This is a genomic window from Blastococcus sp. SYSU DS0539, from assembly GCF_054050855.1.
This window is the reverse complement of sequence record NZ_JBJHAF010000014.1, coordinates 1-57671: the sequence shown is the minus strand read 5'-3', so window position 1 is coordinate 57671 and position 57671 is coordinate 1. Positions and strand designations below refer to the sequence as shown.

Sequence of the window (57671 nt, the reverse complement as noted above, 5' to 3'; positions counted from 1 at the left end):
CGACAGCAGCACGATCCGCGCCGGCGGCGGCTCCTCGCCGTTGCTCTCCAGCGAGGCCTGGAAGTTCTCGATGGCGGCCAGCGAGGTGAACACCGCCTCGCCGATGGCGGTGGCCTCGGCGAGGTCGAGGTTCTCGATCGCCACGGCCACCTGCGCCCGGTCCGTCGTCGGCGGGACCACGGTGGTGGCGGTGCCGGCGAACGTCACCAGCCCGAGGTTGATCCGCTCGGGCAGCACGTCGACGAACTCGGTGGCCGCCCGCTGCATCGCCCGGAACCGGGTGGGCTCGACGTCCTCGGCCTCCATCGACAGGGACACGTCGACGGCCATGACCACGGTCGCCTTCTCCCGCGGCACCCGCACCTCGGTGCTCGGCACGGCCAGCGAGACGACCAGGGTGGCCAGGCCGAGCGCGACCACCCCGAACGCCAGGTGCCGCTTCCACCCCGGCCGCTTGGGCACCAGGGAGCCGAGCAGCGCCACGTTGGTGAACCGCGCCGCGTACGCCGTGCGGCGCAGCTGCAGCACCACGTAGACGGCGACGAGCGCGGCGACCACCAGCAGGGCCAGCAGCCACCACGGGGACTGGAAGGTCATCGGGAGGCCCCTCCGTTACCGGCGCGCCGGCGTTCGGCGACGAAGCGGACGACGTCCATGAGCCAGTCACGGTCGGTCCGCAGCTGCAGGTGGCCGGCGCCGGCCCGGCGCAGCGCCGCGGCGACCCGCGCGCGCTGGGCCGCGGCGCCCTCGGCGTAGCGGGCGCGGAACTCCGCGTCGCCGGTCGGCACCTCGAGCGTCTGCCCGGTCTCCGGGTCCACCACGGTCAGCAGGCCGACGTCGGGCAGCTCCAGCTCCCGGGGGTCGACCACCTCGACGGCGAGCAGCTCGTGCCGGGTGCCCAGTCCGCGCAGCGGCCGCTCCCAGTCGCTGTCGCCGAGGAAGTCGGAGATCACCACGACCAGCCCCCGGCGGCGCAGCGGGCGGCGCAGGGTCTCCAGCGCCGCGGCGAGGTCCCCGCGGCGGCCGCTGGCGGCCCGCGGCGTGGCCACCACCGAGCGGAGCAGCCGCTCGGTGGCCAGCCGGCCGGGCATCGCCGGGTAGCGGTCGACCCGCTCCCCCGTGGTGACCACGGCGCCGAGCCGGTTGCCGCCGTGCACGGTGAGGTGGCCCACGGCGGCCAGCCCGGCGATCGCCAGGTCGCGCTTCTGGCAGTTGGCGGTGCCGAAGTCCAGGCTGGCCGACAGGTCGACCACCGCCCAGGTCTCCAGCTCGCGGTCGGCGATCGTCTCGCGGACGTGCGCCACCTGGGTGCGCGCGGTCACCGGCCAGTCCATCCGCCGGACGTCGTCCCCGGGGTGGTAGGTGCGGGAGTCGCCGGCCTCGCTGCCGGAGCCGGGGACCAGGCCCAGGTGGTCGCCCTGCAGCAGGCCGTCGAGCCGGCGGCGCACGGTGAGCTCCAGCCGCCGGAGCAGCACGTCGGCCGGTCCGTCGGTGAACCGCGGTGGCGCACCGTCGGTCCCCTCGCCGCCCCCGCCCGCCGCCGAGCCGGGCGTCGCCGGGTGCAGCAGCAGGCCGGGGTGCTCGGGCGGAGCCGGAAGCGGTTCCTCCCCGCGACGGCGGCGGATCACCTCTGCTGCGACCCGGGCGCGGCGCCGTTGGCGCCGCCGTGCCCGCCGGCGGCGGAGGAGCCGTTGCCTCCGGGCCCCTGCGGACCGGGGCCGTACTGCTGGCCGCCCGGGGCCTGCGGGCCGCCCTGCCCCCACGGGCCGCCGTTCGGCATGCCCTGCGGCGGGCCGAAGAAGGGCGCACCCTGGCCTGGCGGCACCGCCGGCCCGCCCGGGACGCCGGGGCCACCGCCGGACGCGCCCTGCCGGGGCGCCACCTGCGGCAGCGGCACGGTCTGCACGATCCGCTTGACGATGTGGTCGGCCGGCACGCCGTCGGCCAGCGCGTCGTAGGAGAGCACCAGCCGGTGCCGCAGCACGTCGGCGGTGACGTCGAGGACGTCCTGCGGCAGCACGTAGTCCCGGCCCCGCACGAGGGCGAGCGCGCGGCTGGCGGCGATCAGGCCGAGTGAGGCGCGCGGGCTGGCGCCGTAGGAGACCCAGCTGGCGACGTCGTCCATGCCGTGCTCGCGCGGCGAGCGGGTGGCCACCACCAGCCGGACGACGTAGTCGACCAGCGCGTGGTGCACGAAGACCTGCGAGGCGGTCCGCTGCAGCCGGCGCAGCTCCCCGGGCACGAGCACCGTCTCGGGAACCGGCGGCTCGGCGCCCATCCGGTAGATGATCTCCCGCTCCTCCTCGGAGGAGGGGTAGTCCACCAGCACCTTCATGAGGAAGCGGTCGCGCTGCGCCTCGGGCAGCGGGTAGACGCCCTCGGACTCGATCGGGTTCTGCGTGGCCAGCACGAGGAACGGGTCGGGCAGCGGATGGGTGACGCCGCCGATGGAGACCTGCCGCTCCGCCATGACCTCCAGCAGCGCCGACTGCACCTTGGCCGGCGCGCGGTTGATCTCGTCGGTGAGGACGAAGTTGGCGAACACCGGGCCCAGCTCGGTGTCGAAGGCGTCCTGACCGGCCTTGTAGATGCGGGTGCCGAGGATGTCGGCGGGCACCAGGTCCGGGGTGAACTGCAGCCGGGAGAAGCTGCCGCCCACCACGGTCGCCAGCGTCTCGACCGCGAGCGTCTTGGCGACGCCGGGCACGCCCTCCAGCAGCACGTGGCCACGAGCCAGCAGCGCGACGAGCATCCGCTCCACCAGCCGGTCCTGGCCGACGATGACGCGCTTGATCTCGAAGAGCACCCGTTCCAGCCGGGCGGCGTCGACCGAGGGGGGCACGGGCGCCTGCGGGTGGGCGGGCACGCTCTCGGTCGGAGTGCTGGCAGCGCTGGACACGTGGCTCCCTGGTCGTGCCGGGCCGCGACTGCCCGGCTCGGGCAGGCCGTCGACGGGGCGGTGTCGTCCCGGCCCCTGCCCAGTGTCCTACACGAAACGCGTGCGGCCACTCCCCGGCGCGAGCGCCGCCGCGGGGTCGCCGGAAAGCGGTCCGAGCAGCGACGTCGTCACCCCTGCCCGTCAGCCGTTCCGGCTGCTAGCCTCTGCGGTGCGTCGGGCAGCTCCCCCCGTGGCTGCCCGACGCCTTTTCGTGCCGTCCCCCGCCCGATCGGCAGCGCGAGATCACGCGCTCGGTCGCACCGCGCCGAAGTAGGTGCTGCTCGAGGTGCGCGCCGTCGCGATGGTCACATGCTTGCCGCGGTCCGGCGCCTCGATCATCCGCCCGCCGCCGAGGTAGAGCGCCACGTGGGTGATCGACATGTAGTCGCTCCGGTCGCCGCCCCAGAAGAGCAGGTCACCGGGCTGCAGATCGATGGTCGCCACCTGCTTGTCGCGGTTGAGCCACCACTGGTCGCGGCTGGTCCCGCCGATGGCGATGCCGGCGCGGGCGTAGGCGTACTGGGTGAGGCCGGAGCAGTCGAAGCCGAACAGCTGACCGTCCGGCGGGATCCCGTTGCTCGGGCCGTTGCTGCCGCCGCCACCCCAGGAGTAGGGCACGCCGAGCTGCGACCGCGCTGCGGCGATGGCCGTCTCGGCCGCCGACGCCGACGGCGCCCCGGCCGAACCGCCGCCGGGACGCACGGGCGCCGGAGGGTTCGGGGCGGGTGCGGGCCGGGCCGGGGTGCGCTGCGGCGCGGGGGCGGCGGTCTGCGGTGCCGGCGCGGCGACCTGCGCGACCTGCCGGGCGGCGGCCTCCTGCGCGGCGGCGCGGGCGCCCTCCAGGTCGTAGAGGGTCTGCTGCGCCTGCTGGAGCTCGGCCTGGAGCCCGTCCTCCTGCGCGTCGAGCGCGTCGGCCTGGGCGCGGGCCGACACCTCCCGGGACTGGGCGCCGGCCAGCAGGTCGGCCGCCTGCTGCTGGACGGTCTCGGCCTGCTCGGCGGTCTCCCGGGCGACCTCCCCGGCGCTCTCCGCCTGGGCCTCCAGGACGGTGAGTTCGGCGACGACCTCGGTGCGCTGCACGCCGGCGGCGTCCAGCAGCGCCGAGCGCTCGATCAGCTCGGCCGGGCCCCCGGAGCTGAGCAGCGCGGTGATCCCTGGCGCGGTGGTGCCCTGCATGTAGCTGGCCCGCGCGAACGAGGCGACGTCGTCGCGTCCCTGCTCCAGGTCGGCGGCCGCCTGGGCGGCCGCGGCTGCGGCGGCGTCGGCGGCGGCCCGGGCGGCGTCGTACGCCACCTGCTTGTCCTCGTAGTCCTGCAGCGCGATCAGCGCCGCCTGGTGGGCGGCCTCGACGCCGGCCCGCGCCTGCGCCAGCTGCCCGCTGATCTCCCCGACCCGGGTGGCGGCCTCGGCCTTCGCCCGCTCCGCGGCGCTCAGCTCGGCGTCGCTGGGGCTCCGCGGCGCCGCGCCGGCCGACGACGGGGTGAGGCCGATCGCCACCGCCGCGACGAGGACCGTGACCGCCGCCCGCAAGGCCGTCCGGCCGCTGCCGCGCTCGACCGACCCGGAGGGGGACCCGGTACCGATCCGCACCGTGCCCGTCCGCGTTGCGCTGTCCACGACCTGCCTCTTCCCGACGTCCACGGGGCGCCCGGACGGGCGCCCCGTGGAGGCATCGGACGGCGAGGCAGGACCGTTGAGGACGGCTCACCCCGAAGGGTGGGCCGCCCGGACGGGTGAGGGCTCAGTTCACCTTGCGGTCGGAGGAGCCCCAGAAGTCCTCGCGGAGCTTGAACTTCTGGATCTTCCCGGTGGCGGTGCGGGCCAGCTGGTCGCGGAACTCGACCCGCTTGGGCGCCTTGTAACCCGCCAGGCGCGCCTTGCAGTGGGCGATGATGTCGGACTCCGTGGCCTGCTCCCCCTCGGCCAGGACGACGATCGCGGTGACCATCTCGCCCCACTTGTCGTCGGGGACGCCGATGACCGCGACCTCCGCGACGGCGGGGTGGCTGAAGACGACGTCCTCGACCTCGATCGAAGAGACGTTCTCGCCGCCGGTGATGATCACGTCCTTCTTGCGGTCGGAGATCGAGAGGTAGCCGCCGTCGTCGATGGACCCGCCGTCCCCGGTGTGGAACCAGCCACCCTCCAGCGCCTCCGCGGATGCGTCGGGGTTCTCCCAGTAGCCGGCGAGCACGGTGTTGCTGCGCGCCAGCACCTCGCCGTTGTCGCTCACCGCCATCCGGGTGCCGATCGACGACACGCCCGCGCGGGACAGCTTCCGGGCGCGCTCCTCGGCGTCGAGGTCGTCGTACTCGGCGCGCGGCCGGTTGATGGTGAGCAGGGGCGCGGTCTCGGTGAGGCCGTAGATCTGGTTGAACTCCCAGCCGAGCTCGGCCTCGACGCGGGCGATCGTGCGGGAGGGCGGCGGGGCGCCGGCGACGATGATCCGCACCCGGTCGCGCCCGGGGATCTCGCCGTCCCAGTCCGCGGCGGCGTCGAGGACCGCGTTCCAGACCGCCGGGGCCCCGGCCATCAGCGTCACGCCGTGCTGGTCGACGCGGCGCAGGATCTCCGCGCCGTCGATCTTGCGGATGACGACCTGGCGGGCGCCGACCCCGGCCATGGCGTAGGGCAGGCCCCAGCCGTTGCAGTGGAACATCGGCAGGGTGTGCATGTAGACGTCGCGGTCGCTGACCTGCATGTGCATGCCGAAGGTGACGGCGTTGATCCAGAGGTTGCGGTGGGTCATCTGCACGCCCTTGGGCCGCGCCGTCGTCCCGCTCGTGTAGTTGATGGTCGCCGTGGCGTCCTCGTCCGGCTCCGACCAGGGCCGCGGCTCGGCGTCGAAGCGGAGCAGCTGCTCGTACTCCTCCCCCGTCCCGAACCGGTGCTCGGCCCGCACGCCCTTGAGCGAGGGCTCCAGCTCGGGGTCGACCAGCAGCACCCGGGCGCCGGAGTGCCCGACGATGTACTCGACCTCCTCGGGCTGCAGCCGGAAGTTGATCGGCACGGCGACGCGCCCCGACGACGGCACCGCGAGCAGCAGCTCGAGCAGCCGGGCGGAGTTGTGGCTGACGATCGCCACCCGCTCCCCCTCGGCGATGCCGAGCGCGTCGAGCCCGGCCTGCAGCGCGCGGCCCCGCCGGGCCACCTCGCGGTAGGTGACGTCGCCGAGCGACGGCGCGGGCTGCGCCGGCTCGTCGACGATGCCGACGCGGTCGCCGTAGACCAGCTCCGCGCGGTCGAGGAAGTCGCGAGTGGTGAGGGCGACGCGCATGCCGGCTCCCGGAGGTGCTGGGCCGGCACCGGGCCGGCCGAGGACGTGGTCCCCGTCACGCTATCGGTCGGCAGGGGCGGAGACGAGCCGCCGCCCGGCGTCCAGGCGGGGTCGCGACACCAGCCGGACGGCCCGACCGCACATCCGGAGCCCAGCCGCACCGCGACGATCAGCTCAGCTGACCATCGCGCCTCCTGCCCCGCCGTGCGCCGTGGGGCAGGACGCTCCGCGGTGAGGGAGGACGCCGTCAGCCGGCCGCGACCAGCCGCGGGAGCGCGGTGCTGATCGGCTCGCGGACGACGAGATCGGCGACGTCGTCGTACGGCGTCGGCTCGGCGTTGACCACCACGACGCGGGCGCCGCTGCCCACGGCGATGTCGACGAGCCCGGCCGCCGGGTGCACGGTGAGCGAGGTGCCGACGGCGAGGAGCACGTCGCAGTCGGCGGCCGCCGCCGCGGCGGCGTCGAGCACCGCCGGGTCGAGCATCTGCCCGAAGCTGATCGTCGCCGACTTGAGGATGCCGCCGCAGTTCCGGCAGGCGGGGTCCGGCTCCCCGGCCGCGACCCGGTCGAGCGCCTCCTGCATGGTCGTCCGCGCCCGGCAGCCCAGGCACTCGACCTCGTGCACGGTGCCGTGGATCTCCACCACCCGGTCCGGCGCCGACCCGGCCGCCTGGTGCAGGCCGTCGACGTTCTGGGTGATCAGCGTGCGCAGCCGGCCCTGGCCCTCGAGGTCTACCAGCGCCGCGTGCCCGGTGTTGGGACGCACGTCCAGCGCACCCATGTCCCGGCGCATCAGCCAGGCCCGGCGCCGGATGTCGGGGTCGCGCACGTAGTAGGACAGCGTCACGAGCTTCTCGGCGTCCGGATCACGGGTCCAGACCCCGTTCGGCCCCCGGTAGTCGGGGATGCCGCTGTCGGTGGAGATGCCCGCGCCGGTGAGCGCGGTGATCCGGGAGGCGGCGGTCAGCCAGCCGGGCAGGGGTTCGGGGACGACGCCGGTCACGCCCGCCACGGTAGGGCCACGCGGCGGGTGCCCGCGCGCACCAGCCGGCCGGCGGGCGGGAGGAGCAGGACGACGCCGCAGGCGTAGACGGCGCCCAGCAGCGTGTCGACGACGTAGTGCTCGCCGGACCAGACCAGCACCAGCGGCATGAACACCGCGTAGCCGACCAGCGCGATCCGCTGCCACGTCCGGCGGGCCAGCGGCCAGCAGCACCATGCACATCAGGACGGCGAACGCGGTGTGCAGCGACGGCACCGCCGCCACCAGGTTGACCTGGCCTGCCCGGTGTCGAGCAGCACGCCGGCGCGGGGCAGCCCGAGCACCGCCCAGCCGGCGCTGCTGATCCTCGCCACCGGCTCGATGACGCCCTCCTTGGCGGCCAGCCAGGGCGGCGCCGCCGGGTACAGCACGTAGGTCACCAGGCCGGCCAGGACAGCGCCACGACCAGCCGGGCGCACCGGACCCAGCGGGCCCGGTCGCGCAGCCACAGGACGGCGGGGGCGCCGCCGCGGTGGCGCACGCACGAGCCGGGGCGGAACGTGTTTCCCGGCCCGTGACTGAGGTCACCGGGTGAAGGAAGGGTCGCCTGACCGCTCCTTCCGGTCGTCGAACTGGGATGATCGGGGGTGGTCAACGAAGCGTGATGAACCACGAGGGGTAGGCGCAGAGAAGTGGCAGCCAGCAAGGACAGCTTCGGAGCCCGGTCGACGCTCAGCGTCGACGGCACCGACTACGACATCTACCGGCTCGACGCGGTGGAGGGCTCCGAGAAGCTGCCCTTCAGCCTCAAGGTCCTCCTCGAGAACCTGCTGCGCACCGAGGACGGCGCGGACATCACCGCCGACCACATCCGGGCGATCGCCAACTGGGACCCGTCGGCCGAGCCCGACCAGGAGATCCAGTTCACCCCGGCCCGCGTGGTCATGCAGGACTTCACCGGCGTCCCCTGCATCGTCGACCTCGCCACCATGCGCGAGGCCATGGCCGAGCTGGGCGGCGACCCGCAGAAGATCAACCCGCTCGCCCCGGCCGAGCTGGTCATCGACCACTCCGTGATCGCCGACGTCTTCGGCACCGAGGACTCGTTCGAGCGCAACGTCGAGATCGAGTACGAGCGCAACGGCGAGCGCTACCAGTTCCTGCGCTGGGGCCAGGGCGCCTTCAGCGACTTCAAGGTCGTGCCCCCGGGCACCGGCATCGTCCACCAGGTCAACATCGAGCACCTGGCCCGCGTGATCTTCCCGCGGCAGGAGGGTGACCGCGTGGTCGCCTACCCGGACACCTGCGTGGGCACCGACAGCCACACCACGATGGTCAACGGCCTCGGCGTCCTGGGCTGGGGCGTCGGCGGCATCGAGGCCGAGGCCGCGATGCTCGGCCAGCCGGTCTCGATGCTCATCCCCCGCGTCGTGGGCTTCAAGCTCTTCGGCCAGCTGCCGGACGGCGCCACCGCCACCGACCTGGTCCTCACGATCACCGAGATGCTTCGCGAGCACGGCGTCGTCGGGAAGTTCGTCGAGTTCTACGGCGAGGGCGTCTCCGCCGTCCCGCTGGCCAACCGCGCCACGATCGGCAACATGAGCCCGGAGTTCGGCTCCACCGCGGCGATGTTCCCCATCGACGAGGAGACCATCACCTACCTGAAGCTCACCGGCCGCTCCGCGGAGCAGGTGGCGCTGGTCGAGGCCTACGCCAAGGAGCAGGGCCTCTGGCACGACCCGTCGCGCGAGCCGGCGTTCTCCGAGTACCTCGAGCTCGACCTCGGCAGCGTCGTCCCCTCGATCGCCGGCCCGAAGCGCCCGCAGGACCGCGTCGCGATCACCGACGCCAAGCCCGCCTTCCGCGCCGCGCTGGCCGACTACGTCCAGGCCGACGAGACCGGCGGCGAGGACCGCAAGCCGGGCGTGCCCGGCCAGGCCCTGCCCTACGGCGTCACCTCCGCCGTCGACGAGGCCTCGGCGGAGTCCTTCCCGGCCTCCGACCCCGCGGCGCCGTCCGAGAGCGGCAACGGCGAGGCCGGCAAGCCGCACCACGTCGACGGGCACGCCGTGTCCGAGCGGCCGCGCAAGCCCACCAAGGTCGTCATGGAGGACGGCACCGAGACCGAGGTCGACCACGGCCACGTCGTCATCGCGGCGATCACCTCCTGCACCAACACCTCCAACCCGCAGGTGATGATCGGCGCGGCGCTGCTGGCCAAGAACGCCGTCGAGCGCGGCCTGACCAGCAAGCCGTGGGTGAAGACGACGCTGGCCCCCGGGTCCAAGGTCGTCATGGACTACTACGAGAAGGCCGAGCTCACCCCGTACCTGGAGAAGCTCGGCTTCTACCTGGTCGGCTACGGCTGCACCACCTGCATCGGCAACTCCGGCCCGCTCCCCGAGCCGGTGTCCAACGCCGTCAACGAGGCCGACCTCGCCGTCGTCTCGGTGCTCTCGGGCAACCGGAACTTCGAGGGCCGGATCAACCCCGACGTCAAGATGAACTACCTGGCCTCCCCGCCGCTGGTCATCGCCTACGCCCTCGCCGGCTCCATGGACGTCGACCTGAACAACGACCCCCTGGGTCAGGACGCCGACGGCAACGACGTCTTCCTGCGCGACATCTGGCCCTCCCCGCAGGAGGTCCAGCGGGTCATCGACCACGCCGTCTCCGCGGAGCAGTTCGGCCGCAGCTACGAGGACGTCTTCGCCGGGACCGAGCAGTGGCAGAACCTGCCCACCCCGGAGGGCGACACCTTCGAGTGGGCCGCCGACAGCACCTACGTCCGGCGTCCTCCGTACTTCGACGGCATGCCGGCCGAGCCGTCCCCGGTCGAGGACATCGCCGGCGCCCGCACCCTCGCGGTGCTCGGTGACTCGGTGACCACCGACCACATCTCACCGGCCGGTTCCATCAAGGCCGACAGCCCCGCGGGCAAGTACCTCCGCGAGCACGGCGTGGAGCGCCGCGACTTCAACTCCTACGGCTCGCGCCGCGGGAACCACGAGGTCATGATCCGCGGCACCTTCGCCAACATCCGGCTGCGCAACCAGCTGGTGCCCGGCACCGAGGGTGGCGTCACCAAGAACCACCTGACCGGCGAGACGACGACGATCTACGACGCCTCGCGCGCCTACATCGACGCCGGCATCCCGCTGGTCGTGCTGGCCGGCAAGGAGTACGGCTCCGGCTCGTCGCGCGACTGGGCCGCCAAGGGCACCGCGCTGCTGGGCGTCAAGGCCGTCATCGCCGAGAGCTACGAGCGCATCCACCGCTCGAACCTCATCGGCATGGGCGTGCTGCCGCTGCAGTTCCCCGAGGGCCAGAACCGCGAGTCGCTCGGCCTCACCGGCGACGAGGAGTTCACCATCACCGGGATCACCGCGCTGAACGACGGCGAGGTGCCCCGCACGGTGAAGGTGAAGGCCGGTGACGTGGAGTTCGACGCCCGCGTCCGGATCGACACCCCCGGCGAGGCGAACTACTACCGCAACGGCGGGATCATGCAGTACGTCCTGCGGTCGCTGCGCGGCTCGGCCGCCTGACCCGCGGGGACTGATCCCTCGTGGACCTGGGCCTGGGTGGTCGCGGATACCTGCTCACCGGCGCGAGCCGGGGGCTGGGGTTCGCGACCGCCCGGGCCCTCGTCGACGACGGGGCCCGGGTGCTCGTCGGCTCCCGGTCGGCGGACGGCGTCGCGACGGCGGTCGACTCGCTGGGCGGGGCGCCGGCGGCGTTCGGGCTGGCCGCGGACCTGGCCGATCCGGAGGCCGCCGAGCGGCTGGTCGGCGAGGCCCGGGCCCGCCTGGGCCGGCTGGACGGGGCGCTCATCAGCGTCGGCGGCCCCAGGCCCGGCACCGTGCTGGACACCCCCGAGGAGGCCTGGCGGGCCGGCGTCGACAGCGTGCTGCTCGGCCCGCTGCGGCTGATCAAGGCGCTCGTCCCGCACCTCGGCGCGGGCGCCGCCATCGGCCTGGTGCTCTCCACCTCGGTCCGCCAGCCGCTGGACGGCCTGGCGGTCTCCAACGGCCTGCGACCGGGCCTGGCCATGACGGCGAAGGGGCTGGCCGACGAGCTCGGTCCCCGGCGGATCCGGGTGGTCGGTCTCCTGCCCGGCACCATCGCCACCGACCGGGTCACCGAGATCGAGGCCGCGTCCGGGGATCCGGCCGCCGCCCGCGCCCGCACCGAGGCCGCCATCCCACTGGGCCGGGTGGGCCGCCCCGAGGAGTTCGGCCGAGTCGCCGCCTTCGCCCTCTCCCCCGCCGCCTCCTACGTCAGCGGCACGATGATCACCGTCGACGGCGGCCGGCTGCGCAGCCCGTGACAGCACCTGACGGCACCGCCCCCGTCCTCGTCGCCTGCGCGCACGGCACCCGCAACTCCACCGGCCGCCGGCTGATCGCCGAACTCGCCCTCGCCGCCCGCGCCCAGCGCCCCGGCCTGGTCACCACCGCGGCGTTCGTCGACGTGCAGCCACCCACCGTCGTCGACGTCGTCGCGGGGCTCTCGGCCGGGGGACGGCCGGCGGTCGTCGTCCCGCTGCTGCTGTCGGGCGGCTACCACGTGCACGTGGACATCGCCCAGGCCGTCGCCTCCGCCCCCGGGGCCGTCGCCGCCCGGCCGCTCGGGCCCGACCCCCGGCTGGCCGGCGTGCTGCGCGACCGCCTCGTGGCGGCCGGCGCGGATCCCGTCGATTCAGGGACCGCCGTGGTGCTCGCCGCCGCCGGCTCCAGCGACCCGCGCTCGGTCGCCGACGTGGACCGCACCGCGGCGCTGCTCCAGCAGTCGTGGGGCGGACCGGTCACCACCGGCTACGGCTCCGCCGCACGCCCGACGGTGCCCGACGCCGTCGCCTCGGCCCGGGCCGCGGGTGCCGCGACGGTCGTGGTGGCGTCCTACCTGCTGGCGCCCGGGCACTTCCACGACAAGCTGGGCGGGGCGGGTGCCGACGTCGTCACCGCCCCCCTGCTGCCCGACGAGCGGATCGCCGCGATCCTGCTCGACCGGTACGACGCCGCGCACCCGTCCGCACCGGTTCGCTGACCCGGCCGGGCGTCACCGGCGCGCGGTCGCGCTGACCTACTGTGGAGCGCGATGGAGTGCGAGCCGATGACCGACGGGGCGCCCGAGCCGCCGTCGGGATCCGAACCCGCGGCCGCCGTGGAGCACGGCGAGCGGAGTGACGACGAACCCTCCACCTCCACCGGAGGGTCAGGGTCACGCCGCGGGTGGAGCCGACCGGTCGCCGCCCTGGCCACCGCCGCCCTGACCGTCACGCTGGGCTTCGCGCTCACCGTCCAGATCCGGAGCACCGCCGAGCCGGAGGACCAGGACGTGCGGCGCGAGCAGGACCTCGTGCTCATCCTCGACGAGCTCAACGCCCGCGAGGAGGAGCTCCGGCGGCAGATCGGCACGACGCGGCAGACCGTCGACGAGCTCAGCAGCGGCCAGGAGCAGTCCGGCGGCGCGCTCGAGGAGGCGCGGTCCCGCGCCGAGGCGATCGGCATCCTCGCCGGCACCCTCCCGGCCACGGGTCCCGGGCTGCGGATCACGATCAACGACGCCGACGGCGCGGTGCCGGCGTCGGTGATCCTGGGCCTGATCCAGGAGCTCCGCGGCGCCGGCGCGGAGGCCCTCCAGATCGACGGTGTGCGGGTGATCGTGTCGAGCGCGGTCACCGGGACCCCCGGCGACCTGCGCATCGACGGCGAGCCCCTCAGCGCCCCCTACGACGTCCGCGTCGTCGGGCCGCCCGCCGCCATGGCGGTGGCGCTCGAGGTCTCGGGCGGCATCGTCGCCGACGTCGGCCGGGTGGGCGGCAAGGCGGTCGTGGAGCAGGTCGACGTCGTCACGGTGGACGCCACCGTCGACTGACCGCCGGTCACTGCGGGATGAGCAGCCCGCGCAGTTCCTCGGTGAGCGCCTCCCGGGCCTCCGGGTGCTGGTGCCAGGCCGCGGGGGTCGCCTGGAACAGCGAGATCCGCCAGCGGCCGCGCCCCTCGTCGACGGCGACCATCGTGTGGACGGCGTTGAGCTCCGGATCGAGGTCGCTGCCGCCCGCGGGGATCATCCCGGCGTGCGCGGTGAGCATCGCGACGCCCTCCCCCACCGGCCGGACCGAACGGACCACCGCGACGTACGCCGGGGTCTGGTGCGAGCCGAAGACCTGGCGCAGGTCCGCCGCGATGGAGAGCCGGCCGCGGTGGTGGGTGCCGTCGAACCCGATGATGTCCCCGTCGTCGGCGAACCCGGCCGCCACCGCCGCGCCGCTGCGCCGGTTCCACCCGTCGAGGAACTGGGCGTAGAGCGAACGGATCTGGGTGTCCTGCGGGTGCGCTGCGGTCACGTCTCCTCCTCGCTGGCGATCGCCGGTTCGTCCCGACGCCTGCTGTGGTTCTGCGTGACCGCGCCAGCCCGGTCACGTGCCCCCGGCTGTGGCCGCCTGGGACAGGTGTGACGCTAGTGGTCGAAGTGCCCCGCTCGTCCGCCCCCCGCCGGAGCCACACGCCGTCTCATCTGCTGTTTCGCGTGTCTCCCGAGCGCCCAGGACGCTGCGTGCCCGACTGTGCGCGCACCGCCACGAAATTTCGGTGCGGTCACCCGACGACGACCGCGCCGCGCTCCGCCTGCGCGAACTGCGTGCGGTACAGATCGGCGTACCGGCCGCCCCGGGCGAGCAGCTCCTCGTGCGTCCCGGACTCGACGATCCGCCCAGCGTCGACCACCAGGATCTGGTCGGCGCTGCGGATGGTGGACAGCCGGTGGGCGATGACCAGCGACGTGCGGCCGGCCAGCGCGGTGTCCAGCGCGTGCTGGACCGCGGCCTCGGACTCGCTGTCCAGGTGCGCGGTCGCCTCGTCGAGGATCACGATCCCCGGCGCCTTCAGCAGCACCCGGGCGATCGCCAGCCGCTGCTTCTCGCCGCCGGAGAGCCGGTAGCCGCGGTCGCCCACCACGGTGTCCAGCCCCTCGGGCAGCGCGCGCACCAGATCGCCGATGCGGGCGCCGGTCAGCGCCTCCCACAGCTGCTCGTCCGAGGCCTCCGGGCGGGCGTAGAGCAGGTTCGCGCGGATGGTGTCGTGGAAGAGGTGCGCGTCCTGGCTGACCACGCCGATCGCGTCGCGCAGCGAGGCCAGCGTCGCGCGCCGCACGTCCACTCCCCCGACCCGGATCGCACCGCCGGTCACGTCGTACAGCCGCGGTACGAGGTTGGCGATGGTCGACTTGCCCGCGCCCGAGTGGCCGACCAGCGCGACCAGCTGCCCGGGCTCGACCCGGAAGGAGACGTCGTGCAGCACGTCGACGGGGCCGCCGTGCTCGGGCAGCGACACCTCCTCCAGCGACGGCAGCGACACGTCCGCACCCGCGGGGTAGCTGAACGAGACGGCGTCGAACTCGATCGACCGGTCATCGGCCGGCACGGGGACGGCGTCGGGCGCCTGCCGGATCATCGGCGGCAGGTCGAGCACCTCGAAGACGCGGTCGAAACTGACCATCGCGCTCATGACGTCGACCCGCACGTTCGCCAGCGCCGTGAGCGGGCCGTACAGCCGGGACAGCAGCAGGGCCAGCGCGACGACGTCGCCCGCGGTCAGCGTGCCGGTGAAGGCCAACCAGCCACCCAGGCCGTAGACGAGCGCGGTGGCCAGCGCCGCGACCAGCGTGAGCGCGGTGAAGAAGGTCCGGCCGTACATCGCCGACAGCACGCCGATGTCCCGGACCCGGGCGGCGCGGCCCCGGAAGGACTCCGCCTCGGCGGTGGGCCGGCCGAACAGCTTGACCAGCAACGCACCGGCGACGTTGAACCGCTCGGTCATCGTCGCGTTCATCGACGCGTTGAGCGAGTAGGACTCCCGGGTGATCTCCTGCAGCCGGCTGCCGATGCGCCGGGCGGGCAGCACGAACAGCGGCACGAGCACCAGCGACAGCAGCGTGATCTGCCAGGACAGCGTGAGCATCACGCCGGCGGTGAGCACCAGGCCGATGACGTTGGAGACGACGCCCGAGAGCGTGGACGTGAACGCCTGCTGCGCGCCGACGACGTCGTTGTTGAGCCGGCTGACCAGGGCGCCGGTCTGGGTGCGGGTGAAGAACGCGACCGGCATCCGCTGCACGTGCTCGAAGACCTGACTGCGGAGGTCGTAGATGACGCCCTCGCCGATCCGCGCCGAGTACCAGCGGGTACCCAGCGAGATGCCGGCGTCGACGACCGCCAGGCCGGCGATGACCAGCGCGATCCGCACGATGCCGGCGGCGGTGCCCTCGAGCCCGGCGATCCGGTTGACGATGTCCCCGGCCAGCAGCGGCGTGATCACCCCGATGACCGAGGACCCGACCACCAGGAGCAGGAACCGGATCAGGTCGCGCCGGTACGGCCGGGCGATGCCGAGGATCCGCCGGACGGTGCCCTTCGGCAGCTTCCGGGCGGTCACCGACGGATCGCGCCGGAACGAGCGCATCGCCGCCATGGAGGTCATGGAGCTGTCCACCGAACCTCCTCCGTCCGCCGGTCACGCCCCGGCTGATCATCCAACCGGGGTGTGCCGGCGGTTGTTCCGCCGACCGGTCAGCGGCCGCCGGCGAGGGCGTGCAGGCGCTCCACCTGGGCGGCCCGCTCGGCGGCGTCCTGGGTCGGGAAGTCGTTGCGCACCGCCGACCGCACCAGCGCCGCGGTCGCCCGGCTGGCCCCGGCCGGCGGGGCAAGCAGCGCGGCGGTGAGGTCGGCGACGGCGTCGTCGAGCTCGGCGCCCGGCACGACTGCGGTGGCCAGCCCGATCGCCCGGGCCTCCGCCGCGCCCACGGCACGGCCGGTCAGGCACAGCTCCAGCGCCCGCGAGTACCCGACGAGCTCGACCAGCGTGCTCGTCCCGGTGAGGTCGGGCACCAGGCCGAGGGTGACCTCCGGCAGCCGCAGCTGGGCGTCCTCGGTGAACACCCGCAGGTCGCAGGCAAGTGCGAGCTGGGCACCCGCGCCGATGGCGTGCCCCTGCACCGCGGCAATCGAGACGACGCCCGGGGAGCGGAGCCAGCGGAAGCCGGCCTGGTAGACCCGGATGCGCTCATGCGCCTCCTCCACCGGCAGCCGGACGAGCTCGCCGAGCCCGCCGCCCGCCGTGGCGGAGGTGTCGAACATGCTCCGGTCCAGGCCGGCCGAGAAGGCGCGGCCCTCGCCGCGCAGGACGACGACGCGGACGTCGTCGTCGAGCGAGGCACCGATGTCGGCCAGCGCCGACCAGGTGGCCGGCGTCTGCGCGTTCAGCTGGTCCGGACGGTCCAGCGTGACGGTGAGGACGGCGCCGTTCCGGCTGGTCCGCACCCAGCCGGAGTCGGACGGGGAATCGGAGAGGTCTGGGGTCACGCCTTCTTACTGTTCCGGTTGGCCCCACCGCGGCTGCGCAGCGAGGCCCCGGACTCCGACAGGAGCCGGTGCACGAAGCCGTAGGACCGGTTCGTCGAGGTGGCCAGCGACCGGATGCTCTCGCCCTCGTCGTACCGCTTGCGCAGTTCGTCGGCGAGCGTGGACCGGTCCCCGCCGGTGATCCGCTTGCCCTTGCCGAGGTCCGCAGTGCTCGAGTCGGCCATGGCTCCCCTCCGTGTCGGCCCCCGGCCCACCGGCACCCGCGATGCCGGCCGCGCGGCGGCCCGTTGTTGGCTGTCGCCCTGGTGCCGCCGTCCCGTCGACCACGGCTCCCTCGGACCCATGATCACCCAGACCCGGGACGTCGGCCATGTGAAAGGTCGGCCTCCGGCCGACGGAGGATCAGGCGAGTTCGACCAGGTCGGCCAGGTCCTCGCTCCAGGCGTCCTCGGTGCCGTCGGGCAGCATGATGACCTTGTCGGGGTTGAGCGCCCGCACGGCGCCCTCGTCGTGGGTGACCAGCACGATCGCGCCGGCGTAGGTGCGCAGCGCCTCGAGCACCTGCTCCCGGCTGGCCGGGTCGAGGTTGTTCGTCGGCTCGTCGAGCAGCAGCACGTTGGCGCCGGAGACGACGAGGGTGGCCATGGCCAGCCGGGTGCGCTCACCACCGGAGAGCGTGCCCGACCGCTGGTCGACCGCCTCGCCGGAGAAGAGGAACGCGCCCAGGATCCGGCGCAGCTCGGTGTCGGTGCTGTCCGGAGCCGCGGAGCGCATGTTCTCCAGCAGCGACCGGTCCATGTCGATGGTCTCGTGCTCCTGGGCGTAGTAGCCGATCCGCAGCCCGTGCCCCGGCTTGACCGCGCCGGTGTCCGGTGCCTCGGTGCCGGCCAGCATCCGCAGCAGGGTGGTCTTGCCGGCGCCGTTGAGCCCGAGGACGACGACGCGCGCGCCCTTGTCCACCGCCAGGTCGACGTCGGTGAAGATCTCCAGCGAGCCGTAGCTCTTGGACAGCCCCTCGGCCGTGAGCGGCGTCCGGCCGCACGGGACCGGCGTCGGGAACCGCAGCTTGGCGACCTTGTCCTGCACCCGGACGTCGGCCAGCCCGGCGGCGAGCCGCTCAGCCCGCTTGTCCATGCTCTTGGCGGCCTTGGCCTTGGTGGCCTTGGCGCGCATCTTGTCCGCCTGGGCGTTGAGCGTGTCGATCTTCCGCTCGGTGTTGGCGCGCTCCTGCTTGCGCCGCCGCTCGTCGGTCTCCCGCTGCGCCAGGTACGGCTTCCAGCCCAGGTTGTAGATGTCGACGGTCGCCCGGTTGGCGTCCAGGTGCCACACCTTGTTGACGACGGCTTCGAGCAGCTCGACGTCGTGGCTGATCACGATCAGCCCGCCGCGGTGGCTGGAGAGGAAGCCCTTGAGCCAGGTGATCGAGTCGCCGTCGAGGTGGTTGGTCGGCTCGTCGAGCAGCAGCGTCTCGGCGTCGGAGAACAGGATCCGGGCCAGCTCGACCCGGCGGCGCTGACCACCGGACAGGGTGCGCAGCGGCTGCGCCAGGACGCGGTCGGGCAGGCCCAGGTTGCTGCAGATGCGGGCGGCGTCGCTCTCCGCGGCGTACCCGCCGAGCGCGGCGAACTGGTCCTCCAGCCGCCCGTAGCGCCGCACGGCCTTGTCCCGCTCCGCGTCGTCGGCCGGCTCCGCCATGGCGATCTGCGCCTTGACCATCTGGTTGCGGATCACGTCGAGGCCGCGACCGGAGAGCACCCGGTCGCTGGCGGTGATGTCGAGGTCGCCGCTGCGCGGGTCCTGCGGGAGGTAGCCGATCTCGCCGGTGACCTCGACCTTGCCGGCGTGCGGCAACCGCTCGCCGGCAAGGGTGGTCAGCGTCGTCGTCTTGCCGGCACCGTTGCGCCCGACCAGGCCGATGCGGTCACCCGGCTGCACCCGGAGGTCGACCTCGCTGAGGAGGATGCGGGCGCCGGCGCGCAGCTCGAGGCCGGTCGTTGTGATCACTGATCCCAGGGTAGGCGCTCCCCCGTCGATACCACGAGCGCTCCGGCGGTGACATCGGCATCACCCGCGGGCCCGTCCTAGGGTGGGGAGCGCCTCGGGCGGAAGGGATGCGGCCATGACTCGACCGGTTCCCACCGCACCCGTACCTCCGCTGCCCTACCGCGCCCGCCCGCCGCAGGTCCTGCTCGCCGTCGGCGCCGTCCTGCTGGTCAGCGCCGGCGCGACGCTGGCGTCCGCCTCCGGCGGCCCGCTCGTGCGGAGCGCGCTCCTGGTGCTCGCCGTCGCGGCCGCCACCGGCTCGATCCGGGCCGACCGGTCCGGGTTGCGCAGCTCGACCGAGACGTTCGCGGCCAGCGCGGCGGGCCTGGCACTGGCGGCGAGCGACGTCGGTGGCGCCCTCCGCACCGGCGACCCGCTGCTGCCGCTGGCGCTGGCCGGCGTCTTCCTGGCGCTGCACCGCCTCGCACCCGCCACCGCCGCCTGGCCGCTGGCCGCGTGGGCCGGCCTCCAGCTCGCGGTGCTGCGCGTGCTCGGCTCGGTACCCGAGCTGCTGCGCACCGAGTTCCTGCTGGCGGTCGCGCTGGCCGGGCTCGCGGTCGCACTGTCCGGCCGCCCGCTCGTCGCCCGCGTCGCGCTGGTGACGACCGCTCCGTGGTTCGCCGCCGGGGTGCTGGCCGGGGTCGGGGAGGCCTGGACGGCGGGCGGCGGCGAGCGGTGGCCGGCCGTCGCCCTCGTGGCCGGCGCCGCGGCCGGGCTGTTGCTGGCGCGGCTGCGCGCACCGCTCGACGTGCTGCTCGGCCCGCCGCGGCTGGTGCCCGTCGTCTCCGGGGCCGTGACCGGTGCCGCCGTCGCCGGCGCCTCCTCGGCCGGCGGGCCGGTCGCCGTGGCGGTGGCCGGATTCGCCGGCGTCCTGGTCGCCGCGCTCGCGGCCGGCGAGCTGTCGGGGTGGCGCCGCGGCCTGTTCCTCCCCGTCGCGCTCGGCGGTGGCGTGCTGCTGGCCGCCCTGTCGATCGTCCGCCTCGTGGCGGGCACCCACTGGTCGGCGCTGGCGCTGCTCCTCCTGCTGACCGCGGCGCCGACGGTGTGGGTCGCGGTGCTGCGGCCCGACGACCGGCCGGTGGCGGCGCCGACGGCGGTCGGCTGCCTGGCCGGCGCCGCGCTCCTGGGGCTGCCCGACGGCTGGGCCTCACCCGCCGGGGCCGCCGTCCTGCTGACCGTCCTCTACGTCGCCTCCCTCGGCACGGCCGGGCTGCTCGACCGCGACTCCCGGCGGGCCACCGTGGTCGCCGCCGCGGCCGTCGCCACCCTCGCGGTGCTGCTCCTCGTGGTCGAGGGCGACCGGGCGCAGGTGCTCGCCCACCTGGCGGTGCAGGGCGCCGCGACCCTGGGCTGGGCGTGGTGGACCGGTCGCGCGGCGCGCGCGGACACCGGCTCCGGGACCGACGCCTCGACCGCCTGGCGGGTGGGCGCGGCGCAACTGGTCCTCGCCGCCTGGATCGCGGCGGCCCTGGGCGGCACCGGCACGGTGGAGGCCTACACCCTGCCGGCGGCCGCGGGGCTGCTGCTGGCAGCCGGCCGCGGGCTGGTGCGGGAGGCGTCGTGGCCGTCCTGGGGGCCGGGCCTGGTCGTCGCGGCGGCGCCGTCGACCGTGCTCGCCGTCGTCTCCCCCGACGCCCCGCGCGCGGTGCTCGTGCTGGCCGTCGCGGCGGCGGCGATGGTGGCGGGGGCCCGCGCCGGCATCCGCGCCCCGCTGCTGGTCGGGGCGGCGTCGGCGCTGGTGCTGGCCCTGGGTCTCGCGGTGCGCGCGCTGCCGTGGCCGGTGGGCACCGCGCTCGTGGTGGGCACCGTGCTGCTGCTGGTCGGGATGCGGCGCGAGCGCGCCCCGGTCGCCGGTTTCGCCGCCCGCCTCGCCGACCTGCGGTGACAGGGCGGTCCGGAGACGACGATGTCCCCGAGGTGGGCATTCCAGCTCTCGAAACGCCCACCTCGGGGACATCGCTCGGGGACCTCGCTCGCGGACCCGCCGGCGAGGCCGGCGCGCGGAGGGTGGTTACACCCGGAAGCCGAGGGCGCGGAGCTGCTCGCGGCCGTCGTCGGTGATCTTGTCGGGGCCCCACGGCGGCATCCAGACCCAGTTGATCCGGATGTCGTCGACCAGGCCGGGGCCGGGGCCACCGGTCAGGGCCTGGCGCGCCTGGTCCTCGATGACGTCGGTCAGCGGGCAGGCCGCCGAGGTCAGCGTCATGTCGATGATGGCGACGTTGCTGTCGTCGACGTCGAGGCCGTACACGAGGCCCAGGTCGACGACGTTGACACCGAGCTCCGGGTCGACGACGTCGCGCATGGCCTCCTCGAGGTCCTCGATCAGCGCCGTCTTGTAGGCCGGCAGGTCGCCCGGCGCGCCGTCGGTCGCGGGCGTCGCGTTCTCGGTCAGCGCGTTCTCGGTGGTCTCGCTCATCAGTTGCTGCCTCCGGTCTGGTCGGCGGTGGACAGGGCCCGGGCGGACGCGTCCTTGAGGGCCATCCAGCTCATCAGCGCGCACTTGATCCGCGCCGGGTACTTGGACACCCCGGCGAACGCCACGGCGTCCTCCAGCTCGTCCTCGAGCTTCTCGGCCACCGCGGGGTCGCCCTTGGCCTGCATGAGGGTCATGAAGTGCTCGCCGGTCTCCAGCGCCTCGGTCACCCGCTTGCCGACCACGAGGTCGTACATCGCGGAGACCGACGCCTGGCTGATCGAGCACCCCATGCCCTCGTAGGACACGTCGGCGACCGTGTCGCCGTCGAGCTTCACGCGCAGGGTCACCTCGTCACCGCAGGTCGGGTTGACGTGGTGCACCTCGGCGTCGAACGGGTCGCGCAGACCGCGCCCGTGCGGGTTCTTGTAGTGGTCCAGGATGATCTCCTGGTACATCGACTCGAGCTGCATCAGCGGATCGACCTCACACCGTTCCGAAGAACTTCTGGGCCGCGCGAATTCCGTCCGCCAGCGCGTCGACGTCGTCGTAGCCGGTGTGCACGTAGAACGTCGCGCGGGTGGTCGCCGGCACGCCGTAGCGGCGCACCACCGGCCAGGCGCAGTGGTGCCCCACGCGGACGGCGATGCCGAGGTCGTCGAGCACCTGGCCCACGTCGTGCGGGTGGATCCCCTCGACGGTGAAGGAGATCGCTCCCCCGCGGGCGACGGTGTCGGCCGGGCCGATCACGGTCACGCCGGGGATCTCGGCGAGCTTGGCCAGCGCGTAGCCGGTGAGGACCTTCTCGTGCTCCTCGACCTTGTCCATGCCCAGGGCCTGCAGGTAGTCGACGGCGGCGCCGAGCCCGACCACCTGGGCGGTCATGGGCACGCCGGCCTCGAACCGCTGCGGCGGCGGCATGAAGGTGCTGCCCTCCATCCGCACGACCTCGATCATCGAGCCACCGGTGAGGAAGGGCGGCAGCTTGTCGAGCACCTCGTAGCGGCCCCAGAGCACGCCGACGCCGGTGGGCCCCAGCATCTTGTGCCCGGAGAACACCAGGAAGTCCGCGCCCAGCGTCGTGACGTCGACCGGCTGGTGCGGCACCGACTGCGCGCCGTCGACCAGCACCAGGGCGCCCACGGCGTGGGCCCGGGCGACGATCTCCTCGAGCGGGTTGATCGTGCCGAGGATGTTCGACTGCTGGGTGACCGCGACCAGCTTGGTCCGCTCGTTGACCACGGTGTCCAGGGCGCCGAGGTCCAGCCGGCCCTCGTCGGTCAGCCCGAGCCAGCGCAGGGTCGCCCCGGTGCGCTCGCACAGCTGCTGCCACGGCAGCAGGTCGGCGTGGTGCTCCATCTCGGTGACCACGATCTCGTCACCCTGGCCGACCGCGTAGGTGCGGAACTCGGGCTCCTTCGCCGTAATGGCGTTGGAGAGGGCGTACGCCACGAGGTTGATCGCCTCGGTGGTGTTCCGGGTGAAGACGATCTCGTTCTCGGGCGCACCGATGAACGCGCCGATCTTTGCCCGGGCCTCCTCGTAGGCGCCGGTCGCCTCCTCGGCGAGCTGGTGGGCTCCCCGGTGCGGCGCGGCGTTGACGTTCTCGTAGAACCAGCGCTCGGCGTCGAGCACCTGGCGTGGCTTCTGCGAGGTGGCCCCCGAGTCAAGGTAGACCAGCCGCCTCCCGTCGCGGACGGTGCGCGTCAGGATCGGGAAGTCCGCCCGGATCGCCTCGACGTCCAGAGGCAGGGGCACCTGCGGCGCCCCGGCTCCGGGACGCGAGACGGTCTGGGTCATGAGTGCGCAACCTCCGCGGACGCCTTGATGTAGGACGCGTAGCCCTCGTCCTCGAGCTTGGCCGCCAGCTCCGGGCCGCCCTCGTCGACGACCTTGCCGGCGACGAACACGTGCACGAAGTCGGGCTGGATGTACTTCAGGATCCGCGTGTAGTGCGTGATCAGCAGGACGCCGACGTCGCCGTCCGCGCGGCTGCGGTTCACGCCCTCGGAGACCACGCGCAGGGCGTCGACGTCGAGCCCGGAGTCGGTCTCGTCGAGGATCGCGATGCGCGGCTTGAGCAGCCGCATCTGCAGGATCTCGTGGCGCTTCTTCTCGCCACCGGAGAAGCCCTCGTTGACGTTGCGCTCCGCGAACGCCGGGTCCATCTCCAGGCCGGACATCTCGGTCTTGACGTCCTTGACCCAGGTGCGCAGCTTCGGCGCCTCCCCCTTGATCGCCGTCGCGGCGGTCCGGAGGAAGTTCGACACCGAGACGCCGGGGACCTCGACCGGGTACTGCATGGCGAGGAACAGGCCGGCGCGGGCCCGCTCGTCGACGCTCATCGCGAGGACGTCCTCGCCGTCGAGCGTGACGGTGCCGCCGGTGATCGTGTACTTGGGGTGGCCGGCGATCGAGTAGGCCAGGGTCGACTTGCCCGACCCGTTGGGGCCCATGATCGCGTGCGTCTCACCCGAGCGGACGGTGAGGTCGACGCCGCGGAGGATCTCCTTGGCGTCGTCGCCCTCACCGACGCTGACGTGCAGGTCGCGAATCTCCAGCACGGACATTCTTCTTCTCGCTCCTCAGTTGGCGGCCGCGGCGGGAAGGGTGCCGTCAGCCTCGGTGTCGACGTACACGTCCTCCCCCTCCACGCGGACCGGGTAGACGGGGACCGGCTCGGTGGCCGGCAGGTTGGTGGGTTCGCCGGTGCGCAGGTCGAAGCACGACCCGTGCAGAAAGCACTCGATGGTCGGCGCGCCGTCGAAGGTCTCGACGTCGCCGTCGGTCAGGGGCACGTCGGCGTGCGAGCAGCGGTCCTCGAGCGCGTAGACGACGCCCTCGAACCGGACGACGGCGATGTCGATGTCGGCCAGCTCCACCCGCAGCGAGCCCGACTCCTTGACCTCGGAGAGGGCGCACACCCGCTCGAACGCCATCGTCAGGCCACCTCGACCGGCTGCTCGTCCAGGCCGGGCAGCGCGCCGAGACGGGCGTCGATGGTGGCCATCAGCCGGTCCTGCAGCGCGTCGACACCGATGTGCTGGACGACGTCGGCGAAGAAGCCGCGCACCACGAGGCGGCGGGCGGTCTCGGCGTCGATGCCGCGCGAGCAGAGGTAGAACAGCTGCTCGTCGTCGAACCGGCCGGTGGCGCTGGCGTGGCCGGCGCCGACGATCTCGCCGGTCTCGATCTCCAGGTTGGGCACCGAGTCGGCGCGGGCGCCGTCGGTGAGCACCAGGTTGCGGTTGAGCTCGTAGGTCTCGGTGCCGGTGGCCGACGGGCGGATGCGGACGTCGCCGATCCAGACCGTGCGGGCCCCCTCGCCCTGCAGCGCGCCCTTGTAGAGCACGTTGCTGGTGCAGTTGGGCACCGCGTGGTCGACCCAGAGCCGGTGCTCCTGGTGCTGCGTCTCGTCGGAGAAGTAGACGCCGAAGAGCTCCGCGGAGCCGCCGGGGCCGGCGTACTGCACGTTGCTGACCAGGCGGACCAGGTCACCGCCGAGGGTCACCACGATCTGCTTGAACGTCGCGTCCCGGCCGACGACGGCGTCGTACTGACCGCCGTGCACGGCACCGGGCGCCCAGTCCTGCACGGACACGAGGGTGACCTGCGCGCCGTCGCCGACGAGCACGGTGACGCCGCCGGCGTAGCGGGCCAGGCCGGTGTGGTCCAGCACGACGGTCGCCTTGGCGAACGCACCGACCTCGACGACCAGCTGACCCCAGACGACCTCGTCGGAGCCGGTGCCGGCCAGGCCGAGGGTGACCGGGCGGTCGAGCTGCGCCTCCTGCGGCACGCGGACGACGGCGGCGGCGCCGCTGCGCTGACGCGCCAGGGCGGCGAGCCGGTCGACCGGGTCGGGCAGGCCCTTGAGCAGCGGGTCGCCCGCCTCGACGCTGGTCAGCTCGACGCCCTCGGGCAGGTCGGTCGTCCAGGTGAGGGAGGCGTCCGACGGGGCGCCGTCGAGGAGCGGCTTGATCCGCTTCATCGGCGTGAACCGCCACGTCTCCTCGCGGCCCGTGGGCACGCCGAAGGCGTCCGGGTCGGTGGAGGTGAAGCGCTCGGCCGGCGAGCCGGTCGGCGCCGGGCCGCCGTGCGAGTGCGCACCGGGCTGCACGTCACCGGCGGCACCGGTGTCGGACGCCGGCGTCGTCGGCGGCCCGGCCTGCGCCCCCACGCCCGGAGCGAACAGCTCCGAGGCGAGGGTCGCCGGCTGGGTGGTGAGGTCGGTCGTGCCGGTGTTCTGGTCGGTCATCAGCCGACGGCACCTTCCATCTGCAGTTCGATGAGCCGGTTCAGCTCGAGGGCGTACTCCATGGGCAGCTCGCGGGCGATCGGCTCCACGAAGCCGCGCACCACCATCGCCATGGCCTCGTCCTCGGAGAGGCCGCGGCTCATCAGGTAGAAGAGCTGGTCCTCGCTGACCCGGGAGACGGTCGCCTCGTGCCCCATGGACACGTCGTCCTCGCGGACGTCGACGTAGGGGTAGGTGTCCGAGCGGCTGATCGTGTCGACCAGCAGCGCGTCGCACTTCACCGTGGACTTCGAGCCGTACGCGCCCTCGTCCACCTGGACCAGGCCGCGGTAGGAGGTGCGGCCGCCGCCACGGGCCACCGACTTCGAGACGATGGTCGAGGAGGTGTGCGGCGCGGCGTGCACCATCTTGGCGCCGGCGTCCTGGTGCTGGCCCTCGCCCGCGAAGGCGATCGAGAGGACCTCGCCCTTGGCGTGCTCGCCGGTCATCCAGACGGCCGGGTACTTCATCGTCACCTTGGAGCCGAGGTTGCCGTCGACCCACTCCATGGTCGCGCCCTCGTGGGCCACGGCCCGCTTGGTGACCAGGTTGTAGACGTTGTTCGACCAGTTCTGGATGGTCGTGTACCGGCAGCGCGCGTTCTTCTTGACGATGATCTCGACGACCGCGGAGTGCAGCGAGTCGCTCTTGTAGATCGGCGCGGTGCAGCCCTCGACGTAGTGCACGTAGGCGCCCTCGTCGACGATGATCAGCGTCCGCTCGAACTGGCCCATGTTCTCGGTGTTGATCCGGAAGTAGGCCTGCAGCGGGATCTCGACGTGCACGCCCGGCGGCACGTAGATGAAGGAGCCACCCGACCACACGGCGGTGTTCAGCGCGGCGAACTTGTTGTCGCCGGACGGGATCACCGAGCCGAAGTACTCCCGGAAGATCTCCGGGTGCTCCTTCAGGGCCGAGTCGGTGTCCAGGAAGAGAACGCCCTGGTCCTCGAGCTCCTTCTGGATCTGGTGGTAGACGACCTCGGACTCGTACTGGGCGGCGACACCGGAGACGAGCCGCTGCTTCTCGGCCTCCGGGATGCCCAGCCGGTCGTAGGTGTTCTTGATGTCGTCGGGCAGGTCCTCCCACGAGGCGGCCTGCGCCTCGGTGGAGCGCACGAAGTACTTGATGTTCTGGAAGTCGATGCCGGAGAGGTCCGAGCCCCAGTCGGGCATGGGCTTGCGGCCGAAGAGCTTGAGCGCCTTGAGGCGCCGCTCGAGCATCCACTCGGGCTCGCTCTTGCGGGCGGAGATGTCGCGGACGACGTCCTCGTCGACACCGCGGCGCGCCGAGGCGCCGGCGACATCGGCGTCCGCCCAGCCGTACTCGTAGCGGCCGAGCTGCTCGATCTGCTCGTCCTGCGTCAGCTGCGGAGCCGTCACCGGCTGCTGCGTGCTCGTCATGCGGGCGTCCTCTCCCGGTCGTTCGTGGGGGTGGTGGTGCTGGACGGTGCGGTGCGCTCCCGGCCGGGCCGGGACGCTCCTCGCTCACCGGGTACAGGGCGCGCGGGGGCCGATCTGTTCCCCGCACGGGTGTGGTCCCGGCCGCCGCCGGGACGGGTCCCGGGTACCAGCGGGCCCGGGATGTGGGTGGTGCAGATCCCGTCGCCGTGGGCGATGGTGGCCAGCCGCTGCACGTGGGTGCCCACGAGCCGGCCGATCACCGCGGTCTCCGCCTCGCACAGCTGGGGGAACTCGGCCGCGACGTGCGCCACCGGGCAGTGGTGCTGGCAGAGCTGCCCACCGCCGGAGAGCGCTGAAGCGGTGGCAGCGTAGCCCTCGGCGGTGAGCGCGGCGGCGAGGGCCTGCGCGCGGTCCACCGGCTGCCCGGGCCGCGCCCGGGCCGCTTCCTCCACGGCCGTGGAGGCGCGGCGCTCGAGACCGGCCAGCTGCTGCTCGGCGACCGCCCGGACGGCGTCCGGGCCGCCCGCGGCGGCGACGTAGCGCAGGGCGGTCAGGGCCAGGTCGTCGTAGGCGTGCGGAAAGGCCGAGCGGCCGGCGTCCGTGAGGTGGAAGCGCCGGGCCGGGCGGCCACGGCCGCGGTGGGCGTCCCGGCTCTGCCGCTCCTCGACCCGGCCGGTGGCCAGCAGGGCGTCGAGGTGCCGGCGGACGGCCGCCGGGGAGATCCCCAGCCGGCCGGCGAGCTCGGTGGCGGTCTGCGGCCCGTGCTCGAGGAGCAGGGCGGAGACGCGGTCGCGAGTGCGCCCGTCGTCGGCGGGCGCCGACGGCCGGGGGTGCGCCGCGATGGATTCCACAACACGAGTGTGTCCTATTTCGGAGACCCCGCAAGCAAGGTCGACCTAAGAAACCGGCCCACGGGGGCCTCGCGTGACCAGCCTCACCCCGAGCGCGTCGCCGCCGCCTGCTCCTCACCGCGGACCTGCGCCGCCGGCTGGGCGCAGGGCCGCCGTCCCCTTCCGGGTGCCGCCGACGGCCTAGCATCGATCCGTGCCGGTACTCCCCGCCCAGTTCTCCCCCGCCACCGTGTCGCGGCTCGCGTTCGCCAACGTGCTGGCCAACGGGGCGATCGTGCTGACCGGGGGCGTCGTCCGCCTCACCGGCTCCGGTCTCGGCTGCCCGACCTGGCCCCGGTGCACCACCGAGAGCTTCGTGACCACGCCGGAGATGGGCATCCACGGCGTGGTGGAGTTCGGCAACCGGCTGCTGACCTTCGTCCTCGCCGTCCTGGCCGTCTCGCTCGTCGTCGTGGTGGTGCGCTCACCGCGCTCCGACCTGCGCCCCCTGGCCGTGGCCGCGTTCCTCGGCATCCCCACGCAGGGCGTCGTCGGCGGCATCACCGTCCTCACGGGCCTGAACCCCTGGACGGTCGCCGCGCACTTCCTCGTGTCGATGGGCCTGGTCGCGCTGACCACCCTCCTGTGGCTGCGCTCGCGCGAACCGGGGGTCGGCGAACCGCTCCTGGGCCGCCCGTTCCGCCTCCTGGTCGGCGCGATCGCCGCGGTCACCGCGCTGGTCCTCGTCATGGGCACCGTGGTCACCGGCAGCGGGCCGCACAGCGGCGACCCCGAGGCCGGGCGCACCGGGCTGGACGCCGAGCTGGTCAGCCACCTGCACGCGGACGCCGTCTTCCTGCTGGTGGGGCTGACCCTGGCGCTGCTGGTCGCCCTCTACGCGACCGACTCCCCCGGCCGCGTCCGCCGGGCCGCGCGCGACCTGCTCGTCGTGCAGCTGGCGCAGGGCGTCGTGGGCTACGTGCAGTACTTCACCGACCTGCCGATCCTCCTCGTGCTGCTGCACATGCTGGGCGCCGTGCTGATCACCGCCTTCACGGCGCGCCTGGTGTGGTCGGTCCGCGGCCCGGCGTCCGAGCTGCCGCTGACCGCCCCCGTCGAGCCGGCAGTCGCCGCACGCTGACCCGACGCCGTCAGCGTGTGCCCCAGGCCGGGTCCGGACGCGAAGAACCCCGCGTCAGCGCACACCGGTGAGCAGAAGGCGTCGCCGGGCGGCGTGCACCGACCGGATCTCCCGGCGGCACTCCTCGGGATCGACGGTCAGCCGGCGGTAGCTGAAGCGGAGCGTCTGCCAGCCGGCGTGGCGAGCGTCGCGGCGGATGTCCCGCTCCCGCTGCTCCCTCGACCAGTGCCATGCAGCGCCGTCCATCTCCACGGCGAGCAGGACGTCGTCGTAGGCGGCGTCCAGACGGTGGGTCCGGCCGCCGACGGTGACCGACCGCTGCTGGGTGAACCGGGGCATCCCCGGGGCGCGCAGCACCTGGACGCATCCCCAGATCTCGAGCTCGCTGTGGCAGCCGTCCGCGAGCAGCCCGACCAGCTCGACGCGCGCTGCGCGCCCGGGCAGGCACGGCCGCCGCTCGATCTCGCCGGCCAGCTGCCGCGGGAGGCACAGCCGTCGACGCACGGCGGTGATCGCAGCGGTCCGGAGGTCCGACCGGGGCGCTCCGTGCGGCCGCCCCCAGGTGTCCACGACCGCGCGTTCGGCGCAGGTGACCGGCAGGCCGTCCACCCGGCGGAGCGGGTCGGTGACGTCGCGGCTGCGGTGGAGCACGACACCGGCCGGCCCCCTGCCGCTGCGTGCCAGGTCGACGGTCAGGTGCACCCGGCCTCCCGGTGGGAGGAGACCCCAGAGCGCGAGCGCCGTGTGGTGGCTGAGCCCCCTCGCACGCCCGTACCGCGGCACGGACGCGGACGCGCCAGTCGTCGGCGACGGCGGGGAGCGCGTACACCCCCGGCTGGACCCGGCGCACCCTGCCGGCGACCACCCACGCCGTGAGCGTGCTGCGATCGATCCGGTCGGTGAGCTCCGCCCACGTCGCCCAGCCGTCGGGACCGAACAGGGTCGAGAGGTCGTAGGCCACGCCGCGACCTCGGCGAACGGGTCGTCCACGCGGGGGCGTCCGCCCGCATCTGTGGACGGCTGCTCCGGGTGTGTGCAGTCGCGCCGACTTCTGCGTGCGATCACCCGGCGCGGGCGCACACGCCCGGGCGCGGGTCAGACGATCGCGTCGACGATGATCGCGACCGACAGCAGGGACAGGTACGAGATCGAGACGTGGAACAGCTGCATCGACCTCGTGTCGACGCCCCGCCTGATGCGGCCGAGCAGCCGGTGGGACTCCGCGATGAACCAGGCGCCGAGCAGGACGGCGGGGACGGTGTACCCCAGCCCGATGCCGTAGTCGGAGGCGACCGGCCACAGCAGCAGCGAGACGGCGACGGTCACCCAGCTCCAGGCGACGGTCTGCCGGCCGACGGACAGCGGTGTGGTGACCACCGGCAGCATCGGGACGTCGGCCCGCGCGTAGTCGTCCTTGAACCGCATGGCCAGCGCCCAGAAGTGCGGCATCTGCCAGGCGAAGACGACCCCGAACACCACCACCGCCGGCCAGTCCAGCGATCCGGTGACCGCCGCCCAGCCGATGAGCACCGGCGCGGCCCCGGGCACGCCGCCCCACTCGGTGCTGCGGCGGGTGTGCCGCTTGAACACCATCGTGTAGAGGACGGCGTAGTAGAAGATCGCGGCCGCGGCGAGCACGGCGGCCAGCGCCGTCGTCGTCAGGGCCAGCAGGACGATCGACGCCACCGTCAGCACGGAGCCGAAGACCAGCGCCGCCCGCGGGGTGACCGCCCCGGTGACCAGCGGCCGCTTCTGGGTGCGCTGCATCAACCGGTCGATGTCCCGGTCGAAGTAGCAGTTGAAGACGTTGGCCGCGCCCGCGGCGAAGGTGCCGCCCACGAGGGTGGACAGCAGCAGCGTCCACGACGGCCAGCCGCTCGCCGCCAGCATCATCGCCGGCACGGTCGTGACCAGCAGCAGCTCGATGATGCGCGGCTTGGTCAGCGCCACATAGGCCGCCACCCGGGCACGCAGGCGGGTCGTGAGGCGAGGAGCGGAGGCGGCAGGGCGCTCGGAGAGCGCCGTCACCGGGTGCCCTCGTGCGCGGTCGCGCGCGGGCAGCAGGGCACCACGGGATCCCTTCGAACCGGGGGGCGGAACGTGCCCACTGTAGCCCCGGGCCGTTCGTCGGCAGGCGCACGGCATGACCTGCGATGACTAGGGTTGATCACGTTGGTGCCGGCGGTGGAGCGGGTAGGGGCGACCCCGACGACGTCGTCACGCCCCCCGGTCCCGGCCCCGCCCACGGACGACCGGCCGCTCGCCCGGGCACGACGTCAGGCCTACCTCGAGGGAGAACCGACCAGATGGACACGCGAAGCACCCAGGCGGAGGCCCCGGCCGAGGCCGCGACCGACGCGCCGACCGGCAACCCGTCGCAGCCGCGGCCGACCCTCCCCCAGGACTTCGGGGACCTGGACCGCCGCGCCATCGACACCGCGCGCGTGCTCGCCATGGACGCCGTCCAGAAGGTGGGCAACGGCCACCCCGGCACGGCCATGAGCATGGCCCCCACCGCGTACCTGCTGTTCCACAAGTGGCTGCGGCACGACCCGACCGCGCCGAACTGGGTCGCCCGCGACCGTTTCATCCTCTCGATGGGGCACTCCAGCCTCACGCTGTACGTGCAGCTGTTCCTCTCCGGCTACGGCCTGGAGCTCGACGACCTCAAGGCGCTGCGGACCTGGGGCTCGAAGACCCCGGGCCACCCCGAGGTCAACCACACGCCGGGCGTCGAGACCACGACCGGCCCGCTCGGCCAGGGCGTCGGCAACGCGGTGGGCATGGCGATGGCCGCCCGCCGGGAGCGCGGCATGCTCGACCCGGACGCCCCCGAGGGCGAGAGCCTGTTCGACCACTCCATCTGGTGCTTCGCCTCCGACGGCGACATGGAGGAAGGCGTCAGCGGCGAGGCATCGTCCCTGGCCGGCACCCAGAAGCTGGGCAACCTGACGCTGGTCTACGACGACAACAAGATCTCCATCGAGGACGACACGACCGTCGCCTTCACCGAGGACGTCGGCAAGCGCTACGAGGCCTACGGCTGGCACGTGCAGCACGTCGACGACGGTGAGGACCTCGCCGCCGTCGACGCCGCGTTCGCCGCCGCGAAGGCCGAGACCACCCGGCCGTCCCTGATCGTGCTGCGCACGATCATCGCCTGGCCGGCCCCCACCAAGCAGAACACCGGCGCCTCGCACGGCTCGGCGCTGGGCGAGGACGAGGTCCGCGCGACCAAGGAGATCCTCGGCTTCGACCCCGAGCGCACCTTCCAGATCGACGAGGACGTGCTCGCCCACGCCCGCTCGGTCGTGGAGAAGGGCCGCGCCGACCGTGCGGAGTGGGAGGAGCGGTTCGCCGCCTGGGAGCAGGCCAACCCCGAGGGCGCGGCGCTGCTGGCCCGGATGCGCGAGCGCCGGCTGCCCGAGGGCTGGGCCGAGGACCTGCCCTCCTTCCCCGCCGACGAGAAGGGCGTGGCCACCCGCAAGGCGTCGGGCAAGGTGCTGGGCGCGCTCTACCCGCGGCTGCCCGAGCTGTGGGGCGGCTCGGCCGACCTCGCGGAGAGCAACAACACCGCGGTGGAGGGCGAACCGTCGTTCCTGCCCGCCGACCGGCAGACGAAGATGTGGTCCGGCGGCCCGTTCGGGCGGACCATCCACTTCGGCGTCCGCGAGCACGCCATGGGCGCGGTGATGAACGGCATCGCCCTGCACGGCGGCACCCGCGTGTACGGCGGCACGTTCCTCACCTTCTCCGACTACATGCGCGGCGCGGTCCGGCTGGCCGCGCTCATGCAGCTGCCGGTCACCTACGTCTGGACGCACGACTCCATCGGCCTGGGCGAGGACGGCCCCACCCACCAGCCGATCGAGCACTTCGCCGCGCTGCGCGCCATCCCCGGGCTCGACGTCGTCCGCCCCGCGGACGCGAACGAGGTCACCGCCGCCTGGCGGAGGATCCTGGAGAACAACGACCGCCCGGCCGGCCTGCTGCTGTCCCGGCAGAACCTGCCGGTGTTCGACCGCGCGCAGTTCGGCTCCGCCGACGGCGTCGCCCGCGGCGCCTACGTGCTCGCCGAGGCGTCGACCGGCAGCCCCGAGGTGATCCTGCTCGGCACCGGGTCCGAGGTGCAGATCGCCGTGGCCGCCCGCGAGCGGCTCGAGGCCGACGGCGTCCCGACCCGGGTCGTCTCCGTGCCGTGCGTCGAGTGGTTCGCCGACCAGGAGCAGGCCTACAAGGACGAGGTGCTCCCGCCCACCGTCCGCGCCCGGGTCAGCGTCGAGGCCGGCGTGCCGATGGGCTGGCGCGAGTTCGTCGGCGATGCCGGCCGCATCGTCGGGCTCACCCACTACGGGGCCAGCGCCGCCTACACCGTGCTCTACGAGGAGTTCGGCCTGACCGACGAGGCGGTCGTCGCCGCCGCCCGCGAGAGCCTCGAGGCCGCCCGCGCCGGGACGGCCGTCCCCTCCGGTCCGGTCGCCGCCACCGGCGGGCTCCCCCAGGCCACCGGCGACCGCTGATCCGCTCGTCCGACCACCCCTCCAGCCCGAAAGGCATCTGCCATGGCACAGAACGAGAACCTGGCCGAGCTGTCGTCCGCGGGGGTCGCCGTCTGGCTCGACGACCTCTCGCGCGACCGCATCCGCAGCGGGAACCTGCAGTCCCTGGTCGACGAGCACTCCGTCGTCGGCGTCACCACGAACCCGACCATCTTCGCCGCGGCGATCAGCGGCTCTGACTCCTACGACGACCAGCTGCACGCGCTGGCCGTCCGGAAGGTCAGCGTCGAGGAGTCGCTGCGCACGATCACGGCGGCCGACGTGCGCGACGCCTGCGACCTGCTCGCCCCGGTCGCCGAGCGGCAGCCCGGTGACGGCCGGGTCTCCCTGGAGGTCGCCCCCGGGCTGGCGCACGACACGGACGCCACCGCGGCCGAGGCCGCGCACCTGTGGTGGCTGGTGGACCGGACCAACCTGTTCATCAAGATCCCGGCGACCGAGGCCGGCCTGCCGGCGATCCAGACGTCGATCGCCCGCGGCATCAGTGTCAACGTCACCCTGATCTTCAGCCCCGACCGCTACCGCAAGGTCATGGACGCCTACCTGTCCGGCCTCGAGGAGCGGCTGGCCGAGGACCCGGAGGCGGACCTGTCGGGCATCGCGTCGGTCGCGTCGTTCTTCGTGTCCCGCGTGGACACCGAGATCGACAAGCGGCTGGAGAAGGCCGGCGCGGACGCCTCGCTCGCGAGCAAGGCCGGCGTCGCCAACGCCCAACTGGCCTACCAGGCGTACGAGGAGGTCTTCTCCTCCGACCGCTGGAAGGCGCTCGAGGCCAAGGGCGCCCGCCCCCAGCGCCCGCTGTGGGCCTCGACCGGCGTGAAGAACCCCGACCTGCCGGACACGCTCTACGTCAGCGAGCTCATCGCCCCCGGCACCGTGAACACCATGCCGGAGAAGACCCTGCTGGCCTACGCCGACCACGGCAGCCCGGGCACCCCGGTGCAGAAGGCCTACGAGGACGCCGCGGCGGTCATGCAGTCCGTCCGGGACGCCGGGGTGGACCTCGACGACGTCTTCCGGGTGCTCGAGGACGAGGGCGTCCAGAAGTTCGTCGACTCCTGGGACGAGCTGACCGAGTCGGTGCGCACGGAGTTGGAGGACAAGGCGTGAACCTCGGGTTCAGCTCCACCGGGCTGGAGGTCCCCGAGCCGGTACGGGCCCAGCTCCAGCAGGACGACGTCGCCGCCCGGCTGGTCCGCAAGGACGCCACCCTCTGGGGGCCGGACGCCGAGAGCGAGGCCGCCGTCCGGCTGGGCTGGCTGGACCTGCCGGCCACCTCCCGGTCGCTGGTCACCCAGCTGGCCGAGCTGCGCGCCGAACTGGTCGCCGAGGGCCTGGACCGCATCGTGCTCTGCGGCATGGGCGGCTCGTCGCTGGCCCCCGAGGTCATCTGCCGGACCGCCGGCGTGCCCCTGGTCGTGCTCGACACGACCGACCCGGCACAGATCGCGGCGGCCATGACCGACCTGGAGCGCACCGTCGTGGTGGTCAGCTCGAAGTCCGGTGGCACCGTGGAGACCGAGAGCCAGCGCCTCGCCTTCGTCGCCGCCTTCGCCCGCGCGGGCCTGGACGAGGGTCAGGTCGGCGCGCGGTTCGTCGTGGTGACCGACCCGGGGTCGCCGCTGGCCGAACGGGCGGCGGCCATGGGCGCCCGCGCGGTGTTCCTGGCCGATCCCACCGTCGGCGGCCGGTACAGCGCGCTCTCCGCCTTCGGCCTGGTGCCGTCCGCGCTGGCCGGGGCCGACGTCGCCACGCTGGTCGACGACGCCGAGACACTGGCCGAACGGCTCGCCGACCCCGGCAACGCGGCCATGGAGCTGGGCATCGCCCTGGGCGCGGGCTTCCGCGCCGGGCGGGACAAGCTGGCCCTCGCCGACACCGGCGAGACGCCGATCCAGGGCTTCGGCGACTGGGCGGAGCAGTTGATCGCCGAGTCCACCGGCAAGGAGGGCCGCGGCATCCTGCCGGTGGTGCTGGAGTCCCCGGAGGCGCCGGGCGCCGCCGCCCCCGACGTGCTGTTCGCCCTGGTCGGCGCGGGCACGCCGGCGCAGCAGCCGGCCATCTGCGTCACCGGCCCCCTGGGCGCGCAGTTCCTCGGGTGGGAGTACGCCACCGCCGTCGCCGGGGTGGTGCTGGGCATCAACCCGTTCGACCAGCCCAACGTGACCGAGAGCAAGGAGAACACCTCGGCGATCCTCGCCACCGGGCTGCCCGACGAGCAGCCGGTGGCGACGATCGGCGCGGTGGAGATCCGCGGCACCGCGCCGGTGCTCGACGGGGTGGACCTCTCCTCGCACGACGGGCTCTCCCTGGCCCTCGACGCGCTGCTGGCCGCGATCCCGCCCCGCGGGTACCTGGCCGTCATGGCCTACCTCGACCGGCTCGGCGACGCCCGGGCGGCCGCCGTGCGCATCGCGCTCGCCCGCCGGACCGAGCACGCGGTCACGTTCGGCTGGGGTCCGCGGTTCCTGCACTCCACCGGCCAGTACCACAAGGGCGGCCCGCAGGTCGGCGCGTTCCTGCAGCTCACCGGTGCGGTCGACGAGGACCTCCCGGTGCCCGACCAGCCGTACACCTTCGGCACCCTCCAGGCCGCCCAGGCGGCGGGCGACCGCAAGGCGCTCGCCGACCGGGACCGGCCGCTGCTCCACCTGCACCTGACCGATCGGGCGGCGGGCATCGGCCAGCTGCTCACCGCCCTGAGCTGACCCTCGGCGCACCGGCCGGGGGCTCGATCCGCGCCTGTTCCACCCGCCGTCCGGCCCGCCGGGCCGGACGGCGGTCACTCCGACCACGAGGACGGACGATGACCCTCTCCCCGCTTCGCGGCCCGCGATGATCCCCAACCCGCTGCGCGATCCGCGGGACCGGCGGCTGCCCCGGGTGCCCGAGCCCTGCGCCCTGGTGGTCTTCGGCATCACCGGGGACCTGGCGCGCAAGAAGCTGCTGCCGGCCGTCTACGACCTCGCCAACCGCGGGCTGCTGCCCACGAACTTCGCGCTCCTGGGCTTCGCCCGCCGCGACTGGGGCGACACGGAGTTCGCCGAGCTGGCGCGGGACGCCGCTCGGCAGCACGCCCGCACCCCGTGGCGCGAGGAGGTCTGGGAGCGGCTGGCCGGCAGCGTGCACTTCGTCCCGGGCTCCTTCGACGACGACAACGCCTTCGACGAGCTCGCCGCCGCGCTGTCGGAGCTGGAGGGCAGCCACGGCATCGGCGGCAACGCCGCGTTCTACCTCTCCATCCCGCCGGCGATGTTCCCCACCGTGCTCAAGCAGATGCAGCGGACCGGCATGGCGGAGAACACGCCCGGCCGCTGGCGTCGGGTGGTGGTGGAGAAGCCGTTCGGCACCGACCTGGCCTCCAGCCGTGAGCTCAACGAGCTGGTCGACTCGGTGTTCAGCGCCGAGGACGTCTTCCGCATCGACCACTACCTGGGCAAGGAGACCGTCCAGAACCTGATGGCGCTGCGGTTCGCCAACGAGCTGTTCGAGCCCGTCTGGAACGGCCACCACGTCGACTCCGTCCAGATCACCATGGCCGAGGACGTCGGGATCGGCGGCCGGGCGGGCTTCTACGAGGAGACCGGAGCGGCACGGGACGTGCTGCAGAACCACCTGCTGCAGCTGCTGGCGCTGACCGCGATGGAGGAGCCGGTCGAGTTCTCCGCCGAGGAGATCCGGACCGAGAAGCTGAAGGTGCTGCGGGCGATCTCGCTGCCCGAGGACCTGGGTGCCTACGCCATCCGGGGGCAGTACCAGCCGGGCTGGCTCGCCGGGCAGCGCGCCCGCGGGTACCGGCAGGAGGAGGGCGTCGACCCGGAGTCGACGACCGAGACCTACGCCGCGGTGCGGCTCGGCGTCGAGACCCGCCGCTGGGCCGGGGTGCCGTTCTACCTGCGCACCGGCAAGCGACTCCCCCGCCGGGTCACCGAGATCGCGCTGGTGTTCAAGCGCGCCCCGCACCTGCCCTTCGCCGACACCGACACCCAGGAGCTGGGCAACAACCAGCTGGTGGTGCGCGTGCAGCCCGACGAGGGGGTCACCCTCAAGTTCGGGTCGAAGGTGCCGGGCAGCGTCATGGAAGTGCGCGACGTCTCCATGGACTTCCTCTACGGCGAGCAGTTCACCGAGACCAGCCCGGAGGCCTACGAGCGTCTGCTGCTCGACGTCCTCCTGGGCGATGCGACCCTCTTCCCCCGCAACGCCGAGGTCGAGGCCTCCTGGGCGGTGATCGACCCGCTCGAGGAGTTCTGGCGGGGCAGCGAGCCCCACCCCTACCGCGCCGGCGAGTGGGGCCCCCGGGCCGCCGACGAGATGCTCGCGGCCGAGGGCCGTCGCTGGCGGCGACCGTGACCGCGACCCAGCTGCCGATCGAGGAGACATCGTGACGACGCTGTGGGACACCACCGGATCGGCCGTGGTGAAGGAGCTGGCCGCTCAGCGGCGCACCGGAGGTGCGGTGCTCTCCGGCGTCGCGCTCACGCTCGTCGTCGTCGCCGAGGAGAGCCGGGTGACCGAGGCGGAGGAGGCGGCGACGCACGCCGCGGAGATGCACCCCTGCCGGGTGCTCGTCGTGGTGCGCCGGCAGATCGACGCCCCCGGACCCCGGCTGGACGCCGAGGTGCAGATCGGCGGCCGGCTCGGCCCGGGTGAGGCCGTCGTCATGCGCATGTACGGCCGGCTGGCCCTGCACGCCGAATCGGTGGTGCTGCCGCTGCTGGCCGCCGACGCCCCCGTCGTCACCTGGTGGCACGGCGTACCCCCGCCCCGGATCGCCCGGGACGCGCTCGGCGTCCTCGCCGACCGCCGGATCACCGACAGCTCGCTGGCCGAGGACCCGCCGGCCTGCCTGCGGGTGCGCGCCGAGGACTACGCCCCCGGCGACTCCGACCTCGCCTGGACCCGCAGCACCGCCTGGCGGTCGGCGCTGGCCTCCACCCTGGACTCGGTCTCCGGACGGCGCGGCGACGCGGTCCACGTGCAGCGCGGCACCATCGAGGGCGATCCACACCACGCGACCGCACGGCTGCTGGCCGGGTGGATCTCCGCACGCTGCGGCTGCCCGGTCGACATCGCCGAGGGACCGCGCGCTCCCGGGCCGAGCGGCGTGACCGCGGTCAAGCTGTCGCTGGACCAGGACGAGGAGGTGGAGATCCGGGCCGACCGCCGGGGCGGCGCGGTGATCTCGCAGCCCTTCCGGCCCGACTCCACCGTCGCGCTCCCGGAGCGCCCCCTCGGCGACCTGCTCAGCGAGGAGCTGCGCCGGCTCGACCCGGACGAGCCGTACAGCGAGGCGCTCGAGTCGGCGACCGGGCTGTCGGGCCTGTCCGACCGCCCCGCGGTGCGCGAGTACGTGTGGTTCGACCCGGCCGCCCCCGACGGTCACGGGGAGGAGCGGCCCGCCCCCGCCCCCGCGGTGCCCGGCGACTCGGCGGACGCCGACGAGGTCGCCGAGAGCGGGGAGCACGACGGCGGCGCCGCCGGCGACCCGGACCCGACCACCGGCGAAGGAGCCCTGACCCCGTGAGCCTCTCCCCCGGCGACCGCGTCTCCGCCGAACTCGCCGCCGACGGGCGGCCCGTGCCCGACGTCGTCGTCGAACCCGACGCCGACCGGCTGGCCCGGGTGGCCGCCGAGGCGCTCGTGGCCCGGCTCGCCGCCGCGCAGGCGGTGCACGGCACGGCCTCGGTCGTCCTGACCGGCGGCGGCATCGGGATCGCCGTCCTGGAGCGGGTCGCCGGCCTCGCCGCCGAGCCGGTGCGCGAGACCGTCGACTGGACGGCGGTGGACGTCTGGTGGGGCGACGAGCGCTTCGTCCCGGCCGACGACGCCGAGCGCAACGAGCGGCAGGCCCGGACGGCTCTGCTGGACGCGGTGGGCGTCCCGCCGGAACGCGTGCACGCGATGCCGCCCTCCGACGGTGACCACGCCGAACCGGAGGACGCCGCGGCCTGGTACGCCGAGCAGCTCGCCGCCGCGGCCCCGGAGGGCAGCGACCTGCCGCGGTTCGACCTGCTGCTGCTCGGGATGGGCGCGGAGGGGCACACCGCCTCGATCTTCCCGGGCTCCCCCGCCGTCCGGGACGAGCGACCGGTGCTCGCGGTCCGCGACTGCCCCAAGCCGCCACCCACCCGGATCAGCCTCGGGTTCCGCGCCCTCAACAGCGCCGAGGAGATCTGGCTGCTCGTCTCCGGCGCCGGCAAGGCGCCCGCAGTCGCCCGCGCGCTGGCCGGTGCCGCGCCGCAGGAGCTACCGGCCGCCGGGGTGCGCGGCACCCGGGCGACGCGCTGGCTGCTCGACGCCGCCGCGGCCGCCGATCTTCCCCGCTCCGGGGGCTGACGCCCTCAGCCGCCGCGACGGACGCGCAGCCGGTTGAGCGCCTCCTCGAGCAGCGCGTCGCCGTCGGCGTCGGTGCGCCGTTCGCGCACGTACGCCAGATGCGTCTTGTACGGCTCGGTGCGCGGCGCCGGCGGCGGCGCGGCCTGGTCCTGCCCGGCCGGCAGCCCGCACCGCGGGCAGTCCCACAACTCCGGGACCTCGGCCTCGCTCGCCAGCACCACCCGGGTCTCGTGCCCGTTGGCACACCAGAACGGGATGCGCCGGCGCGGTGCGGACTCGCCGCGTTCCACCTCGCCCACCGGACCCGCGCCGACCCGGGTCCCCCGGATCGCGTTCCCACCAGCCACGTGCGCCCCCTGATCGTCGGTCCGGGTTCGCGGCAGCACCGACCGCCGCGCGGGCAGTCTAGGGCGAAAAGGGCCGATCTCCGGTCACGATTGCGCGCCGGATGTGACGGGCTGGACGAGCCGAAGGCTCAGGCGTTGACCTTGATCAAGATGCCGAGGCCGACGATGCACACCGTCCAGATCAGCGCGGTGAACACGGTCAGGCGGTTGAGGTTCTTCTCGACCACCGAGGATCCGGACAGCGACGAGGAGACCGAGCCGCCGAACATCGACGACAGGCCGCCTCCCTTGCCGCGGTGCAGCAGGATCAGCACGATGAGGAGCAGGCTGCTGAGCACCAGCAGCACGTTGAGCACCAGCTCCATGGACCTCTCCGGAAGGCTCGACGACCGGCGACGGACGCCAGCTCTCGGAACGAGCCTAGCCGACGTCCGGCGCCGGTCCCGTCAGCGGACCCCGTGCCCCGTCCGCTTCCGCGCTCCGGTCCGCTCCTCGCTCGTTCCTCGCTGCGATGCTCCCGCAGCTGTCAGCGGACGCCGTGCCCCGTCCGCTTCCGCGCTCCGGTCCGCTCCTCGCTCGTTCCTCGCTGCGATGCTCCCGCAGCTGTCAGCGGACGCCGTGCCCCGTCCGCTTCCGCGCTCCGGTCCGCTCCTCGCTCGTTCCTCCCTGCGATGCTCCCGCAGCTGTCAGCGGACCCCGGCGGTGGCGACGTCGTACCCGTCGTACGGGCGCATCACCAGGCCGTTGCGCAGCCGCTGCCCCGACACCAGCTGGATCCGGGTCTCGGCGAGCGGGATGTAGGCCCCGCTCGCCCGGGCCGCCTCCGCCACCTGCGCCCAGTCGGCGTCGCCGGCCCGCGCCCGGTCGACCAGGGCGTCGATCTCCGGGTCGGCCAACCGTGCGTAGTTCGGGTTGCCGACCTTGGCGATGCTGCGGCCGTCGACGAGCGGCACGAGGAAGGAGCCCGCCGTCGGGAAGTCGGCGGTGCGGGTGGCCAGCACCAGGCCGTAGCCGTTCGCCGTGACCCGATCCGGGTTCCCGACGTCGGTGGCGTAGAAGGTGGTCGGGTCCAGCGGGCGCACCTCGACGTCGATGCCCACCTCGCCGAGCTGGCCGGCGATCTCGTCGGCGACGTCGACGCTGCTGCGGACGTCGGGCACGGCCAGGACGGTGGCGAACCCGTCGGGCAGGCCGCACTCCTCGAGCGCCGCCCGTGCCGCGTCCGGATCCGGCCCGGACCCGGCGTCCTCGGGACCTCCCGCGAGCGCCCGCGGCCAGAGCTGCGTGCTGCGCACCGCGTCGACCGCGCCGCCCAGCGCCCGCTGCACCGCCTGCCGGTCGATCGCGGCGGCCACGGCGGCCCGGCACCCGGCGTCGTCCATGGGGGCCACGTCAGTGGGCAGCGCCAGCAGGCGGACCGCACCGGTCGTCACGTCGTCCACCCGGTCCAGCAACGGGTCGTCGTCCCCGGAGATCCGCGCGGTCGTCGCGGGCTGCACCCCGGTGCCCGAGATGTCCAGGTCGGCGGAGCCGGCCAGCAGTGCCTGGTCCCGGGCCAGACCGGAGAGCCCGGTGCGCACCTCGACCCGGTCGGGCAGCGCCGTCCGGACGGCGTCGGTCGCCGGGTCCCATTCCGGGTTCCGGTCGAGCAGGATGCCGGTCTCCGGGTCGACCGAGGTGATCGCGTACGGGCCGGAGGAGACCGGGTCCGCCCCGTACGCGCCACGCGTGTCGGCCTCCGCCGGCACCGGGCTGCTCGAGGGCAGCGCGAGGACGTAGGGCAGGTCCGGCTGCGGGACGCGCAGCCGGAAGACGATCGTGCGGTCGTCCGGCGTCTCGATCGAGCTCAGGGCGGGGTCGTCCTCCTCGGTCGAGTACGGCCCCGGATAGGGGGTGGCCGGGTCGTCCAGGAGGTTCACCAGGTAGGTCGGGCCGCCGACGATGACGTCGGAGGCGAACGACCGCTGGATGCCGTACTTGACGTCGCCGCTGGTGATCGGCCGGCCGTTCTCGAAGCGGACCCCCTCCCGCAGGGTGTAGGTCCAGCTGAGGCCGTCGTCGGACACGGTGCCGAGGTCGGTCGCGAGGTCGGGCACCAGGTCGCCGGTGGCGCCGGGCTCGCTGGCGAAGGTCACCAGCGTGCGGGTGTAGAGCCGCATCAGGTTCCAGACCCCGGGCAGGTAGGAGCGCTGCGGGTCGAGGCTGTCGACCGCCGGGGCGACGACGCGCAGCGTGCCGCCCCGCTCGTCCGACGGGGAGCGGACGCCCTCGACGCCGGCGTCGGGACCGTCGGCCAGCACCGGGACGTCGGCCCGCCCGCCTCCGCTGCCCAGGCAGCTGACCGCGACGACGAGCACCAGGACGACGACGGCGGCAGACGCGATCAGGCGCCGCCGGGACCAGCCCCGCGCCCACGGCGGCAGCCGGTCGGCCGGCCGCTCATGCGTCTGCGGCTCCACCTGCTGCCCGCCCCCATCCGTGTCCGGCCGGCGGCGGGCAGCAGGGTTCAGCTGCCGCCGGCGGCGATCCGGCAGATCTGCGCGAACTCGTCGGCGTCCAGGCTGGCCCCGCCGACGAGCGCACCGTCGATGTCCGCCCCGGCCAGGATCCCGGCCGTGTTCGCGGCCTTCACCGACCCGCCGTAGAGAATACGTACCGTGGCCGCGCTGTCACTCCCGTGGCGCTCGGCGAGCCGCGCCCGCAGGGCGCCGCACACCTCCTGCGCGTCCTCGGGGGTGGCGACCTCGCCGGTGCCGATCGCCCACACCGGCTCGTAGGCGATGACGACGCCGGCCACCTGTTCGGCGGTCAGCCCCTCGAGCGCGGCGTCCAGCTGGGCGGAGCAGTGGGCGACGTGGGTTCCGGCTTTGCGGACGTCGAGCCCCTCCCCCACGCACAGGATCGGCACGATGCCGTGCCGCAGGGCGGCCTGCACCTTGGCGGCGACGACGCCGTCGTCCTCACCGTGCAGGGCCCGGCGCTCGGAGTGGCCCACCGCGACGTACTCGCAGGCGAGCGCGCTGAGCATGCCGCCGCTGACCTCGCCGGTGTAGGCACCGGAGTCCTGGGCGGAGAGGTCCTGCGCGCCGTAGCCGATCGCCAGCTTGTCGCCGGTGACGAGCGTCTGCACGCTGCGCAGCGCCGTGAACGGCGGGAGGACGACGACCTCGGCGGTGTCGAGCTCCTTCTCCTTCAGCGAGAACACGACCTTCTGGACCAGCCCGATGGCCTCCAGGTGGGTCATGTGCATCTTCCAGTTGCCGGCGATCAGCGGCCGGCGCCCGGCGCGGGCAGGCGTGGGTCGGGTGCGTGCCATGTCGGCTCCTCGCTCAGTCGGCCAGGACCGCGAGGCCCGGCAGGTCCCGGCCCTCGAGGTACTCCAGCGACGCGCCGCCACCGGTGCTGATGTGCCCGTAGGCGTTCTCGTCGAGGCCCAGGACGCGGACCGCCGCCGCCGAGTCACCGCCGCCGACGACCGACAGGCCGTCGACCGCGCCGACCGCCTGCGCGACGCCCCGGGTGCCGGCCTGGAAGGGGGCGAGCTCGAACACACCCATCGGCCCGTTCCAGAAGACGGTGCGGGCGTCCCCCAGCATCGACCCGAAGATCTCCACGGTCCGCGGGCCCACGTCCAGGCCCATCTGCCCGTCCGGGATCTCCGCCGCGTCGACGACCGTGGTCTCCACCTCGGCGCTGAACTCCGGGGCGCAGACGACGTCGACCGGCAGGACGATCCGGTCGCCGGCCTCGGCGAGCAGCCGGCGGCAGGTGCCGACCTGGTCGGCCTCCAGCAGCGACCTGCCCACCCCGTGGCCCTGGGCGGCGAGGAAGGTGAAGCACATGCCGCCGCCGACGAGCAGCCGGTCGACCTTCGGCAGCAGCGCCTCGATCACCGCCAGCTTGTCGCTGACCTTGGAGCCGCCGAGCACGACCACGTAGGGCCGCTCGGGCTCGGTGGTCAGCCGGGTGAGCACCTCCAGCTCGCGGGCGACCAGCCGGCCGGCCGCGTGCGGGAGGCGCTCGGCGACGTCGAACACCGAGGCGTGCGCGCGGTGTACCGCACCGAACGCGTCGTCGACGTACAGGTCGGCGAGGGCCGCCAGCCGGTCGGCCAGCCCGGCCCGCGCGGCGTCGTCCTTGGACGTCTCCGCGGCCTCGAAGCGGACGTTCTCCAGCAGCAGGACGTCGCCGTCGCCGAGCGCGGCGGCCTTGGCCTGCGCGTCGTCGCCGGCGACGTCGGCCGCCAGCGGGACGGTGGTGCCGAGCAGCTCGCCCAGGCGCGCGGCGACCGGCGCGAGGGAGAACGCCGGGTCGGGAGCGCCCTTGGGCCGGCCGAGGTGGGCCGCCACGACGACCCGGGCGCCGGCGTCGCGCAGCGCCTGCAGGGTGGGCAGGCTGGCGCGGATCCGGCCGTCGTCGGTGATGGCGCCGGTCGTCTTGTCCAACGGGACGTTCAGGTCGGCGCGCAGGAGCACGCGCCGACCCGAGACGCCCTCGGCGAGGAGGTCGTCGAGAGAACGCATCGTCAGAGCGACTTGCCGACCAGGGAGGTGAGGTCGACGAGCCGGTTGGAGTAGCCCCACTCGTTGTCGTACCAGCCGAGGACCTTGACCATCGGGCCGAAGACCTTCGTCAGCTTGGCGTCGTAGATGCAGGACGCCGGGTCGGTGACGATGTCGGAGGAGACGATCGGGGCGTCGGTGTAGGTGAGGTACTTGCCCAGCGGGCCGGCGGCGGCCTCCCGGTAGGCGGCGTCGACCTCGTCGGCCGAGGCCTCCCGGTTCAGCGTCACCGTGAGGTCGGTGGCCGAGCCGGTGGGCAGCGGGACGCGCATCGCGTAGCCGTCGAGCTTGCCCTTGAGCTCCGGCAGAACCAGGCCGATCGCCTTGGCGGCGCCGGTGGAGGTCGGCACCATGTTCAGCGCGGCGGCGCGGGCGCGGCGCAGGTCCTTGTGCGGGCCGTCCTGCAGGTTCTGGTCGGCGGTGTAGGCGTGGATCGTGGTCATGAGGCCTCGCTCGATGCCGAACGCGTCGTTGAGGACCTTCGCCAGGGGGGCCAGGCAGTTGGTGGTGCAGGAGGCGTTGCTGATGATCGTCTGCGAGCCGTCGTAGAGGTCGTCGTTGACGCCCATGACGATCGTGATGTCGTCGTCGGTGGCCGGCGCCGAGATGATGACCTTCTTGGCCCCACCGGCGTCGACGTGCTTGCGGGCGTCCACGGCCTTGGTGAAGAAGCCGGTGGACTCGACGACGACGTCGACGCCCAGGTCGCCCCAGGGGAGGTTCGCCGGGTCGCGCTCGGAGAGGACCTTCATGGTCTTCCCGCCGATGGAGATGCCCTCGCCGTCGGCGGTGACGTCCTCGGCCAGCTTGCCCAGGATGCTGTCGTACTTCAGCAGGTGGGCCAGGGCCTCGGGGCTGGTCAGGTCGTTGACCGCCACGATCTCGATGTCCTGACCGCTGGCGGCGGCGGCACGCCAGAAGTTGCGGCCGATCCGGCCGAAGCCGTTGATGCCTACCCGGACCGTCACTGCAGACCTCCACTGTCGCCGTTGAAGCTGTCGCGTTCGCAGGGACCACGCGGCGCACGGTCCCGCTCCGGGGACAGACCCTAGCGGTCGACCCGCGGCCCGGCTCCCGGTCGTCCCGTTTCGGGGGACAGCGCACTCCCCCGGAACGGGGAGATCGCCGACCCCGCACGGCCCCGGGCCGGGGACCGTGCGGGCTCGGCGCTCGCCGGGCGATGTGCCGGAAACGGCGGCTACTGCGCGAGCATGTCGTCGGTGACGACGGACTCCGTGTCCGGGATCCCCAGGTCCTTGGCCCGCTTGTCGGCCATGGCCAGCAGACGCCTTATGCGGCCGGCGACGGCGTCCTTGGTCATCGGGGGGTCGGCGCGCTGACCGAGCTCCTCCAGCGAGGCCTGGCCGAACTCCAGCCGCAGCCGGCCGGCCACGAGCAGGTGCTCCGGGGCGTCCTCGCCGAGGATCTCCAGCGCCCGCTCGACCCGTGCGCTGGCCGCGACCGCGGCGCGGGCGGAGCGGCGCAGGTTGGCGTCGTCGAAGTTGGCGAGCCGGTTGGCGGTGGCCCGCACCTCGCGGCGCATCCGCCGCTCCTCCCAGGCCATCACCGCGTCGTGGGCGCCCATGCGGGTCAGCAGCGCGCTGATCGCGTCGCCGTCCCGGACGACGACCCGGTCGGCGCCCCGCACCTCGCGAGCCTTCGCGGCGATGCCCAGCCGGCGGGCCGCGCCGACGAGCGCCATGGCCGCCTCCGGGCCCGGGCAGGTGACCTCGAGCGAGGACGACCGGCCGGGTTCGGTGAGCGAGCCGTGGGCGAGGAAGGCACCGCGCCAGGCGGCCTCGGCGTCGTTGATGCTGCCGGACACCACGGCCGGCGGCAGGCCCCGGACGGGACGGCCGCGCTGGTCGACCAGCCCGGTCTGCCGCGCCAGGCCCTCGCCGTGCTTGGCGATCCGCACCAGGTAGCGCACGCCGCGGCGGATGTTCCCGCCGGCGAGCACGCTCACCCCGCTCGTGTAGCCGTAGACCTCGCTGATGTCCCGGCGCAGCCGCCGGGCCACCGAACCGGTGTCCAGCTCGGCCTCGATGACCACGCGCCCACCGACGATGTGCAGGCCGCCGGAGAACCGCAGCAGCGCGGTCACCTCGGCCTTGCGCTCGGAGGTCTTCGTGCACTCCACCCGGGAGAGCTCGTCCTTCACCATGGCGGTCATCGCCATGCTGTCCACCCCCACGTTCGCCCGCGGTGATCCGCCACCGCAGTTCGGGTCAGCGCCATGTACGCCGTCCCCTCTCCCCCTCGTGCCGGCCGGCCGGCCGAACGCCCGGTACCCGCTCGTCCACCTCTACTCGTTCACCGCATCCCGACCACGGAGGCCAGCGCCGCGGACAGCCGCCCCGGGTCGTGCCGTGGCGCGCCGTCCGGCTCGGCCACCGGCGCCAGCAGGAGCTCGGCGCCGCACCCGCGGACTGCGTCAAGCAGACCACGGCGGTCAACCACTGATTCCACGTCCGCGATCACAGTGTGCAACGCCACTCCGTCCAGATGCGCCCGGAGCACGGCCAGGTGCTCCTCCGGGGAGAAGCCGTCCGTCTCCCCGGGCTGGGGCTCCAGGTTCAGCACCACCACCACCCGCGCCCGCGCTGCGACCAGGGCAGCCCGCAGCCGGGGCACGAGCAGGTGCGGCAGCACCGAGGTGTACCAGGACCCCGGGCCGAGGGAGATCACGTCGGCCGCCGCGATCGCCTCGAGGACGGCGGGGTGCACCACCGGGTCGGCCGGCGACAGCCGGATCTCCCGGACCCGGCCCGGCGTCGCCGCGATCGCCACCTGCCCCCGGATGGTGCGCACCCGGTCGGGGTCGTCGGGATCGGCGGTCTCGACCCGCGCCACGAGGTCGAGCGGCTCGTCGGCCATCGGGAGCACCCGGCCGCACGCCCCGAGCAGCGCACCGAGCTCGTCGAGGGCGCGCACGGTGTCCCCGCCGTGCATCTCGGCCAGGCCGGTGAGCAGCAGGTTGCCGACCGGGTGCCCGGCCAGCACGCCGCTGCCGCCGAAGCGGTGCTGGAACAGCGCGGCCAGGGTCTGCTCCCGCTGCGCGTCACCGGCGAGCGCCGCGAGGGCCATGCGGAGGTCGCCGGGTGGCAGGACCGGCATCTCCCGGCGGATCCGCCCGGACGAGCCGCCGTCGTCCGCGACCGTCACCACGGCGGTCAGCTCGGGGGTGATGCTGCGCCAGGCGGCCAGCGCCGCGGCCAGGCCGTGGCCACCGCCGAACGCGACCACCCGGGGCGCCCGCCCCGGGAACGTCGTGCCGCCCACTACTCGCGGCCCAGATCGCGGTGCCGCGCGACGGCGGCGATGCCCTCCCCGCCCAGCCGCCGGGCGAACTCCTCGGCGATCGCGACGCTGCGGTGCTTGCCGCCGGTGCAGCCGACCGCCAGCGTCAGGTACCGCTTGCCCTCCCGCCGGTACCCGGGCAGCAGCAACCGCAGCACCTCGGTGTACCGGTCGAGGAAGTCACCGGCGTCGTCCTGGCCGAGCACGTAGTCGCGGACGTCGGCATCCCGGCCGGTGTGCTCCCGCAGCTCCGGGACCCAGTGCGGGTTGGGCAGGAACCGCGCGTCGACGACCAGGTCGGCGTCCAGCGGCAGGCCGTACTTGAAGCCGAAGCTCATCACCGTCGCGGTGAGCGGCGGGGTGCGCCCCTCGCGCGCGAAGGCGTTCTCCAGCGTGGCCCGCAGCTGGTGGACGTTCAGGTCGCTGGTGTCGACCCACAGGTCGGCCTCACCGGCGATGCCGGTGAGCAGGGCGCGCTCCTCGGTGATCCCGTCGGTGAGGGTGCCGCTGCCCTGGAGGGGGTGCTCCCGCCGGTTCGACTCGTACCGGCGGACCAGCACCTCGTCCCGGGCGTGCACGTAGACCACGCGGGGCCGGTGCCCGGCCTCGGACAGGATCCGGATGGCCTCCTCCAGGTCGCTGGAGAACGCCCGGCTGCGCACGTCGACGACCGCTGCGAACCTCCGCAGGTCACCGCGGGCACCGAGCTCGACCATCGGCAGCAGCAGCGCCGGAGGCAGGTTGTCGACGACGAACCAGCCCAGGTCCTCGAGCACCCGGCCGGCGCTGTTCTTGCCGGCGCCGGAGAGCCCGGTGACGACGACGACCTCCAGCGGCTGGGTCTCGGTGCTCGCCGGGTCGAGCGCCGGGGAGACCCCGTTCTGCGGCCCTGCGCCGCCCACGTCGGGTGCGACCGTCACGATGCCACCCGACCGACCTCGGCGGTGTCGCCGGACCCCGCGCGGGGACTGCCCTGCTCGGCCGGGCCCTGCGGTGCCAGCGAGGTCTCCGCAGCCGCCGGGGGCGCGTCCTCCGGCGGCGGTGCCGGCTCGGCGACCGCCATCTGCACCGCCTCCGCCGTCCGCCGCCCGATCCCTGGCACCGCCATGAGCTCCTCCACTGTCGCCGCGCGCAGTCGCTTGAGCGACCCGAACTGCTTCATCAGCGCCTTCCGTCGCGCCTCCCCGAGGCCGGGGACGTCGTCCAGCAGCGAGACCAGCATGCCGGTGGACCGCTTCTGGCGGTGGTAGGTGATGGCGAAGCGGTGGGCCTCGTCGCGCACCCGCTGCAGCAGGTACAGCGCCTCGGAGGTGCGCGGCAGGATGACCGGATCGGTCTCCCCCGGCAGCCACACCTCCTCCATGCGCTTGGCCAGGCCGCAGACGGCGACGTCGACGACGCCGAGCTCCGCCAGGGACCGGGCGGCCGCGGCGACCTGCGGGGCGCCGCCGTCGACCACGAGCAGGTTGGGCGGGTAGGCGAACCTGCGCGGCCGCCCCTCCTCCGCGGCGATGCCCTGCTCGTCCCGGCGGTCGGCCTCGTCCTTGAGGTGGCGGGCGAACCGGCGGCGCACCACCTCCGCCATGGCGGCGGTGTCGTCGGTCCCCTCGGTGACGGAGAACCTCCGGTAGTCGGACTTCTTCGCCAGGCCGTCCTCGAAGACCACCATGGAGGCCACCACGTTCGTGCCCTGGACGTGGCTGATGTCCATGCACTCGATGCGCAGCGGCGCGTCGGGCAGCTCCAGCGCCTCCTGCAGCTCCGCCAGCGCCAGCGAGCGGGCGGTGAGGTCGCTGGACCGCTTCACCCGGTGCCGGGCGAACGCCTCCTTCGCGTTGCGCTCCACGGTCTCCATGAGGCTGCGCTTGTCACCGCGCTGGGGCACCCGCAGCGACACCCGGCCGCCGCGCAGCTCCTCCAGCAGCTCGACGTAGACGTCGGCGTCGTCGGGCAGCTCGGGCACCAGCACCTCGCGGGGCACCGCCTCGCCGGCCTCTCCCACCCCGGTCTGCTCGTCGACGCCGCCGTAGACCTGCAGGAGGAACTGCTCCACCAGCTCGCCGGTGGAGACCTCCTCGACCTTGTCGATGATCCAGCCGCGCTGGCCGCGGACCCGCCCACCGCGGACGTGGAAGACCTGGACGGCGGCCTCCAGGTCGTCCTGCGCGAAGGCGACGACGTCGGCGTCGGTGCCGTCACCGAGGACGACGGCCTGCTTCTCCATCGCCCGCTTGAGCGCCCCGATGTCGTCGCGCAGCCGGGCGGCCTTCTCGTACTCCAGGGCCTCCGCGGCATCGGCCATCTCCCGCTCGAGCCGGCGGATCATCGAGTCGGTGCGGCCGGCCATGAAGTCGCAGAAGTCGTCGACGATGGCGCGGTGCTCGTCGGCGCTGACCCGGCCCACGCACGGGGCGGCGCACTTGCCGATGTAGCCCAGCAGGCAGGGCCGGCCGATCTGGCCGGCCCGCTTGAAGACGCCGTTGGAGCAGGTCCGCGCCGGGAAGACGCGGGTCAGCGTGTCGAGGGTCTCCCGGATCGCCCACGCGTGGGCGTAGGGGCCGAAGTAGCGCACGCCCTTCTTCTTGGGCCCGCGCATGACCTGCAGCCGGGGGTACTCCTCGTTCAGCGTCACGGCCAGCGACGGATAGCTCTTGTCGTCGCGGTAGCGGACGTTGAAGCGCGGGTCGAACTCCTTGATCCAGTTGTACTCGAGCTGGAGGGCCTCGACCTCGGTGCCGACGACGGTCCACTCGACGCTCGACGCCGTCGTCACCATCTGGCGGGTGCGCGGGTGCAGGCCGGCGACGTCGGCGAAGTAGCTGTTCAGGCGCTGGCGGAGGCTCTTGGCCTTGCCCACGTAGATGACCCGGCCGTTCGGGTCGCGGAACCTGTAGACGCCGGGGCTCTCCGGGATGGAGCCGACCGCCGGGCGGTACGTGGACGGATCGGCCATGTCTCCACACTAGGTCGGCCCACCGACACGCCGTCAGCCGCCGGGACCCGTCCGTCCCGTCCGTCCCAGCGGCCCCGGCCGGCGTGCGGCGTGCCGGGGGAAGCGGCCCCGCCGGGGCCCGCGGCGCTCAGCCCACCGGGCGCGAGCGGTGCAGGGCCCAGGGTGCGTGTGCGCCGGCGCTCGTCACGAGCCGCTGGCCGAGGCAGACGCACCGGCGCCCGAGCACCATCGCCGACACGAGGGCCACCCCGCCGGACATGAACGCCACGGCGCCCGCCGACCCGGTGGCGAGCGACACGGAGGCGGCCAGCAACGCCAGCACGACGACGTTGGACCGGATGCTGCCGGTGCCGCTGCCCGTGGGCGAGCCGCAGTTGGAGAGGTCGGGGTCGCAGTCAGGCGTGAGCGCGCTCATCGCTGTCCTCCTCCGAGGGACTCCGCCACGCCGCCCGGAGGCCTGTACGTGACGTCGGTCACAGCGGACGATACGGCCTGGTGCGCCGTGGTCTCAACCCCTGCGCCCGATCCGGCCCGGGGGCAGCCCGCCCGCACCGTCCTCCGGGCCCCGCCCGGCCGCGACGACGACGGCGTGGTGACCCGTCGGACGGCGACGGCCCGCGCCCCCGTCGGGGACACGGGCCGTCGTGGATCCCGGTCGGTCAGCTCGCCTTCTTGCGGGCCCGCTTCTTCACCGGCCCGGCCGCCGCGGCGGCGATCGCGTCGGCGTCGAGCAGCGGCACCAGGTACCGGCCGGTGTGGCTCTCCGGTACCGAGGCGACGAACTCCGGCGAGCCCTCGGCGACGACCATCCCACCGCGGAAGCCGCCCTCGGGGCCCATGTCGACCAGCCAGTCGGCGCTCTTGATGACGTCGAGGTTGTGCTCGATGACCAGCACCGAGTTTCCCTTGTCGACCAGCCCCTGGAGCACCAGCAGCAGCTTGCGGATGTCCTCGAAGTGCAGGCCGGTGGTCGGCTCGTCGAGGACGTAGATGCTGCGGCCGTTGGAGCGCTTCTGCAGCTCGCTGGCCAGCTTCACCCGCTGCGCCTCACCGCCGGACAGCGTCGTCGCCGGCTGGCCCAGCCGGACGTAGCCGAGCCCGACGTCGGTGAGCGTGCGCAGGTACCGGGCGATCGCCGGGATAGCGGCGAAGAAGTCCGCCGCCTCCTCGATCGGCATGTCGAGGACCTCGGCCACCGTCTTGCCCTTGTAGTGCACCTCGAGGGTCTCCCGGTTGAACCGGGCGCCCTTGCACACCTCGCAGGGGACGTAGACGTCGGGCAGGAAGTTCATCTCGATCTTCAGCGTGCCGTCGCCGGAGCAGGCCTCGCAGCGGCCGCCCTTGACGTTGAAGGAGAACCGGCCCGGGAGGTAGCCGCGGACCTTCGCCTCCGACGTCTGGGCGAACAGCTTGCGGACGTGGTCCCAGACCCCGGTGTACGTCGCCGGGTTCGACCGCGGCGTGCGGCCGATCGGCGACTGGTCCACGTGCACGACCTTGTCCAGGTGCTCCAGCCCGGTGACGGTGCGGTGCCGGCCGGCGACCTGCCGCGCCCGGTTCAGCTGGTTGGCCAGCGTCGTGTACAGGATGTCGTTGACCAGGGTGGACTTGCCCGAGCCCGAGACGCCGGTGACCGCGACCAGGCAGCCGAGCGGGAAGGCGACGTCGATCCCGCGCAGGTTGTTCTCGCGGGCGCCCTTGACCACCAGCTCCCGGCCCGGCTCCGGCTGGCGGCGCGTCGCCGGGACGGTGATCTCCATCCGGCCCGAGAGGTAGGCCCCGGTGATCGACCGCTCGCTGGCCAGCAGGTCCTCCACCGTGCCGCTGACGACGACCTCGCCGCCGTGCTCGCCGGCACCGGGGCCGATGTCGACGACCCAGTCGGCGGTCTTGATCGTGTCCTCGTCGTGCTCCACGACGATGAGCGTGTTGCCCATGTCGCGCAGCCTCACGAGGGTCTCGATCAGCTTGGTGTTGTCCCGCTGGTGCAGCCCGATCGACGGCTCGTCCAGCACGTAGAGCACCCCGACGAGGCCGGAGCCGATCTGGGTGGCCAGCCGGATGCGCTGCGCCTCGCCGCCGGCCAGGGTGGCGGCCGGGCGGTCCAGCGACAGGTAGTCCAGGCCGACGTCGACGAGGAAGGACAGCCGGGCCTGGATCTCGCGCAGCACGCGGTCGGCGATCGCCTTCTCGCGCTCGCCGAGCTCCAGGGCGCCGAGCCACTGCGAGGCCTCGCCGATCGAGAGGTTGGTGACCTCGGCGATCGACCGGTCGTTCAGCTTGACGGCGAGGATCTCCGGCTTGAGCCGGGTGCCGTGGCAGACGGGACAGGGCACGTCGCGCATGTAGCCCTCGTACTTGTCCCGCATGTAGTCGCTGTCGGTGTCGTCGTGGCGCCGCTCCAGGAACGGCAGCACGCCCTCGAAGGCGGCGTAGTAGCTGCGCTCGCGGCCGTAGCGGTTCTTGTAGCGGACGTGCACCTGGTCGGGCGAGCCGTGCAGGATCGCCTTCTGCACCTTGGCCGGCAGCCGCTCCCACGGGTCGTCCATGGAGAAGCCGATCTGCTGGGACAGACCGGTGAGCAGCCGGGTGAAGTACTCGTTGCTCATCGAGCTGGACCAGGGCGCGATCGCGCCCTGGTTGAGGCTCTTCTCCGGGTCGGGGACCACCAGCTCGGGGTCGACCTCCTTGCGGGTGCCGATGCCGGTGCACTCCCCGCACGCGCCGAACGGCGAGTTGAAGGAGAACGACCGCGGCTCCAGCGCCTCGAACGACAGCCCGTCGTCGACGCAGGCGAGGTGCTCGGAGAAGGTGCGCTCCCGCTCGGGGTCGTCCTCCGGCAGGTCGACGAAGTCGAGGATCACCAGGCCGCCGGCGAGCCCGAGCGCCGTCTCCACCGAGTCGGTGAGCCGGCGCTTGGCGCTCTCCTTCACGGTGAGGCGGTCGACGATCACCTCGATGCTGTGCTTCTCCTGCTTCTTGAGGGTGGGCGGCTCGGTCAGCGGGTGCACGGTGCCGTCGACGCGGACGCGGGAGAAGCCCTGGGTCTGCAGCGAGCTGAACAGGTCGACGTACTCGCCCTTGCGCGCCCGGACGACCGGGGCGAGCACCTGGAAGCGGGTGCCCTCGGCCATGGCGAGCACCTGGTCGACGATCTGCTGCGGGGTCTGCCGCGAGATCGGCTTGCCGCAGTTGGGGCAGTGCGGCTGGCCGGCGCGGGCGTAGAGCAGCCGCAGGTAGTCGTAGACCTCGGTGATGGTGCCGACGGTCGACCGCGGGTTCCGGTTGGTCGACTTCTGGTCGATCGACACCGCGGGCGAGAGCCCCTCGATGAAGTCGACGTCGGGCTTGTCCATCTGGCCGAGGAACTGGCGGGCGTAGGCCGACAGCGACTCGACGTAGCGGCGCTGGCCCTCCGCGAAGATCGTGTCGAAGGCGAGGCTGGACTTGCCCGATCCCGACAGCCCCGTGAACACGATCAGCGCGTCCCGGGGGAGGTCGATGTGGACGTCCTTCAGGTTGTGCTCTCGGGCGCCGCGGACGACGAGCCGGTCCATGTGATCCCTGTCGGTCGCTGGTGGATCTCACCTGGTGGATGTGGTGGTGGAGCGCGAACGGCGGCCGCCGGTGCCCGGTCGCGGTGCACCGGGTGCAACACCGGTGCCACCCGCGGCCGTCCACCCGGCGGGTGTGAGCTGCGCCCGGTCTCCCGGGGCCGGCGCGCCGGAGGCGCTCAGCCGGGTGGGGCGGCGGCTGCCGTCGTGGGGTCGAAGACCGGCGCGTACCGGCGCCAGGGCTGCCGGGCCTCCAGCTCTCCGGCGACCCACAGTAGCCGCTCCTCGGCGCCGGGCGGGCCGACGAACTGGACGGGGACCGGCGGCCCGCCGGGCCGGGTGCCGGCCGGCAGGACCGCGGCGGGGATGCCGGCCAGGTTCCAGGCCGCGGTCCAGGGAGCCCACCGGGCGTTGGCCGTGATGTTGGCCAGGAACGACCGCTCGTGCCAGGGCCGGGCCGGCAGCGGCGGGCCGGTGGTGACCGGCGTCAGCAGCAGGTCGACGTCGTCGAAGAACCGGATCATGCGCTCGCGGAACCGCTGCTGGGTGCGCGGCCGCACCAGCCCGAGGCGCCGGACCAGCCGGCCGATGCGCGCGTGGGTGCGGCTGCGCGGCTGCAGCTCCGCGCGGTCGATCCCGAGGAACTCGGCGTCGTCCTCCGCCCCGGCCATCCAGCGCACGAGGGCGCCGGCCGCGGCGCCGGGCGTGACCGGCGGGTTCCGGCGGACGACGGTGTGCCCGGCCTCGCGGAGGCGGGCGACGACCGCGTCGACCGCGGCCCGCGTCGCGGCGTCGGCCCCGACCCCGGGCACGGGCGACCGGGTGCTGACCGCGATCCGCAGCGGCCGCCCGGGGGCGGCCGGCTGCGCGGGCTGCTCCTCCGCCATCACGGCGTGCGTGACCGCGAGGTCGGCCACGGTGGTGGCGAGCGCCCCGTTGACGGCCATGCCCGACCAGTCGTCGGCGCCGATGCCACCGGGCAGCACGCCGAGGCCGGGCTTGAGCGTGACCAGCCCGCAGGCCGCGGCGGGGAGCCGCAGGGACCCCATGCCGTCGTTGCCGTGCGCCACCGGCACCGAGCCCGACGCCACGGCCGCCGCGCTCCCGCCGGAGCTGCCCGCGGGTGAGAGCGCGGTGTCCCAGGGGTTGCGGGTGACCGTGCCCGGCCCGTCGGTGGCGGCGTACAGGCAGAGCTCGGGCGCGCGGGTGATGCCGACGACGACCGCCCCGGCCTTGCGGAGCCGGGTGACGATCACGTGGTCCTTCCGCTCCGGCGCGGACCGCCGGGCCGGCGAGCCGTCGGTGCAGATCTCCCCCGCCACGGCGATGTTGTCCTTGATCGCCACCGGGACGCCGGCCAGCGGCAGGGCGAAGCGGGTCAGGCTGGCGTCGACCGCCGCGGCCTCGGCCAGCGCGGCCTCGCGCCGGACGACGCGGAAGGCCCCGACGCGCGCGTCGACCGCCTCGATGTGGTCGAGGTGGGCGCGGACGACCTCCACGGCCGTCAGCTCCCCCGCCCGGACCCGGGTGGCGATCTCCGTGGCCGACAGGCCGACGATCGGCCCGCGGGCCCCGGCACCGTCGTCGCCCTGAGCAGTGCCGACACCTCCGCTAGCGTCCATACCTGGACCGTAACGGCGGCCGCCGACACTTTCCGAACGGAGTCCGGATGAGCACCTCGACCTACACCGGGAACGTCACGGTGGGTGGCCCCGCCGACGTGCGGGAGCTGCCCGGGCTCACCGTCAGCAAGGTGGCGGTGAGCGAGATGGCGAACAACGCCTACCTGCTGCGCTGCACGGCCACCGGCGAGGCGCTGCTGATCGACGCCGCGGCGGAGCCGGACGTGCTGCGGGCGCTGATCGGGGACGCCGACCTGCGCACCGTCGTCACCACCCACGGCCACTGGGACCACCACCGGGCCCTTCCCGACGTCGTGCAGGAGACCGGCGCGGCCGCCGTCGCCCATCCCGCCGACGCCGTCGCCCTGCCGGTGCCGGTGCAGCGCCCCGTCGAGCACGGGGAGCACGTGACCGTCGGCGACCAGACGCTCGAGGTGGTGCACCTGCGCGGGCACACCCCGGGCAGCATCGCGCTGGTCTGGCGCGGTCCCGGCGACGCCGGCGTGCACGTCTTCACCGGCGACAGCCTCTTCCCCGGCGGCGTGGGGAAGACCTGGTCGGTGGAGGACTTCGCCAGCCTGATCGACGACGTCGAGCAGCGGCTGTTCGCCGTCCTGCCCGACGCGGCGTGGGTCTACCCCGGGCACGGCGACGACACGACCATCGGCGCCGAGCGCCCGCACCTCGCGGAGTGGCGCGAGCGCGGCTGGTGACCGGCGGCGTCAGTCCTCGGTGAAGAGGGCGACCAGCTCGTCCGGGGTGCCGGGGACGTGCAGCGGCAGCACCGAGACGGTCCAGTCCGGCTGGCGCTCGTCGACGCCGACCGCCAGGTCCCAGGCGGCCCGGGGGGTCAACGGGCCGAAGCACGCGTCGTCGCCGTCCTCGCCGAGGTCCACCTCGACCAGCCAGTTGTCCGACAGGTCCGCCGCGAGCTCGGAGAACTCCGCGGGTGAGTCGTCGTCGGGTTCCGGGGAGTCGATCCGGACCGGGTAGATGAGCGCCATCCTGCGCACGCTAGGCCCCCCCGGCCGGTTCGACACCTCCGCCGGCGCCGGAGACCCCGTTCCCGCCCAGCACGGGGCCGGGCGACGGCTGCGTAGGTTCGCCGCATGACCACGCCACCGGAGGACGACGGCCGGTCCATGCGGGAGCGCATGCTTGCCGGGGAGCTCTACCTCGCCGACGACCCCGAGCTCGGCGAGCTGAGCTCGCGGGCCCTGGACCTCGCCGACGCGTACAACGCGACGTCGGTCCGCCAGGGTCCGCTGCGCCGGCAGCTGCTGACGGAGCTGCTCGGATCGGTCGGCGAGGGCACCGAGATCCGGCCACCGCTGCGGGTGGACTACGGCCGCCACCTCTCGATCGGGGCCCGCTGCTTGGCCAACTTCGGCTTGGTCGCCCTCGACGTCGCACCCATCACCATCGGCGACGACGTGCAGATCGGTCCGAACGTCCAACTGCTCACGCCCACCCATCCGGTGGCGGCCGAGCCGCGGCGGCAGAAGTGGGAGGCCGCGCTGCCGATCGTGATCGGCGACAACGTCTGGCTGGGCGGCGGCGCCGTCGTGCTGGCCGGCGTCACCATCGGCGCGAACACCGTCGTCGGCGCGGGGGCGGTCGTCCCTCGCGACCTGCCGGCCGACGTGGTCGCGGTCGGCAACCCGGCGCGCGTCGTCCGCCGCCTGGACGAGCCCCGGTAGCCGACGAGCCGCCGCCGGCGTTCCCGCGGGAACGCCGGCGG

The 57671-nt window shown here is 73.9% G+C and carries 51 protein-coding genes (1 of these 51 running past the window's edge); 14 read left to right on the top strand and 37 right to left on the bottom strand.

The genetic code is table 11. The annotated features are described in order from the left end of the window. The 8 genes from ACI790_RS16605 to ACI790_RS16570 all read right to left on the bottom strand — a co-directional run. Positions 1-597, bottom strand: the 5' portion of a protein-coding gene (locus tag ACI790_RS16605) for a VWA domain-containing protein (RefSeq protein ID WP_456570891.1). Its footprint begins 360 nt before the window's first position; the window shows 597 of its 957 coding nt (coding positions 1-597); it begins with the start codon at positions 595-597; the stop codon falls past the left edge of the window. Then, positions 594-1628 carry a DUF58 domain-containing protein gene (locus tag ACI790_RS16600; protein ID WP_456570890.1) on the bottom strand — a complete coding sequence of 345 codons (1035 nt, stop codon included), beginning with the start codon at positions 1626-1628 and terminating at the stop codon, positions 594-596. Before ACI790_RS16600 ends, ACI790_RS16605 begins: the two co-directional genes overlap by 4 nt. Further along, positions 1625-2899: an AAA family ATPase gene (locus ACI790_RS16595; protein ID WP_456570889.1), complete on the bottom strand. Its 1275-nt coding sequence runs from the start codon at positions 2897-2899 to the stop codon at positions 1625-1627. The genes ACI790_RS16600 and ACI790_RS16595 overlap by 4 nt, the downstream gene beginning before the upstream one ends. A 282-nt stretch (positions 2900-3181) precedes the next feature. After that, positions 3182-4555 carry a C40 family peptidase gene (locus ACI790_RS16590; RefSeq protein WP_456570888.1) on the bottom strand — a complete coding sequence of 458 codons (1374 nt, stop codon included), beginning with the start codon at positions 4553-4555 and terminating at the stop codon, positions 3182-3184. A 124-nt stretch (positions 4556-4679) separates the two neighbouring features. Continuing rightward, a complete protein-coding gene (locus ACI790_RS16585) occupies positions 4680-6215 on the bottom strand; it encodes an AMP-binding protein (RefSeq protein ID WP_456570887.1) in 1536 nt (511 codons plus the stop codon). Positions 6216-6462: 247 nt separating this feature from the next. Continuing rightward, positions 6463-7221: an SIR2 family NAD-dependent protein deacylase gene (locus ACI790_RS16580; protein WP_456570886.1), complete on the bottom strand. Its 759-nt coding sequence runs from the start codon at positions 7219-7221 to the stop codon at positions 6463-6465. Next, positions 7218-7391, bottom strand: coding sequence for a hypothetical protein (locus ACI790_RS16575; protein WP_456570975.1), 174 nt, complete (start codon positions 7389-7391; stop codon positions 7218-7220). Before ACI790_RS16575 ends, ACI790_RS16580 begins: the two co-directional genes overlap by 4 nt. A 51-nt stretch (positions 7392-7442) precedes the next feature. Next, entirely contained in the window at positions 7443-7640 is a 198-nt protein-coding gene (locus ACI790_RS16570; RefSeq protein ID WP_456570885.1) for a hypothetical protein, read from the bottom strand. A 252-nt stretch (positions 7641-7892) separates the two neighbouring features. Here ACI790_RS16570 and ACI790_RS16565 point away from each other — a divergent pair, with 252 nt between their 5' ends. From ACI790_RS16565 to ACI790_RS16550, 4 genes are all read left to right on the top strand, one after another. Then, entirely contained in the window at positions 7893-10748 is a 2856-nt protein-coding gene (locus tag ACI790_RS16565) for an aconitate hydratase (protein WP_456570884.1), read from the top strand. Between the two features lie 20 nt (positions 10749-10768). Continuing rightward, a complete protein-coding gene (locus ACI790_RS16560; RefSeq protein WP_456570883.1) occupies positions 10769-11530 on the top strand; it encodes an SDR family oxidoreductase in 762 nt (253 codons plus the stop codon). Then, entirely contained in the window at positions 11527-12249 is a 723-nt protein-coding gene (locus tag ACI790_RS16555) for a sirohydrochlorin chelatase (protein ID WP_456570882.1), read from the top strand. The genes ACI790_RS16560 and ACI790_RS16555 overlap by 4 nt, the downstream gene beginning before the upstream one ends. A 66-nt stretch (positions 12250-12315) precedes the next feature. Then, the gene (locus ACI790_RS16550) at positions 12316-13080 is read left to right on the top strand and encodes a DUF881 domain-containing protein (RefSeq protein WP_456570881.1); all 765 of its coding nucleotides are present in this window, start codon (positions 12316-12318) and stop codon (positions 13078-13080) included. A gap of 7 nt (positions 13081-13087) precedes the next feature. On the opposite strand, the gene ACI790_RS16545 is transcribed toward ACI790_RS16550, so the two are convergent. The 5 genes from ACI790_RS16545 to abc-f all read right to left on the bottom strand — a co-directional run bounded on the left by ACI790_RS16545 (position 13088) and on the right by abc-f (position 18568). After that, complete coding sequence (locus ACI790_RS16545) at positions 13088-13552, bottom strand: SgcJ/EcaC family oxidoreductase (protein WP_456570880.1); 465 nt, start codon at positions 13550-13552, stop codon at positions 13088-13090. Positions 13553-13802: 250 nt separating this feature from the next. Further along, positions 13803-15695: an ABC transporter ATP-binding protein gene (locus ACI790_RS16540; protein WP_456570879.1), complete on the bottom strand. Its 1893-nt coding sequence runs from the start codon at positions 15693-15695 to the stop codon at positions 13803-13805. A 77-nt stretch (positions 15696-15772) separates the two neighbouring features. After that, positions 15773-16564, bottom strand: a complete 792-nt coding sequence (locus tag ACI790_RS16535) for an enoyl-CoA hydratase/isomerase family protein (RefSeq protein ID WP_456570878.1) — start codon at positions 16562-16564, stop codon at positions 15773-15775. Next, positions 16561-16788, bottom strand: a complete 228-nt coding sequence (locus ACI790_RS16530) for a helix-turn-helix domain-containing protein (protein WP_456570877.1) — start codon at positions 16786-16788, stop codon at positions 16561-16563. The genes ACI790_RS16535 and ACI790_RS16530 overlap by 4 nt, the downstream gene beginning before the upstream one ends. A gap of 178 nt (positions 16789-16966) precedes the next feature. Beyond that, entirely contained in the window at positions 16967-18568 is a 1602-nt protein-coding gene (gene abc-f / locus ACI790_RS16525; RefSeq protein WP_456570876.1) for a ribosomal protection-like ABC-F family protein, read from the bottom strand. 115 nt (positions 18569-18683) lie between these two features. Between abc-f and ACI790_RS16520 the strand changes: the two genes are divergently transcribed. Next, the gene (locus ACI790_RS16520) at positions 18684-20492 is read left to right on the top strand and encodes an SCO7613 C-terminal domain-containing membrane protein (protein WP_456570875.1); all 1809 of its coding nucleotides are present in this window, start codon (positions 18684-18686) and stop codon (positions 20490-20492) included. A gap of 126 nt (positions 20493-20618) precedes the next feature. Here the strand turns inward: ACI790_RS16520 and ACI790_RS16515 are convergent, their stop codons facing one another. The 8 genes from ACI790_RS16515 to ACI790_RS16480 are packed head-to-tail and all read right to left on the bottom strand — an operon-like array spanning position 20619 to position 27574. Then, complete coding sequence (locus ACI790_RS16515; protein WP_456570874.1) at positions 20619-21026, bottom strand: metal-sulfur cluster assembly factor; 408 nt, start codon at positions 21024-21026, stop codon at positions 20619-20621. After that, the gene (gene sufU / locus ACI790_RS16510) at positions 21026-21496 is read right to left on the bottom strand and encodes a Fe-S cluster assembly sulfur transfer protein SufU (protein WP_456570873.1); all 471 of its coding nucleotides are present in this window, start codon (positions 21494-21496) and stop codon (positions 21026-21028) included. The genes ACI790_RS16515 and sufU overlap by 1 nt, the downstream gene beginning before the upstream one ends. 13 nt (positions 21497-21509) lie before the next feature. After that, positions 21510-22823: a cysteine desulfurase gene (locus ACI790_RS16505; protein WP_456570872.1), complete on the bottom strand. Its 1314-nt coding sequence runs from the start codon at positions 22821-22823 to the stop codon at positions 21510-21512. After that, entirely contained in the window at positions 22820-23593 is a 774-nt protein-coding gene (gene sufC, locus ACI790_RS16500; protein ID WP_456570871.1) for a Fe-S cluster assembly ATPase SufC, read from the bottom strand. Before sufC ends, ACI790_RS16505 begins: the two co-directional genes overlap by 4 nt. Positions 23594-23608: 15 nt before the next feature. Further along, positions 23609-23962: a Rieske (2Fe-2S) protein gene (locus tag ACI790_RS16495; protein WP_456570870.1), complete on the bottom strand. Its 354-nt coding sequence runs from the start codon at positions 23960-23962 to the stop codon at positions 23609-23611. Positions 23963-23964: 2 nt separating this feature from the next. After that, positions 23965-25281 (bottom strand): Fe-S cluster assembly protein SufD, encoded by a 1317-nt coding sequence (sufD, locus tag ACI790_RS16490; RefSeq protein ID WP_456570869.1) that lies wholly within the window; start codon positions 25279-25281, stop codon positions 23965-23967. Continuing rightward, on the bottom strand, positions 25281-26723 hold the full coding sequence (sufB, locus tag ACI790_RS16485; protein WP_456570868.1) for a Fe-S cluster assembly protein SufB: 1443 nt from the start codon (positions 26721-26723) through the stop codon (positions 25281-25283). Before sufB ends, sufD begins: the two co-directional genes overlap by 1 nt. Then, entirely contained in the window at positions 26720-27574 is an 855-nt protein-coding gene (locus ACI790_RS16480; protein WP_456570867.1) for a helix-turn-helix transcriptional regulator, read from the bottom strand. The genes sufB and ACI790_RS16480 overlap by 4 nt, the downstream gene beginning before the upstream one ends. A 193-nt stretch (positions 27575-27767) precedes the next feature. Between ACI790_RS16480 and ACI790_RS16475 the strand changes: the two genes are divergently transcribed. Further along, positions 27768-28694, top strand: a complete 927-nt coding sequence (locus ACI790_RS16475) for a COX15/CtaA family protein (protein ID WP_456570866.1) — start codon at positions 27768-27770, stop codon at positions 28692-28694. A 54-nt stretch (positions 28695-28748) separates the two neighbouring features. On the opposite strand, the gene ACI790_RS16470 is transcribed toward ACI790_RS16475, so the two are convergent. Together ACI790_RS16470 and ACI790_RS16465 are read right to left on the bottom strand one after the other, a co-directional pair. After that, entirely contained in the window at positions 28749-29396 is a 648-nt protein-coding gene (locus ACI790_RS16470) for an endonuclease domain-containing protein (protein ID WP_456570865.1), read from the bottom strand. Between the two features lie 393 nt (positions 29397-29789). Beyond that, positions 29790-30722, bottom strand: a complete 933-nt coding sequence (locus tag ACI790_RS16465) for a heme o synthase (RefSeq protein WP_456570864.1) — start codon at positions 30720-30722, stop codon at positions 29790-29792. Positions 30723-31000: 278 nt separating this feature from the next. Here ACI790_RS16465 and tkt point away from each other — a divergent pair, with 278 nt between their 5' ends. The 6 genes from tkt to pgl all read left to right on the top strand — a co-directional run bounded on the left by tkt (position 31001) and on the right by pgl (position 39592). Further along, on the top strand, positions 31001-33214 hold the full coding sequence (tkt, locus tag ACI790_RS16460) for a transketolase (RefSeq protein WP_456570863.1): 2214 nt from the start codon (positions 31001-31003) through the stop codon (positions 33212-33214). A gap of 42 nt (positions 33215-33256) precedes the next feature. Next, entirely contained in the window at positions 33257-34363 is a 1107-nt protein-coding gene (tal, locus tag ACI790_RS16455; protein WP_456570862.1) for a transaldolase, read from the top strand. Continuing rightward, complete coding sequence (locus ACI790_RS16450; protein ID WP_456570861.1) at positions 34360-35961, top strand: glucose-6-phosphate isomerase; 1602 nt, start codon at positions 34360-34362, stop codon at positions 35959-35961. The genes tal and ACI790_RS16450 overlap by 4 nt, the downstream gene beginning before the upstream one ends. Before the next feature lie 127 nt (positions 35962-36088). Continuing rightward, positions 36089-37606, top strand: coding sequence for a glucose-6-phosphate dehydrogenase (gene zwf / locus ACI790_RS16445; RefSeq protein WP_456570860.1), 1518 nt, complete (start codon positions 36089-36091; stop codon positions 37604-37606). Positions 37607-37637: 31 nt separating this feature from the next. Next, positions 37638-38780, top strand: coding sequence for a glucose-6-phosphate dehydrogenase assembly protein OpcA (locus ACI790_RS16440; protein WP_456570859.1), 1143 nt, complete (start codon positions 37638-37640; stop codon positions 38778-38780). Further along, positions 38777-39592, top strand: a complete 816-nt coding sequence (pgl, locus tag ACI790_RS16435; protein WP_456570858.1) for a 6-phosphogluconolactonase — start codon at positions 38777-38779, stop codon at positions 39590-39592. The genes ACI790_RS16440 and pgl overlap by 4 nt, the downstream gene beginning before the upstream one ends. Positions 39593-39597: 5 nt before the next feature. Here pgl and ACI790_RS16430 read toward each other — a convergent pair whose 3' ends face one another. The 13 genes from ACI790_RS16430 to ACI790_RS16370 all read right to left on the bottom strand — a co-directional run bounded on the left by ACI790_RS16430 (position 39598) and on the right by ACI790_RS16370 (position 55930). Next, on the bottom strand, positions 39598-39939 hold the full coding sequence (locus ACI790_RS16430; RefSeq protein WP_456570857.1) for an RNA polymerase-binding protein RbpA: 342 nt from the start codon (positions 39937-39939) through the stop codon (positions 39598-39600). A 128-nt stretch (positions 39940-40067) separates the two neighbouring features. Further along, positions 40068-40304 carry a preprotein translocase subunit SecG gene (gene secG, locus ACI790_RS16425; protein ID WP_456570856.1) on the bottom strand — a complete coding sequence of 79 codons (237 nt, stop codon included), beginning with the start codon at positions 40302-40304 and terminating at the stop codon, positions 40068-40070. Positions 40305-40625: 321 nt separating this feature from the next. After that, positions 40626-42398: an ABC transporter substrate-binding protein gene (locus ACI790_RS16420; protein WP_456570855.1), complete on the bottom strand. Its 1773-nt coding sequence runs from the start codon at positions 42396-42398 to the stop codon at positions 40626-40628. A gap of 47 nt (positions 42399-42445) precedes the next feature. Next, positions 42446-43255, bottom strand: coding sequence for a triose-phosphate isomerase (tpiA, locus tag ACI790_RS16415; RefSeq protein ID WP_456570854.1), 810 nt, complete (start codon positions 43253-43255; stop codon positions 42446-42448). Positions 43256-43268: 13 nt separating this feature from the next. Continuing rightward, positions 43269-44462: a phosphoglycerate kinase gene (locus tag ACI790_RS16410; protein WP_456570853.1), complete on the bottom strand. Its 1194-nt coding sequence runs from the start codon at positions 44460-44462 to the stop codon at positions 43269-43271. A gap of 2 nt (positions 44463-44464) precedes the next feature. Beyond that, a complete protein-coding gene (gap, locus tag ACI790_RS16405) occupies positions 44465-45469 on the bottom strand; it encodes a type I glyceraldehyde-3-phosphate dehydrogenase (RefSeq protein ID WP_456570852.1) in 1005 nt (334 codons plus the stop codon). A gap of 230 nt (positions 45470-45699) precedes the next feature. After that, entirely contained in the window at positions 45700-46680 is a 981-nt protein-coding gene (whiA, locus tag ACI790_RS16400; RefSeq protein ID WP_269193619.1) for a DNA-binding protein WhiA, read from the bottom strand. 134 nt (positions 46681-46814) lie between these two features. Next, entirely contained in the window at positions 46815-47783 is a 969-nt protein-coding gene (locus ACI790_RS16395; protein WP_456570851.1) for a gluconeogenesis factor YvcK family protein, read from the bottom strand. Continuing rightward, a complete protein-coding gene (gene rapZ / locus ACI790_RS16390; RefSeq protein ID WP_456570850.1) occupies positions 47783-48721 on the bottom strand; it encodes an RNase adapter RapZ in 939 nt (312 codons plus the stop codon). The genes ACI790_RS16395 and rapZ overlap by 1 nt, the downstream gene beginning before the upstream one ends. After that, on the bottom strand, positions 48718-50754 hold the full coding sequence (uvrC, locus tag ACI790_RS16385) for an excinuclease ABC subunit UvrC (RefSeq protein ID WP_456570849.1): 2037 nt from the start codon (positions 50752-50754) through the stop codon (positions 48718-48720). The genes rapZ and uvrC overlap by 4 nt, the downstream gene beginning before the upstream one ends. Before the next feature lie 127 nt (positions 50755-50881). Beyond that, a complete protein-coding gene (locus ACI790_RS16380) occupies positions 50882-51169 on the bottom strand; it encodes a hypothetical protein (RefSeq protein WP_456570848.1) in 288 nt (95 codons plus the stop codon). A gap of 244 nt (positions 51170-51413) precedes the next feature. Then, positions 51414-54311: an excinuclease ABC subunit UvrA gene (gene uvrA / locus ACI790_RS16375; RefSeq protein ID WP_456570847.1), complete on the bottom strand. Its 2898-nt coding sequence runs from the start codon at positions 54309-54311 to the stop codon at positions 51414-51416. Positions 54312-54487: 176 nt separating this feature from the next. Next, positions 54488-55930, bottom strand: coding sequence for an amidase (locus tag ACI790_RS16370; RefSeq protein ID WP_456570846.1), 1443 nt, complete (start codon positions 55928-55930; stop codon positions 54488-54490). Between the two features lie 47 nt (positions 55931-55977). Between ACI790_RS16370 and ACI790_RS16365 the strand changes: the two genes are divergently transcribed. Then, entirely contained in the window at positions 55978-56643 is a 666-nt protein-coding gene (locus ACI790_RS16365; RefSeq protein WP_456570845.1) for an MBL fold metallo-hydrolase, read from the top strand. A gap of 9 nt (positions 56644-56652) precedes the next feature. Here ACI790_RS16365 and ACI790_RS16360 read toward each other — a convergent pair whose 3' ends face one another. After that, positions 56653-56934 (bottom strand): hypothetical protein, encoded by a 282-nt coding sequence (locus ACI790_RS16360; protein ID WP_456570844.1) that lies wholly within the window; start codon positions 56932-56934, stop codon positions 56653-56655. 105 nt (positions 56935-57039) lie between these two features. Between ACI790_RS16360 and ACI790_RS16355 the strand changes: the two genes are divergently transcribed. After that, positions 57040-57630 carry a sugar O-acetyltransferase gene (locus ACI790_RS16355; RefSeq protein WP_456570843.1) on the top strand — a complete coding sequence of 197 codons (591 nt, stop codon included), beginning with the start codon at positions 57040-57042 and terminating at the stop codon, positions 57628-57630. Positions 57631-57671 lie beyond the last annotated feature (41 nt).

Bases quoted from the DNA above. Each gene is read 5' to 3' on its own strand.
- ACI790_RS16585 (WP_456570887.1), bottom strand. From the start codon at position 6,215: ATGCGCGTCGCCCTCACCACTCGCGACTTCCTCGACCGCGCGGAGCTG.
- ACI790_RS16550 (WP_456570881.1), top strand. From the start codon at position 12,316: ATGACCGACGGGGCGCCCGAGCCGCCGTCGGGATCCGAACCCGCGGCC.
- ACI790_RS16530 (WP_456570877.1), bottom strand. From the start codon at position 16,788: ATGGCCGACTCGAGCACTGCGGACCTCGGCAAGGGCAAGCGGATCACC.
- ACI790_RS16520 (WP_456570875.1), top strand. From the start codon at position 18,684: ATGACTCGACCGGTTCCCACCGCACCCGTACCTCCGCTGCCCTACCGC.
- ACI790_RS16515 (WP_456570874.1), bottom strand. From the start codon at position 21,026: ATGAGCGAGACCACCGAGAACGCGCTGACCGAGAACGCGACGCCCGCG.
- sufU (WP_456570873.1), bottom strand. From the start codon at position 21,496: ATGCAGCTCGAGTCGATGTACCAGGAGATCATCCTGGACCACTACAAG.
- ACI790_RS16505 (WP_456570872.1), bottom strand. From the start codon at position 22,823: ATGACCCAGACCGTCTCGCGTCCCGGAGCCGGGGCGCCGCAGGTGCCC.
- sufC (WP_456570871.1), bottom strand. From the start codon at position 23,593: ATGTCCGTGCTGGAGATTCGCGACCTGCACGTCAGCGTCGGTGAGGGC.
- ACI790_RS16495 (WP_456570870.1), bottom strand. From the start codon at position 23,962: ATGGCGTTCGAGCGGGTGTGCGCCCTCTCCGAGGTCAAGGAGTCGGGC.
- sufD (WP_456570869.1), bottom strand. From the start codon at position 25,281: ATGACCGACCAGAACACCGGCACGACCGACCTCACCACCCAGCCGGCG.
- sufB (WP_456570868.1), bottom strand. From the start codon at position 26,723: ATGACGAGCACGCAGCAGCCGGTGACGGCTCCGCAGCTGACGCAGGAC.
- tkt (WP_456570863.1), top strand. From the start codon at position 31,001: ATGGACACGCGAAGCACCCAGGCGGAGGCCCCGGCCGAGGCCGCGACC.
- tal (WP_456570862.1), top strand. From the start codon at position 33,257: ATGGCACAGAACGAGAACCTGGCCGAGCTGTCGTCCGCGGGGGTCGCC.
- zwf (WP_456570860.1), top strand. From the start codon at position 36,089: ATGATCCCCAACCCGCTGCGCGATCCGCGGGACCGGCGGCTGCCCCGG.
- secG (WP_456570856.1), bottom strand. From the start codon at position 40,304: ATGGAGCTGGTGCTCAACGTGCTGCTGGTGCTCAGCAGCCTGCTCCTC.
- tpiA (WP_456570854.1), bottom strand. From the start codon at position 43,255: ATGGCACGCACCCGACCCACGCCTGCCCGCGCCGGGCGCCGGCCGCTG.
- ACI790_RS16410 (WP_456570853.1), bottom strand. From the start codon at position 44,462: ATGCGTTCTCTCGACGACCTCCTCGCCGAGGGCGTCTCGGGTCGGCGC.
- whiA (WP_269193619.1), bottom strand. From the start codon at position 46,680: ATGGCGATGACCGCCATGGTGAAGGACGAGCTCTCCCGGGTGGAGTGC.
- uvrC (WP_456570849.1), bottom strand. From the start codon at position 50,754: ATGGCCGATCCGTCCACGTACCGCCCGGCGGTCGGCTCCATCCCGGAG.
- ACI790_RS16380 (WP_456570848.1), bottom strand. From the start codon at position 51,169: ATGAGCGCGCTCACGCCTGACTGCGACCCCGACCTCTCCAACTGCGGC.
- uvrA (WP_456570847.1), bottom strand. From the start codon at position 54,311: ATGGACCGGCTCGTCGTCCGCGGCGCCCGAGAGCACAACCTGAAGGAC.
- ACI790_RS16370 (WP_456570846.1), bottom strand. From the start codon at position 55,930: ATGGACGCTAGCGGAGGTGTCGGCACTGCTCAGGGCGACGACGGTGCC.
- ACI790_RS16365 (WP_456570845.1), top strand. From the start codon at position 55,978: ATGAGCACCTCGACCTACACCGGGAACGTCACGGTGGGTGGCCCCGCC.
- ACI790_RS16360 (WP_456570844.1), bottom strand. From the start codon at position 56,934: ATGGCGCTCATCTACCCGGTCCGGATCGACTCCCCGGAACCCGACGAC.
- ACI790_RS16355 (WP_456570843.1), top strand. From the start codon at position 57,040: ATGACCACGCCACCGGAGGACGACGGCCGGTCCATGCGGGAGCGCATG.